The organism is Methylobacterium sp. D53M (genome assembly GCF_053345625.1).
The window spans coordinates 1-55,019 of the sequence record NZ_JBKFAL010000008.1; the positions used below are offsets into that span (position 1 = coordinate 1).

Here is a 55,019-nt window from a genome sequence, read left to right on the forward strand (position 1 = left end):
CGCGCGCCGCCCTCGACGACGCCTCACCGTCATCGCGAGCGCAGCGAAGCGACCCAGGGTCGCGCAACATTGGCAGGCGTCGCGCTGCTGGATTGCTTCGCTCCGCTCGCGAGGACGTCGGTGCCGAAGACTCATCGGCCGCTGGCACCGTCACATGGGCCGAGCCCTGCCGGCGTTCCGTCGCGCCGCCGGATCGGTGCACCACGCACGGCCGTCATCGACGTCACATCGGCCCGGAATGCCGAGCGCCAGCGGACGCAGATCCGCTCGCTAAGTTATTCTCGGAGCTTGAGGGACGAAGGAGCGTGACATATGAGCGATTCGAATCGGTATTGCCGGGTCTTTGTCGACGAAATGTCTATAGAGATCGGATTTATGGCCGTAAACGGTTCGATATATCGCGAATAACAGAGAAAATAAGTCGATTATTGCTGAATTGATCGATCGAATATGGGGGTGATGTGATCTATCTGTCGTCGATGACTTGTCTTCAGGTCACGCTCCGGGGCATCCGGCTCCGCGCAACGGACGGGTTCTCCGGAGGCCGCGCGCCGGCGCCTCTCCGAGCGGCCTGATGCGCCGGGTCTTCTCGACGGCCGGGACACATCCCCGGACGCGCTTCAAGCTCTGGCAGGAGGTCGTCGCCGAACGGATCGGGCCAATCGAGCAGCGGCGGCGCGCCGACGGGCCGTTCGCGGGCGAGATCGAGATCGGCGCCGTCGGCCCGCTGACCTTCAGCCGGATCACCCAGAGCGCCCTCACGACCACGATCACCGCCGATACGGTCCGGCGCCGGCCTGACGGGCTGATCCGCTTGAACTTCCGTCTCGCCGGCGCGTCCACCTTTCAGCAGCACGGCCGCGAGGCGGTGCAGGGGACGGGAGACCTCACCGTCATCGACCATCACCCGGGCGTGCTGGACGCGCGCACGGATGGCCAGACACTGGTCATGGCCCTGCCGCGGGAGCGCCTCGAGGGCCTGCTCGGACCGGCCCGGCTGTTCGCGGCCCTGACGATGCCCGCCGGATCGGCCACGACCCGCCTGGTGACGACCTTCTTCGGGGATCTGCTCCGGGTGAACCGGCAGCTCTCCCCCGAGGCGGCGGAGCGCATGGCGACCATCGGCGTGGATCTGATCGTGGCCGCGCTCGCGGATCGGATGGCCCGGGAGGTGCCGCATTCCCTGCACGGCAGCGTCGTGGTCCAGCGCGCCAAGGCCCATGTCGAGGCGAATCTCGGCGACCAGACCCTCGATCCGCCCCGGCTCGCCGCCGCGATGGGCGTGTCCCTGCGCCGGCTCCAGGAGATGTTCCACGAGCGCGGCCAGCACATCTCCGACTGGATCTGGGAGCGCCGCCTCGCGGCGGCGGCCAGGCGCCTCTCCGATCCGGTCAGCCTGCACCGCCCGATCGGCGTCGTGGCCTACGAGTGCGGCTTCGCGAGCCAGGCCCATTTCGCCCGGCGCTTCAAGGACCGCCACGGCCTGTCGCCCCGCGCCTACAGGGAAGCCGCGATCTTGCGCCTGTCCGGCAGCCGGCCGGATCCGTGAGACGCCGCGACTCCGGTGCCGGTCGCGCTCGGCCGGGACGCGGCGCCGGGACGAGGGGCGGAGCCGTGCCCCGGGGCACGGCACCGACGTCGCGGCCCCCGCTGCCCTCACCCGGCGCAAGCCGCCTCCGGCCGCACCGCTTCCCCGGCCGCGCGCCCCGCCGCGTCGAAGAGCGCGCGGCAATACGCGATCAGGCGGTCGGTCCGATCCGCGCCGCTCCGGAAGGCGATGTGCCCGTCCGGGCGCACCAGCACGAGCGCCGGCCGGCCCTCCAGCCCGTAGGCGCCGTGTGCCCGGCCGTCCAGATCCGAAAGGACGGGCACCTCCGCCGCCGCGATCAGGGGGCCGGCGAGGACGAGCCGCGGACGCAGCCAGGGCCAGGGCGCCACGGCCCGGACCGCCTCCAGAAGGGCGGGCGCCGCCTCCGGCGACCGTCCGTCGAAGCACAGGAGCGCCCAGCCCGTCGTCCATCCGTCCGGGTTGTAGAGGAACGGGAACAGGCGCGTGCGCACCCCGTCCCGCGTCACCGGCGCGTCCGGCGCGCGCTGGCCCGGCTTCGGCCCCGGCCGCAGCAGGTGCGTCAGGTTCGCGAGGCCCGACAGGTGATCCGCGTTCAGGAGGCTGCCGGGATAGGCGACGCCCATCTGCTGCATGTCGTCCGTCCCCTGCAGCAGGGAGCCCAGGTTCGGCAGCGCCTTCGCGGCCAGCCCCAGCACCGTGTCGGTGACGGGGCCGCGATAGACGGTCCACCGGAACCCGCGCACCTGCTGGGCGCTCAGCCGGGCGTGCTCGCCGCCGCGCTCGCCGTCGTAGGAGTCGAGGATGGCGGGCGCCGCCTCGCCCCGCAGGGTCATGGCCAGCCGCCACGCGATCTCGACCGCGTCGTGGAGGCCAGCATTCATTCCCTGGCCGCCGATCGGCAGGGACAGGTGCCCGGCATCGCCCGCCAGGAAGACGCGGCCCCGCGCGTAGCCGGGGGAGACCCCGTAGGCGAAGCGGCTGTGGGTGAGCCATTGCGGGTCGCTCAGGGTGAGGGTCTCGTCGCCGGTGACCTCCCGGGCGAGGGCCTGGATCTCCGCGAGCGTCGGGTCGCGGTCCGGCACGCCGGCGTCGTCGGCCAGGAAGAACAGCCGGTGGTAGCCGCCCCAGACCGGCATGATGCCGGCGAAGCCGCGCGGGTAGTAGAAGAACCAGAGCTGGTCCGGCTCGGACCCGCGGCGCCAGGACAGCCGGGCGTCGACCTGCCGGTTCATGCAGCCCGTGAGCCGCTCGGGCTCGAAATCCAGGCCGAGCCGGGCGCGGACCGTGCTCCGGGCCCCGTCGGCGGCCACGCAGTAGCGGGCGCGCAGCCGCGTCTCCGGCCCGTCCGCGCCCCGCCGGAGGGTCACGGTGACGCCCGCCGCGTCCTGGTTGATGCCGGTCACCGTGCAGCCCCGGTCCAGCCGGCCGCCGCGGGCCTCGAACGCGTCGATCAGGGTCCGCTCGATCACGTCCTGCCCGCTGTACAGGACATCGGGATAGGGGCTGGCGACGTCGGCGATGGGGATCGGCGCCGTCGGCGCGCCGTCGACGAAGAAGTTGATGGTGCGGACCGCGTAGGCGTTCTCCGCCAGGGCGTCGCGCAGGCCGATGCCGGCGAGCAGCTCCTGCGGGCGGGCCCAGAGATTGTTGGCCCGCGAGTACGCCCTGACCTCCGCGCGCTGCTCCAGGACCAGGCACGACACGCCGTGATGGCGCAGGGCGCAGCCCGCGGTCAGGCCGACGGGGCCCGCGCCGACGACGATCACGTCGGCGTCGTAGCCCGGGGCGGCGTGGGCGTCGGTCATCGGTCGGTCTCCTGTCGGCTTTCCTGTCGGGTCTCGTGCGGGGTCTCCTGCCGGGCCTCCGCGGCGATGGACGCGATGGCGGCGTGGGAGGCGCCGATCCGCCGCTGCAGGCCCTGCAGCAGCGCGGCGGCGGCCTCGACGGCCTCGGGCGCGAGGCCCTCGGTGAGCCCGTCCGACCAGAGGGCGTTGCGCGCCATCGCCTGCCGGTAGGCCTCCGCGCCCCGCGGGGTCATGGCGACGAGGGGTGCGCGGCGGTGGTGGGGGTTGGGCGCGAGCCGGATCAGCCCGTCGGCCCGCATCTCGCCGACGAGGCGCTGCACCGACTGGCGGGCGAGGCCCATGTTGCGGGCGATGTGGGCGACGGGCAGCGGCGCCGGCGCGAGGGCGATGGCCCCCAGCACCTGCCAGCGGGCGCTGGTGAGCCCGAGATCCTGCACCAGCGTGTCGCCGGCCGCGAGCAGGTCGCCGTTGAGGCGGAACACCGCGACCACGAGGTCCGACAGGGCGTGCCGGGTCCGGTCGCGGTCGCGGGCTGTCCGAGGCGGGTCGGGCTCCATGGGGCACGTCCTGGCGGCAGGATATTGTCAGAATGACAGTATGCTGTCATCGTGCGGACAACGGCGCCGGCGCCGGACGGTTCCACGCCGGCGGCGGGCCGGATCCGGATGTCGGATACGGGGACGGGTGCCCGCCGGGCCCTAAGCCACCGCCGCGAGATCCCCGAACAGCGACAGCACGACCGGGCGCCGGTCGAGGTTGTAGATCGCCGCCTCCCGGGCGGCGCGGCCGAACCGGTCGGCGACCTCCACCAGGGCCGCGAGGCGGGCGGGGGGCTCATCCCGGCGCCGGTCGATCTCGGCCGAGACGAAGCGCAGCACCGCGTCCTGGGCGGCCTCGAACCGCGCCTCGGCGTCGCGGCCCGCCAGGGTCTCGGCGAGCTTGAGCACCCGGCCCCAGTCGGGCGTGCGCGCCCGCGCCAGCAGGGTCTCGATCTCGGCCACGAGGCCGGCGGTGACCGGATCGAGCATCGCGAGCGCGCGGGCGACCGAGCCCTCGCACTGGGCCAGCGCCCGGGCCAGGGCGGTCTCGTCGGGCTGCGCGAAGGGCTCGGGCAGGCCGCGCACCACCCGGGCGACGTCCTCGGCCGGGAGGGGGCGCAGCATCAGCGTCCGGCAGCGGGAGCGGATGGTCGGCAGCAGCCGGCCGGGCTGGTGGGACAGGATCAGGAACAGCGCGCGGGGCGGCGGCTCCTCCAGCACCTTCAGCAGCGCGTTGGCGGCGTTGGCGTTCAGGTCCTCGGCGCTGTCGAGGATGCAGACGCGCCAGCCCGAATCCGCGGCCGTCGAGGCGAACAGGTCGAGGGCGCGGCGCACGGCGTCGACCGAGATCTTGGTCGGCAGCGTCTTGGCGCCGGCGCTCCGGTGGCGGCGCAGGACCACGAGGTTCGGGTGCGACAGGCCCGCCACCTTGCCGAGGACGGCGTCGCCCGCCGGCACGGCGAGGCCCGCCGGGCCCCCGCCCCCCGGGTAGGCGAGCAGGCGCCGGGCGACCCGGTAAGCCAGGGTCGCCTTGCCGATGCCGGGGGCGCCGCCGATCAGCCACGCGTGGTGCAGGCGCCCCGCCGCGATGGCGGCCGCGAAGGCGTCGGCCGCGGCCGCGTGGCCGACGAGCCCGAGGGTCTCGCGCGGGCGCGGGATCCCGGCGAGGTCCCCGGGCTCGACGTCGTCGGCGGCGCGGTCGGTGGGCTTCACGGGGCGGGTCTCACGGGGCGGGCTTCACGGGCGGGCTTCATGGAGTGAGTCTCACGGCGCGGGCCGGCGGGCTCCGATCTGGGCGGCGCGCCCGCGCGACTGCTTACACGGCCGCCGGCCAGGATGGGACCGGTCGGGCCGGGACCGGCCACGCCCGTACGGCCGCTCACGCGGCGTCGCCGCTCCGGCCCGCCCCCGCCGGCCGGTCGGGCAGGAGCGCCGGCAGCCGGGACGCGACGGCGGCGCGGATCGCCGCCTCGACCGTGTCGGGATCGCGGGACGCGTCGATCACCGCGCAGCGCCCCGGTTCCGCCCGGGCGATCGCCAGGAAGGCCTCCCGCAGCCGGATGTGGAAGTCGAGGGCCTCGGCCTCGAACCGGTCGGCCCCCTGCCCCGTCCGGGCGCCGCGCCCGGCCGCGCGGGCGAGGCCGGACTCGGGGGCGAGGTCGAGGATCAGGGTGAGATCGGGCCGGGTCGGGCCGACGACGACCCGCTCCAGGGCGTCCACGAGCCCGGGATCGAGCCCCCCGGCGGCGCCCTGGTAGGCCCGGGTCGAGTCGATGAACCGGTCGCACAGCACGGTCTCGCCCCGGCGGAGCGCCGGGCGGATCAGCCGGTCGAGATGGTCGATCCGGGCGGCGCTGAACAGCAGGGCCTCCGCGAAGGGGCCGTAGGGCTTGGCGACGCCGTCGAGCAGCGCCGTGCGGATCTCCTCCGCCCGCGGCGAGCCGCCGGGCTCGCGCGTCACGCAGACGGGCCGCCCCGAGCGCGCGCGCAGGGTCGCGGCGAGGCGGGCGATCTGGGTCGACTTGCCGGCCCCCTCCCCGCCCTCGACGGTGATGAAGGTGCCGCCCGCCCCGGCGGGAGCCCCGGACAGCGGCCCGGTCACGCGCGCGCCGTCACGACGGGTTGGCCGCCCCGGCAGCACCCTTGTCGGTCCCCTTGTCCCCGCCCTTGTCGGTTCCCTTGCCGGCCCGGTCGAAGGCCTTGCGGACGAGGCCGGTGCCGAATTCCAGCGCCGCGTCCATCGCCCGCTGCGACAGGGTGCCGGGCTCCACCGCGGCGCCGGCGAAGAGCGGCTGGTCGAGGGCGACGGTGTCGCCGCGCTGGACGCGCAGGATCCCGACCCGCTGGCCCTCCTCCACCGGGGCGATGAGCGGCCCGGTATAGATCGCCCTGGCGCTGACCCGGTCGCTGGAGCCCCGCGGCAGCAGCACCCGCACGGGCTTCTTCGCCACCAGCGGCACCGAGCCCGACTGGCCGCCGAACACCGAGGCCTCGGCCACGGTCTCGCCCGGCGCGAAGACCTGCCGGGGCTCGAAGGCGCGGAACCCCCACTCCATCAGCTTGCGCGACTCGGAGGCGCGGTCCCGGGCGGTCTTGAGCCCCGAGACCACCAGCACGAGCCGCTGGCCGTTCTGCACCGCCGAGCCGGTGAGCGCGTAGCCGGATTCCTCTAGGTAGCCGGTCTTGAGCCCGTCCGCGCCGATGTCGAGGGCGAGCAGCGGGTTGCGGTTCTGCTGGCGGATCTTGTTCCAGGTGAACTCCTTCTCGGCGAAGATCTTGTAGTAGTCCGGGTAGGTGTCGATGATGTGCAGCGCGAGCTTCGCCATGTCCCGGGCCGTGACCTTCTGGTCGGGCGCCGAGTAGCCGGTGGCGTTGCGGAAGGTCGAGTTCGTCAGCCCGATCTCCTTGGCGCGCTGGTTCATCAGCCCGGCGAAGGCCTCCTCGGAGCCGGCCATGTTCTCCGCGATGGTGATGGCCGCGTCGTTGCCCGACTGCACGATCAGGCCGCGCAGCAGGTCCGACATCTTGATGCGGCTGTTCACCTGCGCGAACATCGACGAGCCGCCGCCCCCGGCCCCGCCGCGCTTCCACGCGTCCTCGGTGACGGTGAACTCCGTGTCCATCGACAGGCGGCCGGATTTCAGCGCCTCGAACACGATGTCGGTGGTCATGAGCTTGGCCATGCTGGCCGGCGAGAACCGCTCGTCGGCGGCCTTCTCGAACAGGACCGAGCCGGAATCGGCGTCGATCAGGATCGCGTGCGGGGCCGCGGTCTGGAAAGTCTGCGCGGCGGCGGCGGCGAGGCCGGCGCCCAGCGCGCAGGCGGCCGCGAGAAGGGTGAGAAGGGGTCTGCGCATCACCGTTCCGTCCCGCGCCTGCCGTCGGGCCGGAAGCGTCCCGCCCGTATCCCAATAACAAGCGTGACCATATTACGGTTTCGGCGCCGGATCGAATGCGAAATGCCGCATTGGCCGCCGCATCGACCGCCACATGGGCCGCCACATGGGCCGCCGGACCCGTCGGGCGGCCGCGGGTCGGCCCGGGCGCCGCCGTCAGTAGATCCCGGCGAGGCGGGCGTGTCCCGCCTTACCGGCGGTCTTGGTGGCCGGCCCCTTGGCGGCGGGGGCCTTGGGGGCGGTCTTGGCAGAGGTGGTCACGGAGCCGTTCGCGGCCGGCGCACCGGCCTTCGTGGCCGACGCTCTGGCCGGCACCGCGGCGAGGCGCGCCATGGCGAGCTTGGCCGAGGCCGGCATCGCGGCGGGCATCGCGGCCGGGGACGCGCCGTGCGGCGCGGAGGACGGGCCCGACGACGCCTTGGCGAGCTTCACGGTCCCGGGCGCCGGGACCGCCCGGCGATGGACTTCGGCGAGGGCCGGGCCGGCCTTCGGGCCGGCCTTCCCGGCGGCATGACCGTGCGCCGGCGGCGCGGCCGGGGCGAGGCCGGGGGTGTGGGCCGGGTTGAGACCCGCGACCTTCAGGGTCCCGGCCCCGAGGCCGCCCCTGGCGGCGACGGCCGGCACCGGGGCGGGCCGGAACTCGCGCACCCGCGACGCGGTGGGCTGCACGGCCGCCGGGACCGTCACGGCGGCCGAGGCCAGCACGATCGGCGCGCGCACCGGCGCCGCCCGCTCGGGCCGGGCGGCCGGGGCCTCGGCGGGCGCCTTCTCGGCCGCCGTCCCGCTCTCTTCCGCCTCCTGGGCGGGTTTGAAGGCCAGCGCCGGGGCGGAGCGCGTGTAGCGCTCGGTGTCCTCCGTCGGGCCGAGATCGGCCACCATCACGGTCGAGCGGCCGGCGGGCCGCCCGTCGGTGCGCAGGCTCGCGAGGAGCTTGCGGTCGTCGCTGCCGGCCACCGAGGCCTTGCCGACATACTCGACGCGCACCCGCGCGGTGCCCCTGCGGTGGAAGCCCAGCGCTTCGGCCGCATCCTCCGACACGTCCATGACCCGGCCGGCATGGTAGGGGCCGCGGTCGTTGACGCGCACCAGCATCGAGTAGCCGTTCTCGAGGTTCGTCACCCGGGCGTAGCTCGGCAGCGGCAGGGTCGGGTGGGCGGCGGCGATCGAGTGGCGGTCGAAGACCTCGCCGTTGGCGGTCATGCGGCCGTGGAAGGCCGAGCCGTACCAGGAGGCGAGCCCCTCGCGGACGTAGCCGCTCGGATTCTCCTTCGGCACGTAGGTCTGCCCGGCCACCACGTAGGGCTTGCCGGTGTAGCGGCGCCCGCCGCCCTTCGGGATCACGTCGCCCTCGTTGTAGAGGCGCGGGCTCGCCTTGACCCCGTATTTCGGGTCGATCCCGTTCCCGGCGGCGAGCTTCTGCTGAGGCGAGGTCGCGCAGTTGGCCGTGGCCAGGGCCACGCCCGAGACGGCGATGAGCCGCAGGGCGAGGCGCGCCGGCCGGGGAAGCGTCGTGCGCACCATCGTGGACTTCACCAAACTCTACGCGTGAGCGGGGCCCGACCGGACCGGAGCCGGCCGCGTGCACGGGGCCGCGATCGGTCCACCCAGATTTGTAGCGGTCGCGTAAAGGAAGCCTGAACGATGGGCTGCGGCCGGGTTCAGGAAGCGGGCCGCGCGGCCGGTCGGTTCTCGAGCATTGCGCGCGGATCGACGGGCAACATCTTGTTCGGGAACGGATTTTTCAAATTCTTGCTGGCGCGCCCGTCCGACCGCCCCCGGGCGCGGCGCTCCACTTTTCCGTGTGGGAGCGGGGCCAGGATCGCGATGGCTCGGGGCCGAGCCGGTGCGGAGGCCGCGGGCCGCTTGATCCGCGCCGGCCCTCTGCGGTCCCGGAGGGCCGGAAGGCGCCGCGCGCAGCAGCGGCACGCTCCGGAGCGGCCGCGCCGCCCCGGGTGTAATAGGCCGAAGGCCGAGTTCGCCCTCAGCGGGACTGCGTGTCGGTGAGCTGCCCGATCGACTGGGTGCCCCGCTGCTTGAACAGCAGGTCGAGGCCTTCCAGCATCAGCGCGTGCATCTTGGTCCGCTCGGCGTAGGCGAGGTCGCGCAGCTGGTCGTAGACCGGCGGCTCCAGGTAGACCGACATCTGGCGGGCGCGCTGCTTGAGCGTGGCCGCCTGCTTCGGCGCCGGGGGCGCGAGGGTGAGCGACACGATCTCGGCGCCCTGCGGCCGGGCCGCATGGGGCCGGGCCGGCGGGCTCGCCGAGGCCACGATCGCCGCGAGGCTGAGCTTAGGCGGCTTGGACATGCTGGCCCGTCCTCAGGGACTGCGTGCGGCGCTCGATCCACGACCAGAGGCGGCGGACCTCGCCGGCGGCCTGGCCCTTGGGGTTGAACTCGGTGACGCCCTGGCCGAGGCCGATCGCGTCCTGGTGGTCGGTGCGGGCGACGATGTTCACGTCGGGCAGGATGCCGAGCACCGCGAGCCCGTCCGCGGCGTCGCGGACCCGGTAGGAGCGCGGCGGGGTCTGGTTCAGCACGAAGGCGAACTTCTTCTCCAGCCGGTAGACGGCGGCCAGGGTCGGCTTGAACGCCCGCAGGTCCGCGGGGGTCGGCCGGCACGGGATGATGCACAGATCCGCGGCGCGGATCGCCGAGAGGGTGCCGGTGGAATCGACGCCGGGCGTGTCGATGAACACGTAGTCGTAGGCTGAGTCGCGCAGGCGCTCCATCACGGCGTCGATCTGGGTGGCGTCGATCTGCGCCACCTCGGGACCGTCGGCCGTGCGGTGGTCCAGCCAGTCGGAGATCGTGGCCTGCCGGTCCATCTCCAGGATGCAGACCGTGTGGCCCGCCTCCCGGGCGGCCACCGCCAGTGAGATGCACAGCGTGCTCTTGCCGCTGCCGCCCTTCTGCGTGACGAAGGTGATCGCTTTCATCCCGGGCGTCCTCCAGAAGGCCCCATACATCCGTCCGGGCGCCCGCAACTGCCGGTCGCCGCGCCGTCTGTGCCAACCTCAGGTATGGGATTCGCGGCGTGCCGCGATCCTGTGACCCAAGGATGTCGGGGCACAGGTTGGGGCCGACATGGTTAACGAGCCGTTAAGACAACGGTCCCTCGCGGATATCCCCGCCCAGTGCGGCAGCAGGACAGCAGTCTAAACTTCAAGTTAAGATTCTTGGCATATAGAGGGTTAACAGCCTTTCCAGCGACGCCCGGATACCGTAGCGTGAGCGCGGGTGAGACGAGGAGCTTGGTGGGGGTGAAAACCTCAAGTTTAAAGACAAGGATCGCCCCATCGAGGAATGGCATGTCCGAAGCCCCGATCCCGCAATCCATTTTGGAGGCCTCCGGCGTCGTGGGCACCTGGGCCCACGATTACTGGGCGGGGCAGCTGGCGCTCTCGGCCCCGCTCGCGGATCTGCTCGGCCTGGACCCCGAGGCGGCCGCCGCCGGCGTGTCCCTGGAGGCCTTCCTCGACCGCACCCATCCCGAGGACCGCGTCCGGATCGAGAGCTATCTCCACGCGGTGGCCGAGACCGGCGGTCCCGTCGAGGCGGAGTTCCGCACGAAGGACACCCGCACCGGGATCCGCACGCTGCTGATGCGCGGCCGGATCGAGCGCGACCCCGCCGGCGGGGCGACCCGCGGGCGCGGCATCGCCATCGACCGCACCGAGGAGCAGGCCGCCAACCTCGTGCAGAGCGAGCGGGTGGTGAACCGGATGGCCGAGCACGTCATCGCCCTGCGCGACCTCGCCCGCGCCCTGCACCGGCCGTCGCTGACCGACCGGATCGAGCACCTGATGATCGAGATCGGCTTCGAGCTCGCCCGCTTCCTGCCCGAGCCCGAGGACGAGCCGCGCCACTGAGCGCGCCACTGAGAGCGCGACGGGACGCGGAAGCCCCGCCGGACCGATTGATCGCTCCCGTTCCGGCAAGCTACTGTCCCGGCAACACTTTGCCGGGAGGACGGGGATGGCCCGCGACACGATCTACGACCGCGACCTCGACCGCGTCCCGGCCAACCACCAGCCGCTGACGCCCCTGCTCTACCTGGACCGGGCCGCGCGGGTGTTTCCCGACCACGTCGCGGTGGTCCACGGCCCCCTGCGGCGGCCCTACCGGGAGGTCTACGCCCGGGCCCGCCGCCTCGCCTCGGCGCTGGCGGCGCGCGGGATCGGCCGCGGCGACACCGTGGCGGCGCTGCTCGCCAACACCCCCGAGATGATCGAGTGCCACTACGGCGTGCCGATGACCGGGGCGGTGCTCAACACCCTCAACACCCGCCTCGACGCCGACGCGATCCGCTTCTGCCTGCAGCACGGCGAGGCCAAGGTGCTGATCACCGACCGCGAGTTCTCCCGGACGGCCGCCGGGGCCCTGGAGGGGCTGGAGCCCAAGCCCTTCGTGATCGACGTCGACGATCCCGAGTACGACGGCCCGGGCGCCCGCCTGGGCGCGACCGACTACGAGGCCTTCCTGGCCGGCGGCGACCCGGAGCACGACTGGCGGCTGCCGGACGACGAGTGGGACGCGATCACCCTGAACTACACGTCGGGCACCACCGGCGACCCGAAGGGCGTGGTCTACCACCATCGCGGGGCGGCGCTGCTGGCCCTCGGCAACGTCATCACGGGCGGGCTCGGCCAGCACCCGGTCTATCTCTGGACCCTGCCGATGTTCCACTGCAACGGCTGGTGCTTCCCCTGGACCCTGTCGATCGTGGCCGGGACCCATGTCTGCCTGCGGCAGGTGCGGGCCGAGACGATGTACCGGCTGATGGCCGAGCACGGGGTCACGCATCTCTGCGGCGCGCCGATCGTCATGCAGATGCTGATCAACGCCCCCGATGCCGAGCGCCGCGACCTGCCCCGGCGCGTCGCCTTCTTCACCGCCGCGGCCCCGCCGCCGGAGGCGGTGCTGGCCGGCATGTCGGAGGCCGGGTTCGACGTGACCCACCTGTACGGCCTGACCGAGAGCTACGGCCCGGCGGTGGTCAACGCCTGGCACGCCGACTGGGACGCGCTGGCGGCCGACCAGCGGGCGGCCCGGAAGGCCCGCCAGGGCGTGCGCTACCCGGTGCTCGAGGCCCTCGACGTGCGCGACCCGGAGACGCTGGAGCCGGTGCCCGCCGACGGGGCGACGATCGGCGAGGTGATGATGCGCGGCAACGTGGTGATGCGCGGCTACCTCAAGAACCCGGCGGCCACGCAGGCCGCCTTCAAGGGCGGCTGGTTCCGCACCGGCGACCTCGGGGTGAAGCACCCGGACGGCTACGTGCAGCTCAAGGACCGCTCGAAGGACATCATCATCTCGGGCGGCGAGAACATCTCGTCGATCGAGGTCGAGGACGCCCTGTTCAAGCACCCGGCAGTGGCCGCGGCCGCGGTGGTGGCCAAGCCCGACGCGAAGTGGGGCGAGACGCCCTGCGCCTTCGTCGAGCTCAAAGCCGGCGCGACCCCCACGGCCGACGAGCTGATCCAGTGGTGCCGGGGGCGGCTGGCCTCCTACAAGCTCCCCCGCCACGTGGTCTTCGGCGAGTTGCCGAAGACCTCCACCGGCAAGGTGCAGAAGTTCATCCTGCGCGAGCGGGCCCGGCAGGACGGGGCCTGATCCGCGCCCGGCCCGGCACCCGTCGATCGGAGCGGCGGGCCGGTCAGGCCTGCGGCGGATCCCGGCGGTCGACGCGCACCGGCACCGGCACGGGCTTCGGGGCGGACCCGGCGTCGCGGAGGTCGGCCAGGATCTGGGCGACGAACGCCTGGAGCGACACGAGGCTGAACAGGGTGATCGACGCGACCAGGGCGGCGGAGACCAGGGTCTTGGCGGTTTCGGGATCCACGGCGGGAGTCCTTGGCTTCGCCCCGCCGCGGGCGATCCGGGCGGGGGGCGCCGCTGTGGCGCCGGTGCCTCCCCAAAGTGGGCGCGCCGCCCGCGCCGCGCCAGCGCCGCCGCGGTCGCGCCTGGCATGCGCGGAGGGCCGGGCTCGGCCGCGATCCCGGTCGCCGCGACGCTTCGTCCGGCCGGCGATGATCGCGCGGGACCGTGCAGCTTTCCTGGCTGGTGGAACGTTGCGTTTCCCGCAATAAGCGCCGGCGCGGAGCGGCGCGCATCCGGGAGAGACGGCATGGCCGGCAGCGGCATCGCGGGCGGCATCGCGAACGGCATCGCGAACGGCACCCGCGCGGTGCTGCGCGCCGCTCAGGGGCTGATCCTGGCCGCCGGACTGGGAACTGTGCTGGGAGCCGGGCCTGTCGCGGGCCCCGCCCGGGCGCAGGGGCCGGTCCCGGCCCAGCCCGCGCCCCTGCCCGCTCCCCAGCCCGCGACGCCTCCGAACGCCCCGCCCCGGAGCGCGGCGCCCGCCCCCGCCGCGCCGGGAGCGGCGGCGGCGGAGCCGGGCCCGGCCGAGCCGGTGACCCGCGCCGGCTACTTCTACATCGGCGGCCGCTACCAGAAGCTCGGCGATAAGACCGTGATGGTCGGCCAGATGTTCGTGCAGTCGCGCACCCCGGCCCGGGTCACGCAGCCCTACCCGGTGGTGATGGTCCACGGCCTCGCCCAGACCGGCGTGAACTACCTCGCCACCGCGGACGGCCGCCCGGGCTGGGTGCAGCGCTTCGTCGAGAAGGGCTACCAGGTCTACGTGGTCGATCAGGTCGGGCGCGGGCGCTCGGGCACCAACCCGGAGGTCTACGGCCCCTACGACCGGCTCGGCACCCGCAGCCTGGAGCGCACCCACACGGCGCCCGAGGTCTACGACCTCTACCCGCAGGCCAAGCTCCACACCCGCTGGCCGGGCGGGGCCGGCGTGCAGGGCAACGCCGCCTTCGACCAGTTCTTCGCCAGCCAGGTCCCTTTCCTCGCCAACAGCCAGCAGACCGAGGAATGGGTCGACCCGGCCCTGGTGGCGCTGCTGGACAGGATCGGGCCGGCGATCCTGCTCACCCACGGTCAGGCGGCCCTGTTCGGCTGGGCGGCCTCGGACGCGCGGCCGGACCTCGTGAAGGCCCATGTCGCCGTCGAGCCCAATGGCCCGCCCTTCTTCGACGTGCAGTTCCGCGGCGGCAAGGAGTTCTGGGAGAAGACCGGCGACGGGCGCGCCCGCGCCTACGGGCTGACCCGCATGCCGCTGACCTTCGACCCGCCGGTCCGGGCGCCCGAGGACCTGACGGTGGCGCAGGCGGCCAAGGGGTCCGAATCCAAGTCCGACAGGGCCGCGGACGGGCGGATCCGCTGCTGGCTGCAGGGCGAGCCCGTCCGGTCCCTGCCGAACCTCGCCAAGGTGCCGGCCGTGGTGGTGACCGCGGAGGCCTCGTTCCACGCGACCTACGACGACTGCACCGTCGCGTTCCTGACCCAGGCCGGCGCCAGGCCGGACGTGGTCCGGCTGGCCGACCGCGGCCTCCACGGCAACGGCCACATGATGATGCTGGAGACGAACAGCGACGCCGTCGCGGACGTCCTGGCCGGCTGGCTCGCGGACCGGGTGAAGTAGCCGCGCGGGACCGCCCCCCGCCCCACCACCGATACGTGTCGCTACGGCAACAGGCGTCGCCTTCCGCGTGAAGGCCGCTTGCGGCCGCGTCCGGCTGCCCGTAGTCCGGATGGAGAAAGATCAAGTTTTACAGTACTTTATCACAATTCTAAACAGCGCGGCCGAGACGCCGGGGTGGGTCCCGGCGCGCGCGGTCGGCTGCCCGCAGCGTCGCATCCGGCAAGAGACCATGAGAGCCGTCCACCCCCTCCCCGGCATCACCCTGCGCGCCCTGCTCGCCGGGGCCTCGCTCGCCGTGCTGGCGCAGGCCGCGCCGAGCCTCGCCCAGGACGCGTCGCGCCGCGGCGGCGCCGGCCCGACCGCCGGCGGCAGCGTGCAGCTCGAGGAGCTGAGCGTCACCGGCCAGGGCGGCGGCCCGGCCTCCGGGGCCCCGGCCGGCGCACCCGTGCGCGGCGCGGAGAGCCCGACCGGCCCAATCGACGGCTACGTGGCCCGGCGCTCGGCGACCGCGACCAAGACCAACACCCCGCTGATCGAGACGCCGCAATCGATCAGCGTCGTGGGCCGCAAGCAGCTCGACACCCAGAACGCCCAGACCCTTACCCAGGCGACCCAGTACGTCGCCGGCACCTACGCGGGCACCTTCGGCGCCGACACGCGCCTCGACTTCTTCCAGCTCCGCGGCTTCGTGGTCAGCGATTACGGCCTCTACCTCAACGGCCTGCAGCTCCTGAACTACGGCTTCGCCTACAGCCGCGTGAACACGTTCGGGCTGGAGCGCATCGAGGTGCTGCGCGGCCCCTCGGCGGTGCTGTTCGGCGCCGGCAATCCCGGCGGCCTGATCAACCAGATCAGCAAGCGCCCGACCGAGACCCCGTTCGGGCTCGTCGAGGTCGGCGGCGGCTCCTTCGACCAGCGCTACGCCGCCTTCGACGTCGGCGGCCCGGCCGACGCCGAGGGCCACTGGTTCGGCCGCCTGACCGGCTACGCCCGCAACGGCGGCACGCAGGTCCAGGGCGCGCCGGACGACAGCTACTACATCGCCCCGGCCTTCACCTATAAGCCGGACGGGTCGACCAAGTTCACGATCCTGTCGAGCTTCCAGCACGACAACACGGCCGTGACGGCGAACTTCCTGCCCTATTACGGCACGGCCCGGCCGACCGTGCTCGGCCTGCGCATCCCGCGCTCGCTCAACGTGGGCGATGCCGGCTTCAACACCTTCCGGCGCGACCAGGCCTTCATCGGCTACGAGTTCGAGCACGTCTTCGACGACACCTGGGCGGTGCGCCAGAACGCCCGCTACGGCTACACGCAGAGCTTCCAGAACTCCTATATCGGCCAGCTCGGCTACACCGACCCGCTCCAGACCCAGCTCGGCCGCTACCTGTTCCGGGATTCCGCCAAGATCGCGCAGCTCGACGTCGACACGCAGGCCGAGGCCAAGTTCTCCGACGGCTTCTTCCGCCACGACTTCCTGATGGGCGTGGAGTACCGGAACTTCCAGATCCACGACAACCAGGCCTCGGGCTTCCCCGGCCCCGACCTCAACATCCTCGCGCCCGCTTACGGCCCGCAGGCGGTCTCGGCCTCGCCCTACCTGATCAACGCCAACTCGTTCCAGCAGGTCGGCCTCTACTTCCAGGACCAGATCAAGCTCACGCCGGAGCTGACCCTGATCCTCGGCGGCCGCCAGGACTTCGTCCAGAACACCGTCTACGACCGCCTGACGCCCGCCAACACCAACGGCCGCAACGACAGCGCCTTCACCTACCGGGCGGCGGCGATCTACAACTTCGACTTCGGCCTCGCGCCCTACATCATGTACGCGACCTCGTTCCAGCCCCAGATCGGCGTGGACATCAACAACCGCACCTTCAGGCCCGATACCGGCGATCAGGTCGAGGGCGGCGTCAAGTTCGAGCCGCCCGGCCAGGGCTACTTCCTGACGCTGGCGGGCTTCGACATCCACCGCAGCAACGTGCTCACCCCCAACCCGGTGAACACGATCTTCCAGACGCAGGTCGGCGCGGTGCGCTCCACCGGCTTCGAGGCGCAGCTCGTCGCCAACGTCGCCGACGGCCTCAACCTCGTGGCGTCCTTCACCAAGTTCGACTTCACCACCGAGCGGGATGCCGATCCGGTGCGGGTGGGCAAGACGCCGGTCAACATCCCCCAGACCCTGGCCTCGCTGTTCGCCGACTACACCATCCCGCTCGGGCCGTGGCGCGGCTTCGGCTTCGGCGGCGGCGTGCGCTACGTCGGCAGCTCCTTCGCGGACGTGGCCAACACCCTGCGGGTGCCCGACTACGTGCTGTTCGACGCGCAGGTGCACTACGATGTCGAGAACTGGCGCTTCCAGGTGAACGCCTCGAACCTCGCCGATCGGCGCTACGTCGCCTCCTGCCAGTCGAACGTGTCCTGCTTCTACGGCGACGCCCGGCGGGTGCTGGCGAAGGTCAGCTACAAGTGGTGAGGCGGTTCGGGCGGTTCTTGTTTGCGGCCGCCCGCAGCATGGTGACCAGCCCCGTCATCGCGAGCGGAGCGAGGCGATCCAGGGCAGCGCGACATCGGCGGGCGTGGCGCTGCTGGATTGCTTCGCTCCGCTCGCAGCGACGACGGCGCCCCGATCAGCCGTCCGCAGCCTCCGCCCCGGTGATCGGCTGCGGCCCGGAGAGCCGGGTCGGCAGGGTGTCGATCCGCAGGGACCGGCGGAGCGCCCGCGAGAACGCGTCGACCGCCATCGTCACCAGCGCGGTGGCGGCGATCAGCACCAGGGCCACGTCGAGGCGCAATTCCGAGATCGCGGCGTCGACATAGAAGCCCAAGGTCGTGACCCCCAGGATGCCGAAGATCGCGCTCTCCCGCAGGATCAGCTCCCAGCGGTAGAGCAGGTAGGCCAGGAACTGCCCGTAGAGCCGCGGCACGGTCTCGTAGGCGTAGAGGTCGAGGCCCCGGGGGGCGTCCGGCCGGTAGGGGATCGCGTCGGCGTGCCGGCCCATCAGGTAGGCGACGATGCCGGCATTGTGCAGGGCCAGCGCCAGGATCGCCGGCAGCATCGAGGGGCCGAGCAGCTGCAGGGCGACGTAGGCCAGCATGTATTCCGGCGTGGAGCGCACCACCACGAGGAGCGCCCGCCCCAGCGGCCGCCCGATCGGCCCGGCGAAGCGCCGCGCGGTCAGCGGGAACAGGACGAGGGCCCCGAGGGCGGTGGCGGCCAGGGCGATCTGCGCCAGGATCAGGGTCTGGGCGGTCCCGGGCAGGACCTGCTCGGTCAGGATCGGGCGCAGCCACGACCAGAGCCGCGCCCAGGTCTCGGGCTCGGCGAGCGGCGCGCCCCGGAGCGGGGCCGGCACGACGTCGTGGCCGAGGAAGCGGGCGAGGCTCGGGCCGATCGCCGCGCTGCCGACGGTCGGCGGCAGCGCCAGCACGGCGCCGACGAGGAGGAACGGCAGGGTCCGGGCGCGCACCCAGAGCCGGCGCGTGCCGATCAGCGCGTAGAAGATCAGGAGCAGCGCCCCGGCCTCGGCGTAGCGGCCCTGGCGGAAAGCGGATTCGAAGGCGAAGCCCATGGTCGGCAGGCCGATGAAGCCCAGCACGAGGCTGGAGCGCAGGCCGCATTCGAGGCGATAGAGGGTGTAGTCGCGCATCCGTCCGGCCACTTCGGGCAGGCGCGCGTACAGGAAGGCCGAGACCGCCCCGGTTCCCGCGGGCAGGACGCGGAGCGCCGCGAGGTCGGCCTCCTCGATCAACTCGGCGTAGACCTTGGCGCAGATGCCCGCGTAGGGCAGCGCGATGGCGAGGACGCCGGTGGTCGCCGACAGGCCGAAGACCTGCATCAGCAGCAGCGCCCAGAACAGCTCGTGGACGGCGCGCAGGCCCGCGCAGGCGAGCCGGACGGGGCGCGAGCGGGCGAAGGGGACGGCGAGCAGCAGCCCCGCCCCGGCCCCGAGCCCGACGCCGAGCATCGCGAAGGCCACGGTGTAGAGGACGCTCCAGCCCTCGACGGCGAAAAAATCGGGCCGGATCAGGCCGCCCAGCAGCCGGGCGAGGTCGGCGAAGGGGTGGAGGGTCGTGACCTGCAGGTCGGCGACCAGCAGGCCGGCGAGCGCCGCCGCCAGGAACCAGCGGCTCACCGCCGCGTAGCCCGGCCGCGGCAGGAACCCGGCCTTGCCCGCGACGGCGCCCATCAGGCCGCCTCGTAGAACGGGTTGAGCCGCGCCGGATCGAGGTCCTTCGACGGGGCGTCGAGGACGATGCGGCCGGCCTCCAGCACCACGATCCGGTCGGTGTGGGCGAGGGCCAGGGCCACGTCGTGGAGCGCCAGGATCAGGGTCTCGTGCCCGCGGGCCAGCTCGGTGAGGATCCGGCCGCCCTGCTGGCGGTCCAGCGCCGAGACCGGCTCGTCCGCCACCAGGATCGGCCGTCCGTTGTAGAGGGCGCGGGCCACCGAGACGCGCTGCTGCTGGCCGCCGGAGAGCTCCCCGGCCCGGTCCCAGAGCCGGTCCGCGAGCCCGACCCGGTCGAGGACCGCCGCCACGGCGGCGACGTCGGCCCGCGCCGGCCGGACCAGGGTGCGCAGGTTGTGCAGGGTCGAGCGCCGGTCGAGGCGGCCCATGTAGACGTTGTGGAACACCGAGAGCGGCCGCACCAGGGCGGCCGCCTGCGGCACCAGGGCCACCCGCCCGGGGGCCTGCCCGTGGATCAGGCCGATCAGGGTCGACTTGCCGGCCCCCGAGCGCCCCATGAGCGCGACCCGCTCGCCCGCCCGCACGGTCAGGTCGAGGCCCGACAGAACCGGGCGCCCGTCATAGGCCGCGGAGGCGTTCGCCAGGACGATGGCCGCGCCGGACCCCGCGCCCGCCTCCTTGCCCGACTCCTCGCCGGCTGCCGCGCCGCGCGACACGCGCGTCAGTCCAGGAGGCCGGTGGAGCGTCCCACCTCGACGAGGGGCTCGTAGGCCGCGTTGGTCACGGGGATGAACTTCGAGCGCCCGAACGGCTCCAGGATCGCCGGGTCGGCGATGCCGGTCAGCGCGGCCCGCAGCCTGTCGGTGAAGCCGGCGCCGTAGGTCTGCTCCACATCGCCCCGCACGGTCCACTGGTAATCGGGGAAGGTCGGGCTCTCCCAGATCACCGAGACGGCCTTTGGGTCGACCTTGCCGGCCTTCGAGTCGAGGTCCCAGACCGAGTAGTCGACGGCGCCGACCGCGAAGGCGCCGGACTGGACCAGCTGGATCGTCCGGGTGTGGTCGCCCGAGAAGCCGACCCGGGCGAAGACCTGCTCCGGGGTCTTCCCCGGGAAGGCCTGCCGGACGAAGTACTCGGGCATCAGCCGCCCGGAGGTCGAGGCGCGGGCGCCGAACGTGAAGGTCCTGCCCGCGACGGCCTTCGGGAAATCCTTCTCCGGCTTCAGCCCGGTGGCGGCGTTGGCGATGACGTAGGTCTTGAACGCCGCGTCCTCGGCGCCCTGCGCGATCGCCTGGGAGCCCGGCACGGCCTTGCGCGCCTGGACGCCGGTGAAGCCGCCGAACCACGCGAGCTGCACCTGCCCGTTGGTGAAGGCGGTGACCGCCGCCGGGTAGCTCTTCACCGGGATGTAGCGCACCGGCACGCCGAGCTCGGCCTCCAGATAGGCGGCGACCTTGCCGAAGCGCTCGACCAGCCGGCTCTCGTCCTGGTCGGGGATGCCGGTGAAGACGAGGGGCGGGAGCGCCTTCGCGGCCGGCTTCTCCTGCGCCCGCGCCGGCCCGGCGGCGGCCAGGGCCGCCAGGACGCCCAGGGCGAGCCGCCCCAGCCAGCCCGGTCCCGGCTTCGATCCCGACCTTGATCCCGACTTGGAGCCCGGCTTCGATCCCAGCGTCGATCCCTGCATCGCGTCCTCGTGGCACCACGCCCACGCACGGTGGGCTCGCAACACGGCGGGCGTAGCAGAAGACGCCGCGCGCGCCAGCCTCGATCCTCGCGATCCCGGCGCCCTGCGGCGACGGGAGACCGCCGAGACGCCGCCGGGATCCCCCGGGAACCGTCTCAGGCGCCGGGCGCCACCGCGATCGCCGACAGGGTGAGGTGCTCCGGCAGGGCGGCGTCCGGCACCGGCACGGCCCGGATCCCGGCCGGGAGCACGCCGCCGAGCAGGTCCAGGAAGTCTCCCGACGCGGCGATCTCGATCTCGGCCGCCTTGGCCTGGGTCTCGATCCGCGCCAGGGCGTTCATCGCCGGACCCAGCACCGTGTACTCGGCCCGCACGCCGTCGTCGAAGACCCCGACCAGCAGGTCGCCCGCGTGCAGGGCGACCACGACCCGCAGGGGGAACAGATTCTCCCGGGCGCGGGCCGCGTTGAGCGCGGCGATCCGGTCGCGGATCGACAGGGCGCAGGCGAGCGCCGCGCGCGCCTGGACGTCGGGATGGCCGACGACGAACTGCACCAGCACCGCGTCGCCGATATACTTGTCGACGAGGCCGCCCTGCTCCGCCACCGCCGCCTGGGCCGCCGCCCGGACCCCCAGCAGGGCCGTCACCATAGCCTCGGGCGGGTGCTCGCGGGAGAGCCGCGAGAAGCCGCGGATGTCGAGGATCATCAGGCAGGCGTGGCGCCGGTGGATGCCGAGGCCGGAATCGCCGTCGTCGGCGGCGAGGTCGAGGGCGACCGTGTCGGGCACGAAGCGGGCGAGCTGGGTCCGCTCGTGCTCCATGCGCAGGGCCCGCACCACCGCGGCGCGCAGGCGGACCATGCCGTCGACCACCAGGAGGCCCGCCGCCATGAAGGTGGCGAGCCCGGTGAGCTGCGCGGTCGGGAAGGTGTCGGCGTTCGGGAACAGGTCCGGATGGACCAGGCCGACGAGGAAGGCCGCGCTCCAGCAGACGGTGACGAGCCCGCAGAACAGCAGGGTCTGCGCCACCCGCATGCTCAGGCCGGTCTGGAGCAGGAGCAGGAAGGCGGGCAGGCGGCTCACCGCGTCGGCGCCGAGCCCCGCCCCGCCGCCGGCCAGCATGTGCTCGATGATCACGTAGACGGCGAGCCCGGCATTGAGGCCGGTGCCGGCCCAGCTGTAGACGGTGGCCGCGGGGCCGCCGCCGCGCTCCCGCAGCCCGAACCAGATCGTGCCGAGGCCGTACAGGCCGAGGATGAACCAGTGGCTCAGGGCGTGCAGCGAGCCGTCATAGGCCTGGGCCGCCATCAGCAGCACCAGCACGATCACCACCCGCAGGCCGAGCAGGCGCAGGCCGCCGCCGGCCTGCATGGTCCGCAAAACCGCCTCGTCGTCCGATCCGGGATCCGCCCGGCCCTCGGCAGGAGCCCGCGCGGGCCGCAGCGCGGAGAGCGTCGGGTTGCCGGCGCTGCCCGAGGCCATCAACCGCCCCGGCCGAGGCGCCGGGCCGCCGCGAAGCGGTTGAGGAAGCGCGGCTCCTTCTCGGGGGCGATCCGGATCGCGAGGTGCAGGGTGCCGTCGGCCTCCGACCGGCGGTCGAGGATCTCGGCGTTCTCGTAGAGCCAGTTCAGCGCCGCCCCGTCCTCCGGCGGCAGCGCCACCGCGAAGCTTGCGCGGTTGCGCCCGATCCGCGCCTCGATCCGGGCCGCCAGGGCGGCGAGCCCCTCCCCGGTCACCGCCGAGACCAGGACCGGCGCGGTGCTGTCGCGGTCGTTGCGGGCCCTGGCCTGGCCGCTGAGGTTCAGGAGCCGCGCGCGCTCGTCGTCGTCGAGCAGGTCGGCCTTGTTCCAGACCTCGATGATCCGGTCGGTGCTGGTCTCGATGCCGAGCTCGCGCAGGACCTCGCCGACATCCTCGGCCTGGGCCTCGGAATCGACGTGGGCGACGTCCCGCACGTGGAGCAGCACGTCGGCCTCGATGGCGTCCTCGAGCGTCGCCCGGAAGGCCGCGATCAGGGGCGTCGGCAGGTCGGAGATGAAGCCCACCGTGTCCGACAGGATCACTGTCTCGCCGTGGGGCAGCTTGGTCGCCCGCGCGGTGGGGTCGAGGGTCGCGAACAGCATGTCCTTGGCGGTGACCTCGGCCCGGGTCAGGGCGTTGAACAGGCTCGACTTCCCGGCGTTCGTGTAGCCGACGAGCGCGACGATCGGGTACGGCACCCGGGCCCGGCTCTGCCGGTGCAGGCCGCGGGTGCGCACCACCGCGTCGAGGTCGCGCTCGATCCGGGTCATGCGCTCCTGGATCATGCGCCGGTCGGCCTCGATCTGGGTCTCGCCGGGGCCGCCCAGGAAGCCGAAGCCGCCGCGCTGGCGCTCCAAGTGGGTCCAGGAGCGGACGAGGCGGGACTTCTGGTAGGCGAGGTGGGCATGCTCGACCTGCAGCGTGCCCTCGCGCGTGGAGGCGCGGCGCCCGAAGATCTCCAGGATCAGGCCGGTGCGGTCGATGACCTTGGCGCCCCAGGCTTTCTCGAGGTTGCGCTGCTGCACCGGCGACAGGGCGCAGTCCATCACGACGAGGCCGATCTCGCGGGCGCGGATCAGGCCGGCGATCTCCTCGACCCGGCCCTTGCCGAGATAGGTGGAGGGCCGGATCCGCGGCAGGCTGACGGCGAGGCTCTCGACCACGTCGAGCTCGATCGCGGCGGCGAGCCCGGTCGCCTCGTCGAGGCGGGCCTCCACGGAGCGCGACGGCGCGGCCGGTCCGGGGCCGGCCCCCGCCGCGCCGCGGGCGAGGTAGGGGCCGATCACCAGGGTGTGGGTCGCCGCGGCGATCTCGCCCTCGGGGGCGGCCTGCGCCTGGAGGCGGGCTTCGCCGGACGTCAGCGTTTCGGTCATACGGCCTTCGGCGCCGCCGCCCCGGGCGACGGCTTCGTTGGAGAGGTCGGAGTGTCAGAATGGGGATGCGGGCGGGCCGGGCCAAGATGCCGGCCGCGAACGGGCACAGATATCCGTCGGCGGGCGGGGTCTCCGCCCTCCCCCCGCCGCGGCCGCGCCGGTCGCGCGGCGCCGCCCGCGCGGCGCATCGGGCCTCCGACCCGCCCGATCCCCGGCTTCCGGCCCGCTAGGCGCCGGGGCCGCCGGCCCTCACGCCTTCTCGGCGGTCTCGTCCGGCTCGAACAGCTGCACCGGGTGGCCCGGCATGATCGTGGAGATCGCGTGCTTGTAGACCAGCTGCGAGTGCCCGTCCCGGCGCAGCAGCACGCAGAAATTGTCGAACCACGTCACCACGCCCTGCAGCTTGACGCCGTTGACGAGGAAGATGGTCAGCGGAATCTTGTTCTTGCGGACATGGTTGAGAAAGGTGTCCTGAAGGTTCTGTGCGCGTTCGCCCGCCATCTTCTTGGCCTTCTTGTTGTCCCGGCTCGCTCGGTCCGGGAGGAGTATGCCGCGGGCCGGATCGTCCGATCATCCGGTCCAGGGCCGTGTATACCAACACCATGACGACGTGAAAGCGTGGGTGCAAGCAACCCCCGTTCCAGCCGATCCGTGACGGATCGGCCCCGCCCTCAACGCGCGCCCCGGCGCCGCGGCCTCACGGGCCGATGCCGAGGGACTTCAACTTGCGGTGCAGGGCCGAGCGCTCCATGCCGATGAACTCGGCGGTGCGCGAGATGTTGCCCGAGAACCGCGCGATCTGCGCCACGAGGTACTCGCGCTCGAAGATCTCGCGGGCCTCCCGGAGCGCGAGGCTCATCAGCTTCTCGCCGCCCGCGCCGCCCGGCGTCGTCGGCACCAGGGCGCCGATCTCGGAGGGCAGCATCTCCGAGGTGACCTCCTGCTCCGGGTCGGCCTGGGTCAGGATCATCAGCCGCTCGACGTTGTTCTTGAGCTGGCGCACGTTCCCCGGCCAGTTGTGCGACTGCAGCACCGCCATGGCGTCCTCGGCGATCCGGCGCTTGGGCAGGCCGGTCTGGGACGAGATGTTGTCCATGAAGAACTGGATCAGCTCGGGCACGTCCTCCCGGCGCTCCGACAGGGCCGGCACCCGGATCGGCACCACCGACAGGCGGTGGAACAGGTCCTCGCGGAAGCGGCCGGCGGCGATCTCCTCCTGAAGGTCCCGGGAGGACGAGGAGATGATGCGGACATCGACGTGGACCCGCGTCGTGCCGCCGACCCGCTGGAAGTTCTGGTCGACGAGGACGCGCAGGATCCGGTTCTGGGTCTCCCGCGGCATGTCGGCGACCTCGTCGAGGTAGAGGGTGCCGCCGTGGGCCTCCTCCAGGGCGCCGACCCGCCGGCCGCTCTCGCCCTCGACCCCGAACAGCTCGGCCTCCATGGTCTCGGGCAGGATCGCCGCCGCGTTGAGGAGCACGAACGGGCCGTTCGAGCGGGCCGAGGCCTTGTGCAGGCTGCGCGCCGCGAGCTCCTTGCCGGCGCCCAGCGCGCCGGTGATCATCACCCGGGCGTTCGTCGGCGCCACCCGGTCGAGGGTCTGGCGCAGCTGGTTGATGGCGAGCGACGTGCCGACGATGCGGTTGGTGGCGCCGGAGCGCGCCGTCAGGTCGCGGACCTCGCGCCGGAGCCGGGAGGCCTCCAGCGCCCGCTCGGCCACGAGGATCAGCCGGTCGGCCTTGAACGGCTTCTCGATGAAGTCGTAGGCGCCCGCCTTGATGGCCGAGACCGCGGTCTCGATGTTGCCGTGGCCCGAGATCATCACCACCGGCAGGTCGGGGTTCGCGGCCTTGATCAGGTCGAGCACCTGCAGGCCGTCGAGCCGGGAGCCCTGCAGCCAGATGTCGAGGAAGACGAGGTGCGGCCGGCGCGCCTCGATGGCGGCGAGCGCCTCGTCCGAGCCTCCGGCCGTGCGGCAGCGGTGGCCCTCGTCGTCCAGGATCCCGGCGACGAGGTCGCGGATGTCGGCCTCGTCGTCGACGATCAGGATATCGGCGCTCATGCGTGCATCTCCGCGATCCGGGGGGCCGTCGGCGCGGCGCCCTTCTCCTCTGTCGTGACGGGACTGGTCTCAGGGGCCGCCGCCGCCGGCTCGGGCCCGTGCTCGCGCGGGACCCGCATCCGGACCTGGCCGCCGCGGCCGGCGGGATTGTCGTTCAGCTCGATCCCGCCGCCGTGCTCCTCGAGCACCTTGCTGACGATAGCAAGCCCCAGCCCGGTTCCACCCTCGCGGGTGGTCATGTAGGGCTCGAGCAGGCGCTGGCGCCCCTCGGCCGGGAATCCCTTGCCGTTGTCGGTGACGGCGATCACCGCGAACCCGTCCTCGACGGCGAGGTTCAGGCTGATCTTGCCCTTGCCGAGCTCGGCCTCCGGCACCTCGGCCACCGCCTCGACGGCGTTCTTGAGGATGTTGGTGATCACCTGGCTGAGCAGCCTGATGTCGAAGGCCGCCACGATCTTCTCCGCACTGCCCGCGCCGCCCTGGGCCGAGAACGCGAAGTCGATGTCCGGGTGCGCGACCCGCATCATGAACAGGTTCTGCTTGGCGATCTCGGTGAGGTCGTTCGGCGCGATGGCGGGCTTCGGCATCCGCGCGAAGGCCGAGAACTCGTCGACCATGCGCTTGATCTCGTCCACCTGCCGGACGATCGTGGCGGTGCACTGGTCGAACACCTCCTTGTCGGCGGTGATGACCTTCCCGTACTTGCGCCGGATCCGCTCGGCGGAGAGCTGGATCGGGGTCAGCGGGTTCTTGATCTCGTGGGCGATGCGGCGCGCCACATCGCCCCAGGCGGAGCTGCGCTGCGCCTGGACGAGGTCGGTGATGTCGTCGAGCGTCACCACCGAGCCGCGGGACGCCCCCTGCGCCTGCTCGCTCGTGACCCGCACCGTGATGGTGCGCTCGCCCCGGGACCGGGTGAGCTGGACCTGCTGCTGCTGCAGGCTGCGCGGGCGCGCCTCGCTCTCGGCCAGCACCGGCGCGAGCTCCGGCACCGCGCGGGCCAGCGGCTCTCCGACCAGGGCGTCGCTCGCGAGGTCGAGCATCCGCTCGGCGGCGGGGTTGGCGATGGTGACGAAGCCCGCCGCGTCGAGGCCGATCACCCCGGGCGAGACCCCCGACAGCACGGCCTCGGTGAAGCGGCGGCGGGTGTCGATCAGGTCGCTCGCGGCGATCAGACCGGCGTGCTGGCGGCGCAGCTCCTGGGTCATCTTGTTGAAGCTCTCGCCCAGGTGGGCGAGGTCGCCGCTGGTCTTCTTGGTCGGCACCTGGGCGTAGAAATTGCCCGACGCCACCTGGTCGGCGGCGTTGATCAGCCGCCGGATCGGCGCCACGAACCGGTTGGCGAAGTTCATGCCGAACCAGACGGCCGAGAGCAGCGCGATCAGCGCGATCAGCAGGAACACCGACGCGAAGGTGATCTGGATCGAGCGGCGCAGCGAATCGTAGGTGAGGTACTCGGCCGCCGCCGCCCGGGACACGCCCGGGAACTCGATGGCGAGCTGGCTCACCTCCCGCTGCACCATCAGCACGGCGTCGTCGTAGGCCGGCATGCGTAGCAGCGCGGCGAAGACCCGGCCCTCGGTGGGCAGGAGGCAGATCGGATCGGCGGAGTTCGCCGCGTCCTCGAAGGCCGCCGCCGAGGGCAGGCGGTTCGTCTTCAGGACGTCGATCTTGGCCCGGGCCACCACCTCGGTGGGGCCGCGCATGATCTGCGCCACCGGCAGGCCGAGATTGGTCGCCCGGGTGGTCAGGAAGGTCTGGAACCAGTCCCGGTTCACGTCGAAGTTCGGCCGGGCCCGGGTGAGGTCGTCGGCGAGGATGCGGATCTCGCGGGCGAGGCTCTGGCACTGGTTCTCCTGGTAGGCGTCGGCCACCTCCACGGATTTCAGCACCACGTCCCGGACCCGGTCGGTGAAGCCGAGCGACAGGCCCCGGTCGATCGTCACCGAGGCGACCACGGCGAGCAGGATCGTCGGCAGGATCGCGATCAGCGAGAACAGGCCGACGATGCGGGTGTGCAGGCGCGCCACCGCGGCGTTGGCCTTGCGGGCGTGCAGGAAGACCCGCGCCTCCCAGGCGATGATGACCGCGAGGCCGAGCACCAGGGCGGCGTTGATGGCCAGCAGCGTCACGCCGTAGGCCGGCGTCGGCGTCACCCGGATCACCCCGGCCAGGATCAGGAAGGTCGCGAGCGCCGAGACCAGGGCGGTGATCACCATGGCGGCGCCGATCCAGCCGGGACCGCGCGGGCCCGGCCGCAGCGATTCCGCCAGGGGCGTGCCGGACGGCTGGGACGCCTCGGGGCCCGCGGGCGTGCCCGCGTCCCGCTGATCCGCGGCCGGCTGGACAGCGTCCTGCTGGACCGCGTCCTGGCCCGCCCCGTCGGCACCCCTCTCGGGAACCGACGCGGGGCCTTCCTCTGTCCGTGAGCGTCTCAGGAACGGCATGACTGGTGCAGGGCCACAACAGTGTGGCGGAATTAATACGAATCCGGGCGTCCGGGCGGCGGATCGGCGGCGCGATCCGCCGCACGCGGCCGGCCTTGACCCCGCCCCGCCCCGCCCGTACCCCCGGTCGTGGAGGCGAACGGGGTCTGGTGGCCCTCCTGGTCTTCAAAACCAGCGGTACGCCAACAGCGTACGGTGGGTTCGATTCCCATCCGCTTCCGCCACGCTTCAGACAATCGAAACCGATGAACCAGTGTTCGCCGATATTCAGGCGACACGTGCGATTAAATTCGCGATACTGCTTCATCGGAACTGTGGGGGTGCCGGCTCGTTTCCCGCGATCGATCCCGCACGGGTGCCCGCGTGAAGAACCGATCCGCCGCCACCGTCCCGTTCCCGCCTGCCGCGGCCGGCCGCGCGCGCTGAGGCCGGCCATGCTGGACAGACTCGTCACGCTCCTCCCGCCCGGCGCCCGCGAGGCGCTGCGAACCCTCGCGGCGCGCCGGCCCGTGCGACTTCCCGTGCGACTTCCCCCGCGTCGGCCGGGCGCCGAGGCCACGATCCTGCCGGGGCTCGACGCGCGGCCCGCCCCGATGGCGCCGCTGCACCCGCCCGCCGCCATCAACGACAATCCCCTCCAGGCTCTCCACGACGCCGTCGAGCGGGACCTGCGCGCCAGCGGCCACCTGCGCTGAGCGCGGGCCGCGCGGCCGACCGTCAGCGCTTGGCCGGTGCGGGGCCTTCGGGAATCGTCCCGGGCGCGATCCAGTGGCAGGCCGTGGTGCCGCGCACGGCGGCGCAGTCGTAGCTCGCGCCGCCCAGCGTCACCTTGTCGACGATGCCGGCGAGGTCCGTGCGCGCCAGCGCCGCGCAGCCGAGATGGTCCGCCTTGGGGTCGGCCAAGTGCGCCGCGGCCGCCGCCGCACCGTCGCGCATCAGCATGCGGTAATTGGCCAGCGACGGGCAGCCGATCACCGGCGGCCCGGCCCGCCGGTCCGGGACGCTCCTGTCGGGGCGGGGCGCGCGGGGCGCCTGCTGGGCCTGGACCTGCGCCGCGCCGAGGCCGAGGGCCAGCGCGACGAGGACGGCGTCGGGGAGGAGGCGGCGTGTCATGGGCCGCTCGTAGCACGGCGCGTCCGGTGTTGCGCATCCACCGCGCCGCTACGCTCAGCCCCCCGGCCGGGCCCCTCGCCCGGCCGCCGCAGACCTGCGGCGGATTGGGGGCTCGCCTGCGGATGTTCAGGCTTGACCGCGGGCCCGCCATTTGCGAGCGCCGCGCAGGAACGGAGGACGGGCCATGACGACGGAAATCGACAGCGACCAGAGACTGCACTTGGTCTTCGGCGGTGAATTGCAGGATCTCGACGGGGTCCGGTTCCGGGACATCAAGAACCTCGACATCGTCGGCATCTTCCCGGACTACGCCACCGCCCAGGCCGCGTGGCGGGCCAAGGCCCAGGCCACCGTCGACAGCGCGCAGACGCGCTACTTCGTGGTGCACCTGCACCGGCTGCTGGAGCCGCCGGCCCCCTAAGGGGACCGGGCGCGCGGGGATCCGAACCCGGGTCCGGGGCCGGGTCCGCCGCGCGCGTCCGCGGTGAGAGCGGGGTAAGAGCGCGGTGAGGGCGCGGCCGTGAAGGCATTGTGACACTTCCGGCCCGCTGCTAAGAGCCTCGCCCGTCATCGGATCGTTCCGGCTCCTCGGGAGACCGGTCTGAACAAGAGCGGCGGGAGGTCCGGCCGCGAGCGAGCGGCCGCCCATGAAATCCTCGATCAAGATCATCGCCGGGAATGCCAGCCGGCCCCTGGCCGAGGCGATCGCGGCCTATCTCGAATTGCCGCTCGCCAAGTGCATGGTCCGGCGCTTCGCCGACATGGAGATCTTCGTCGAGCTCCAGGAGAACGTGCGCGGCGAGGACGTGTTCATCGTCCAGTCGACCTCGTTCCCGGCGAACGACCACCTGATGGAGCTGCTGATCATGATCGACGCCGCGCGCCGGTCCTCGGCCCGGCGCATCACGGCGGTGATCCCGTATTTCGGCTACGCGCGGCAGGACCGGCGCACCTCCGGCCGCACCCCGATCTCGGCCAAGCTGGTGGCGAACCTGATCACGGAGGCCGGCGCCGACCGCGTCCTGACCCTCGACCTCCACGCCGGCCAGATCCAGGGCTTCTTCGACATCCCCACCGACAACTTGTTCGCCGCCCCCGTGATGGTGCGCGACATCAAGGAGCGGCTGCCGAGCGCCGACCGGATGGTGGTCTCGCCGGACGTCGGCGGCGTGGTCCGGGCGCGCGCCATCGCCAAGCGGATCGACTGCCCGCTCGCCATCGTCGACAAGCGCCGCGAGCGCCCCGGCGAGTCCGAGGTGATGAACATCATCGGCGAGGTCGAGGGCCGCTCCTGCATCCTCGTGGACGACATCGTCGATTCGGGCGGCACCCTGGTCAACGCCGCCGAGGCCCTGCTCAACGCCGGCGCCAAGGACGTCTCGGCCTACATCACGCACGGCGTGCTGTCGGGCGGCGCGGTCTCGCGCATCGCCGCCTCGCGGATGAAGGAGCTGGTGATCACCGACTCGATCCAGCCGACGCAGGCCGTCAAGCTCGCCCGCAACATCCGGGTAGCGACGATCGCGCCGCTGCTCGGCGAGGCGATCGGCCGGACCGCGACCGAATCCAGCGTCTCCAGCCTGTTCGACTGACGGCGCCGTCCGGCCGATTCTGGCCGGTCCTGAGGCGCCCCGCCCCTACCGGCCCGGCACCCAGCCGCCCCGGTTGCCGGTCTCGGTGCCCGGCGCGGTGAGCACCAGGACCGTGCGGCCCGGCAGCGGCACGGCGGTCCCGGCCGCGATCGCCGGCGCGCCGGGGGTGCGGGCGCCCGCGGGCTCGCCCGTGTCGAAGGCCGGCGTCCACGGGCCGCCGATCACCGGGGCGAGGCGGAAGCTGACGGCCTCCGCCCCGGCATTGAACAGCATCAGCAGGCGCTCGCCCGGGTCGCCGTCGTTGCCGATCTGCATGCCGAACACCTGAAGCCCGTCGTCGGACCAGTGCCGGACCTCCATCTCGATGCCCTCGGGGGAGAGCCAGTGCACGTCGCGCAGGGGCTCGTCGGGGTCGATCAGCGCGCCCGTGAAGAAGCGCCGCCGCCGCAGGGCCGGTTGGGCCCGGCGCAGGGCCAGCAGGTTGGCCACGAAGTCCGTGAGGGCCGGATCCGGATCGACGCTCCAGTCCATCCAGCTCGTCGGGTTGTCCTGGGCGTAGGCGTTGTTGTTGCCGCCCTGGCTGCGGGAGCGCTCGTCGCCCATGAGCAGCATCGGGACGCCCTGGGCCAGCATCACCGTCGCCAGCATGTTGCGCTTCTGGCGGGCGCGGAGCGCCAGGATCGCCGCGTCGTCGGTGTCGCCCTCGACGCCGTAGTTGCGGCTGACGTTGTGGTTATGGCCGTCGCGGTTGTCCTCGCCGTTGGCCGCGTTGTGCTTCTCCTCGTACGACACCGTGTCGGCGAGCGTGTAGCCGTCGTGGCTGGCGATGAAGTTGACGCTGGCCAGCGGCGAGCGCCCGGACGGGGCGAACACCTCGCGCGAGCCGGTCAGCCCCTGCGTGACCTTGGCGAGCGTGGCGGAATCGCCCTTCCAGAAGCCCCGGGCGGCGTCGCGGAACTTGTCGTTCCACTCGCTCCAGCCGCGCGGGTAGCCGCCGAGCTGGTAGCCGCCCTCCCCGACATCCCACGGCTCGGCCACCATCTTGACCCGCGCCAGCACCGGGTCCTGCGCCACGGCCTGGAAGAACGCCGCCTGCGGGGTGAAGGCGAAGGGCGCCCGCCCGAGGCTCGAGGCGAGGTCGAAGCGGAAGCCCGCGATGCCGTAGGCGGTGACCCAGTGGCGCAGCGAATCGAGCACGAGCTGCATCACCCGCGGGTGGCTCGCGTCGAAGGTGTTGCCGCAGCCGGTGCAGTCGCGGTTGCGGCGCGGGTCGGCGGGATCGAGCTTGTAGTAGCTGGCGTTGTCGATGCCGCGGAACGACAGGGTCGGGCCGGTATGGTCGCCCTCGGCGGTGTGGTTGTAGACCACGTCGAGCCAGGTCTCGATCCCGGCGGCGTTCAGCTCCCGGATCGCCGCCTTCAGGCCGCCGAGGCCGCCCTCCCCCAGGTAGCGCGGCTCCGGGGCGAAGTATCCCAGGGGCTGATAGCCCCAGAAATTGACGAGCCCCTTCTCCACCAGGAAGCGGTCGTCCGCGAAGGCCTGGATCGGCAGCAGCTCCAGGGCGGTGACGCCGAGCTTGACGAGGTGCTCGATGATCGCCGGGTGGGCGAGCGCCCCGTAGGTGCCGCGCTCCGCCTCGGGGATGTCGGGATGGGTGCGGGTCAGCGCCTTGACGTGCGCCTCGTACACCACCGTCTCGGCGAGCGGCCGGCGGACCGGGTTGAGGGCGAGGTCGGGCACCTCCGGCGCGGTGACCACGCAGCGCGGCATGTAGACCGCGCTGTCGCGCCGGTCGATCCGGTCCTCGCGCCCGCCGCCCCGGCGGTGGCCGTAGAGCGCGTCGTGCCAGCGGATCCGGCCGCGGATCTCCCGCGCGTAGGGGTCGAGGACGAGCTTCGAGGCGTTGAACCGGTGGCCCGCCGCCGGGTCCCAGGGGCCGTGCACCCGGTAGCCGTAGAGCTGGCCCGGCAACACGCCGCGCAGGTAGCCGTGCCAGACGTCGTCGGTCCGGCAGGGCAGCCGCACCGTGCGGGTCTCGTGCCGCTCTCCCGGCTCGAACAGGCAGATGTCGACCGCGGTGGCGTGTTCGGAGAACAGGGCGAAGTTGACGCCGCGCCCGTCGAAATGGGCGCCGAGCGGTGCCGGCACCCCGTCGTCGACGGCGATCATGCGGGGCGTCCGGTCACACGGATGGCGGCGGGCGGGAGCAGCGGGAGGCGCCGGCTATTCGGCGGCCGCGGCGGCGGTGGGCGGCTCGCGCTCGACCGTGCGGAAGTTCTCGAGCTCCGCCAGGAAGTTGCGCGCCCACCAGTCGACGTCCTCGCGGGTCATGCGCTCGACCATCGGCTTCCAGCGCGCCAGCCGCTCGGCCTTCGGCATGTAGAGGGCCGCGCGGATCGCCTCGGCGACCTCGAATCGGTCGTAGGGGTTGATCAGCAGCGCCTCGGGCAACTGCCGGGCGGCGCCGGCGAATTTCGACAGGACCAGCACCCCCGGATCGTCCTCGCTCTGGGCGACGACGTACTCCTTGGCGACGAGGTTCATGCCGTCGCGCATCGGCGTGACGAGCCCGACCCGGGCGGCCCGGTAGAGGCCGGCCAGCACGGGCCGCGGATAGGCCTTGGTGATGTACTGGATCGGCGTCCAGGCCGGGTCGCCCAGCGAGCCGTTGATCTCGCCGACCTTCTCGTTCACCTCGCGGGCGAGCTGCTCGTATTCCGGCACCTCGCTGCGGGATTTCGGCGTGATCTGGATGTAGGTGACGTTGCCGCGCTGGTCGGGATTCGAGGCGAAGAAGCTCTCCACCGCCTCCATCCGCTCGGGCACGCCCTTGGAATAGTCGAGCCGGTCGACGCCGATCAGCAGCTTGCGGGTGCGCAGGCCCGCGATGGTCTCGCGCACGACCTTGTTGGAATTGGCCTTCTCGGCGGCCTCCTTGAAGCCCGCGACGTCGATGCCGATCGGGAAGGCGCGGATCCGGGTCCGGCGGCCGTCGACCATCAGCGAGCCGCCGCCGAGCGGGATCGCCCGCTGGGTATCGACGAGGTTGCGCTGCAGGTTCTGGACGTCCGCCTCGGTCTGCAGGCCGATCAGGTCGTAGTCGACGATGGCGCGCAGGAGCTCGCCGCTCGCCGGCAGCGAGTTGAACACGTCGGCGGCGGGCCAGGGGATGTGGTGGAAGTAGCCGATCGGGTTGTCGAGCCCGAGTCCGCGCAGCTCGGCGGCGAGCGGCAGCAGGTGGTAATCGTGGACCCAGATGATGTCGTCGGGCTCGACCAGCTTGGCCAGCGCCCGCGCGAAGGTCCGGTTCACGCGGCTGTAGCCGGCATAGTCCGAGCGCGAGAAGGCGCCGAGCCCGAGCCGGTAATGCATGATCGGCCACAGGGCGCGATTCGCGAAGCCGGCGTAGTATTCCAGGTGATCCTGCGGCGAGAGGTCGACGACGGCGTACTGGACCCGGCCCCGGTCGATCAGCGTCGGCTCCTCGGACGGCTCGTCCGTGATGGTGCCGCTCCAGCCGAACCACAGACCTTCGTAGGCCGTGAAGGCCTCCTTGACCGCGACGGCGAGGCCGCCCGCCGCCACCGCCTTGCCGCCCTCCTCCGGGACGGCGACGCGGTTCGATACGATCACAAGGCGTGCCACGCGGGTCGGCTCCGGATCAGGGGCGCGGGTCGGGTCGAGGATCTCGCCGCGCCTGCATCGGGACGTCACTATTATGTCAGAACGCGCGGAGGCCCTGCGCGATCCTTTGTCGGTCGTCCCGCAACCCAAGCGTGAAGCCGGGCGCGGGTCAAGTCGAGGCCCTGCCGTTCCGGGACAGGGCGGCCGCTCCGTCCCGGTCGAGCGCCCCGGTCGGGCGCCCCGTGCGAGCGTTGTACAAGCGTGGCGGTTCTGGCAGATCTTGCCTGAACGGCGCGTGAGCGGTGCCGCCCGTCGCGCCGGACCCCGCGCACGCATCGGAAGGGCGCACAGGGACCGGAACCCGCGACAGCCGAGTCGGTTACTCAGCCATCGCGGGGCCCGCGGTCGCCGCGAGCGGCCCCGTCCCCGCGCCGCGAGGAGTGTTTTCGAGATGGCCGGCAACGAGTTACCGCAAGGCACCCCCGCGGATCCGATCGCGGATCCGCACCGCGAGGGGCCGCACGCCGCGCCGCACGACGCGCCCCACACCGCCGCGGAGGAGCGCGCCCAGTGGCGGGCCCTCCAGGGCGACGTCGAGGGGCTCGCCGACGTGGCGGCCGAGCGCGGGCGCGGCCTGCTCGACGCGGCCCGGCTGCAGGCGCAGAGCTACGTCGAGCAGCGCAAGAGCGACGCCGCGCAGTCGGTCCACGACCTGGCGCAGACGATCCGCAATTCCGGCCGCGATCTCGGCGACAAGCCGAACGTCCGCGCCTTCTTCGACAGCGCCGCGGACGGGCTGGAGCAGCTCGGCTCCTCGATCGAGCGCCGCAGCCTCGGCGAGTTCTACAGCGAGGCCGAGTCCTTCGCCCGGCGCGCGCCGGTGGCGGTCGCCGTGGGGACCTTCGTGGCCGGCCTGATCGCCGCCCGCTTCATCAAGTCGTCCAGTCTGCCGCCGGAGGCGCCGGACGGCGACGCCCGCGACAGCTTCCGGGCCTGACGCCATGACCTACGGCTCCGACCCGCGCCAGGCGGGCCCCTCCACGGGTTCCTCCACGGGCCCAGCCACGGGCCCCTCCAGCATCCAGAGCCTGATCGGCGACGCCCTGCGGGAGACCAACGAGCTCGCCCGCAAGGAGATCGCGCTGTTCCGGGCCGAGATGGCCGGCAACGTCCGCCAGCTCATCGTCGGCCTCGCCTGCATGGTCGGCTCGGCGGTGTTCGCCGTGGTCGCCCTGCTGGTCCTGATCGGCGCCTTCGTGAAGTGGCTCGCCACCATCGTGGGCTCCGAGTGGCTCTCGGCCCTGATCGTCGGCGGCGTTCTGCTGCTCCTCGCCCTCGGGATGGCCCTGTGGGCGCGCAGCGTCCTCTCCCTCTCGACCCTGGCCCCGAAGCGCACGACGCGCCAGGTCCGCCAGGATGCCCAGGCCCTCTCGGAGCGCGTGTCCGGATGAGTACGATGAACGACCTCGAGAAGGAGATCGAGGAGAGCCGCGCCCGGCTCGACGACACGATCGACCGCATCCAGGGCCGGCTCTCGGTGCCGAATCTCGTGGACGAGATGCTGGGCAATGCCCGGCGGGTGCCGGCGCTGAACACGACCTACGATTCGGCCCTGGAGGCGGTGCGCCGCAATCCCGTGCCGGTGCTGCTGATCGCGGCGGGCGTCGGCCTGCTGTTCAACCGGATGGCCCGCGACGCCCAGCGCCGCCGCACCGAGGTCTCGGCCGAGCGCGTGCCCACCCTGAACACCGGCGCGGCCCGCGGCTACGACCCCGACCGCCCGACGGTCCGCCCGGCCCGCGATCCGCTGGACACGACCGAGATCTGAGGACCGGACCCGTCCGGGTCCGGCCGGATCCGGGACGAGACACCGTGCCGCCCGGCCGGACGACCGGGCAGACCGGCGCCGAAGGCGGGCCGGCGAGACCGACATCTGAGGACAGCGCCATGACCGACAAGCCGGGTATTCCCTCCAGCACCCCCGAGCAGCTCGCCGCCGCGGCGGGGATGCCGCACGGCGCCGACGACAAGAGCCTGCGGCCGGATCCGGCCGGCCTCGGCGACCCGGGCGCGCCCGGCACCGCCGCGGGCGATTTCACCCTCCGGCCGGATCCGCGCGGCCTGCACGACCCGCTCCGGCCCGGCGCGGCGACGGGCTCGCACGACGCGGCCGCGCACGACGCCGCCCGCGACACTGCCCAGGACGCTGCCCAGGACGCCGCTTCGGCCGCGAAGGATGGCATCCGGGCGGCGGGCGACCGGGCCACCGAGTTCGCCGGGCAGGCGCGCCGCACCGTCTCGGGCCTCGCCGACGACATCAACGACCGTCTCGGCGGGGCGGCCGATCAGGCGCGCGACCGCGCCACCGCGGCCTACGACGAGGCCCGGGAGCGGGCCGGCGCCCTCCATCGCCGCAACATGCGGGCGCTGGACGACCTGACCAACCAGGGGATCGAGGGGATCAACCGCGGGCGCACCGCCGTCGAGCGCTTCGTGGACGACAACCCGCTCCTCGTCGGCGTCGTCGGCGTGGCCGCGGGCCTGCTCCTCGGCGCGCTGCTGCCGCGCACCCGCCAGGAGGACCGGAGCATCGGTCCCTGGGCCGACGAGGTCCGCGACCAGGGCCTGCGCTACGCCCGCGAGGTCACCAATATCGGCCGCGAGTTCGTCCAGACCGCCCTCGACCCGGACAACCTCAACGCCGCCGCCCGCAAGGTGGTCGATCCGGAGAGCCACACGCCGCCCGCGGGCGAGCGGACGCAGCACAATCTCTGATTCGGTGGCCGGGGCCCCTCCGTGGGGGCCTCGGCGCCGTCATCCCGGGCGAGGCGACGTGCCCCGGAGTTGCGCGACGTCGAGCAGCGTGGCGCCGCCCGGATTGCTTCGCTCCGCTCGCAACGACGCGGTGGCCGGATCCTCGCTCCGTCGACCCTTCTGACGGGACGGCGCGTCAGTCCCGGTACAGCCCCGCATGCGCCTCGCGGAGCAGATTCTTCTGGACCTTGCCCATCGTGTTGCGCGGCAGCTCGTCCACGAACAGGACGCGCTTGGGGCACTTGAACCGGGCGAGGCGCCCCTCCAGGGCGGCCTGCACGCCGGCCTCGTCCGGGCAGCCGGCGCCGCCCACCACCACGGCGGTGACGGCCTCGCCGAAATCCGGGTGCGCTAGGCCGATCACGGCGGATTCGACCACGCCCGGCAGGGCGTCGATCTCGGTCTCGACCTCCTTCGGGTAGACGTTGAAGCCCCCCGAGATGATCAGGTCCTTGCCGCGCCCGACGATGTGGACGTAGCCCCGGCCGTCGACCTTGCCGAGGTCGCCCGTGATGAAGAACCCGTCGGCCCGGAACTCGGCCGCGGTCTTCTCGGGCATGCGCCAGTAGCCCTGGAACACGTTCGGGCCCTTCACCTCGATCATGCCGACCGCGTCGGGCCCGAGGGCCGCGCCGGTCTCGGGCTCGACCACCCGCAGGGACACGCCCGGCAGGGGGAAGCCGACCGTTCCGGCGACCCGGTCCCCCGCGTAGGGGTTCGAGGTGCTCATGTTGGTCTCGGTCATGCCGTAGCGCTCGAGGATGGCGTGGCCGGTGCGGGCCTGCCACTCCCGGTGCGTCTCGGCGAGCAGCGGCGCCGAGCCCGACACGAACAGGCGCATGCCCCGGGCCGCCTCCGGCGTCAGGCCCGGCTCCTTGAGGAGCCGGGTGTAGAAAGTCGGGACGCCCATCAGGGCGGTCGCCCGCGGCATCAGGCTCAGGATCAGCTTCGGGTCGAGCCGGGGCAAGAACAGCATGGACCCGCCGCTCGCCAGCACCGTGTTGGTCGCCACGAACAGGCCGTGGGTGTGGAACACCGGCAGGGCGTGGATCAGCACGTCGTCGGCGGTGAAGCGCCAGTACGCGACCAGCGTCCGGGCATTCGACGCGAGGTTGTCGTGGGTCAGCATGGCGCCCTTGGAGCGCCCGGTCGTGCCCGAGGTGTAGAGGATCGCCGCGAGATCCTCCGGACCCCGGGGCACGTCCGCGAAGGCGGCGCCCGCATCGGCGGCCCGGTCAGCGGCCTCCGCGGCGCTGCCGCCGCCCGCGGCGTCGAGGGTCCAGACCTGCCGGACGCCGGCGGCGGCCTCGGCGAGCGCGTCGCGCCGGCCCGGGTCGCAGACGAACACGGTCGGCTCGGCGTCGCCCAGGAAGTAGCCGATCTCCGCCGGGGTGTAGGCGGTGTTGAGCGGCAGGAACACGGCGCCGGCCCGGACCGCGCCGAGATACAGGAAGATCACCTCGGGGCTCTTCTCGACCTGCACGGCCACCCGGTCGCCGGGCGCGACCCCCGCCGCCCGCAGGGCCGCCGCGTAGGCGCCGGAGCGGGCGATCAGGTCCGCGTACGCGTAGCGGCGCCCGTCCGGCGTCTCGATCACGGTCTTGGCGGGATCGGCGGCGCCGTCCCGCACCAGGGAGAAGAGGTGGTTCGTCATCGTGAGGCTGGGCTATCACGGGCTATGGGTCGCGCGCACCCATAGCCGCCCGGAGGCCCCCTCGGCGAGCCCTTTCCGGCGGCGCGTCGTCCGCGCGGTCCGGTGAGTCGCGACGCCTACGCCTCGGCGAGCACCACGGCCCGGGGCGGCGGCAGCTTGGCGCGCAGCTCCCGGGTCACCGCCGGGGCCGCCACCACGGTGCCGAGATTGGCGTAGGTCTCGTGGTTCCGCTCGATGGCGGCGAGGTCGTAGAGGTAGTTGACCATCAGCCCGTGGGACTGGGCCAGCCCCTTCTTGGAGGTGTCGCCCAGGAAGTTGATCCGGTCGAGGCGCGCGCCGTTGCCGAGATGGAACCGGGCCACCGGGTCGAGGGGGCGCCCGCGCTCGTTCTTGGCGCGCAGGAAATAGGCGGCCGCGGCCGGGATCAGCGCCCGGCGCACCGTCTCGGCCCGGGCCTTGTCGGCCGGCCAGGCCGGGTCGTCCAGCGCCCGCAGGGTCTCGACATCCTCGGGCAGCAGGCCCTGCGGGCTGTCGGCCCGGCGCTCCCGCGCCAGCCACGCCGCGAAGCCCGGCACCGGCGAGAGCGTCACGAAGGTCTTGAGCGTGGGGACCTCGCGGGTCAGGTCCTCGACCACCTGCTTGATCAGGAAGTTGCCGAAGGTGACGCCGGCGAGGCCCTTCTGGCAGTTCGAGATCGAGTAGAACACCGCCGTGGTGGCCGCCTGCGGCTGCAGCGGCTTGCGCTCCTGCGACAGGATCGGGGCGATCGCCGGGGCGATCTGGTCGGTGAGCGCCACCTCGACGAAGATCAGCGGCTCGTCGGCGAGCGCCGGGTGGAAGAACGCGAAGCAGCGCCGGTCCGGCGGCTCGATGCGGGCGCGCAGGTCGTCCCAGCCGGAGATGGCGTGGACCGCCTCGTAGCGGATGATCTTCTCCAGGATGTGCGCCGGCGTCGTCCAGTCGATGTGGCGCAGCACGAGGAAGCCGCGGTTGAACCACGACGCGAACAGGTGCTCGAAGTCGCAGTCGAGGCTGTCGACGGCGTCCATCAGGGCGGGGTCGGCCTCGTCGCCGGCGCGCAGGGCCCGGCGCAGGTCGAACAGGTCCTCGCGCATCCGCACGAGGCTCAGCGTGCCGCCGCGGGCGAGGTTGAGGCGGCGAATCAGCTCCTGGCTGCGCGGCTCGGCGGCCTCGTGCAGGCTGCCCAGGCGGGCGCGGGAGGGGGCGGCGCGGTAGGCGGCGATGGCCTCGTCGACGGCGGCGTGGTCCGCGTCGAAGTCGAGGGCGATGGCCCGCAGGAAGGCGTGGCGCTCCGCCTGGCCGAAGCTCGCGTAGCGGTCGAGGATCAGGCGGGCCAGCGCCACCCCGGAGGCCTCGCCGCGCCGGGAGATCAGGTCCTCGCAGAGCTTGACGAGGTCGCCGGCGCTCGCCCGGGGCCCCAGGTCGCCGCGCCCGATCCCGATCAGGTCGCGGCCGCGCTCGCTGATGGTCTGAAGCAGGTCGCCGAAGAAGGAGATCGCCGCCATGACCTTCGCACTGACCCCCGATGACCCGGATTCGAGACGTGTCCGGTCCCGCGACGCCGGCTCGTCGGTCGGGCGCGGACGGAACGGGATCCGGACGCCGGCGGGCGTCCCGATCCGCCCGCCATTCTACGGCGCCGCGGCCGCCGCGACCAGAGCTTGACCGGTCGCCGACGCGGGGATCCCCACGGGGCTCCCCGTGTGCGGGCGCGGCACGACCATCGTGTGACGGGGGTGGTGCGGTGGATCCGGCCGGCCGTCAGAGCCGCTCGGCCACGGTGGCGAGGTCCGCCCGCTCGCGCCAGTCGCCGACGCCGTGCTGGCGGGCGAAGCGCAGCTCCGCGGCGCGGCGGGCGCGCTCGGGATCGCGGGCCCGCGCGATCGCGACCGAGCCGATCGTGAACGGCACCCCGAGGATCTCCTTGGCGAAGTCGACGCGGTAGTTCGGCATCCCGTACTCCCTGCTGCGGCGGCCCCGGCGCCGTTCGCACGGAACGAAACCGCCCTCTCGTTCGTAGTCCGGTCCGTAAACCTCGCGAGGCCCGGCGCCCGGCGCATCGGTCGCGGCGCCCGCTGGCATGCGGGCGGCGCCGGCTGCGTCTGTTGCATATGGTGCGCCGCCGGCTCCGGTGAAGGGGCCCGGGGCGTCCCGGCAGGGATGCATCGCCGCAGCTTGCCCGGCGGCGCGCTCCGCCCGTATCGCTCGCCGCTCCGATCGCCCTCCCCACACGGACCCGACCATGGCTCTCCCGCGGCGGCCCACCCGCCTGCCCCCGACCCGGCCGTGACCGCACCCCTCGACGCGAAGGCCCGGCTCGGCCTGACGCTGATCGCCGGCGGGGCCGTGGCCAACATCTACTACAACCAGCCGCTGCTCGGCCTGATCGTGGCCGAGTTCGGCGACCGCGCCGCCCTGTGGGTGCCGACCACGGCCCTGGTCGGCTACGGGCTCGGCATCGTCGGGCTCGTGCCGCTCGGCGACGCCCTGCCGCGCCGCGCCCTGATCGTGGGGCAGTGCCTCGGCCTCGCCCTGGCCCTGCTCGCCGTGGGCCTCGCACCGAACCTCGCCTGCCTCGCGCTCGCCCATCTGGTGGTCGGCGTGCTGTCCTGCGCGGCCCAGCAGGCGGTCCCGTTCGCGGCCGAGCTCGCCCCGGACGCGAGCCGCGGGCGGATCGTCGGCCAGGTCATGACCGGGCTCCTCACCGGCATCCTGCTCGCTCGCACGGCGAGCGGCTTCCTGGGGGCGCATCTCGGCTGGCGGCCGGTCTTCCTCGTCGCGTCCGTGGTGGCGCTCGCCATGGCGGGCATCGCGCGGGCCACCCTCCCCCACACGGTGCAGACGCACCCGCTGCGCTACCGCGCCCTGATGCTGTCGATCCTCCACCTCGCCCGCACGCAGCCGGTGCTGCGCACGGCGAGCCTGTCGCAGGCGCTGCTGTTCGCCGGCTTCAACGCCTTCTGGGCGACCCTGGCCCTGCTGGTCGAGGCGCCGCCCTTCGGCCTCACCGCCGCCGGGGCCGGGCTGTTCGGCGTGATCGGCGTCTGCGGGGCCTTCGTGGCGCCGATCTCGGGCCGCTTCACCGACCGGCGGGGGGCGAAGCCCGTCGTCCTCGGCGGCAGCCTGCTGGTCGCCCTGTCCTTCGTCGTGCTCTGGGCGGGGGGCACGTGGTCGCTCGCCGCGGTGGCGCTCGGCGTGCTGCTCATCGACATCGGCATGAACGGCGCGCTCATCGCCAACCAGACCCGGGCCTACGCGCTGGTCCCGGGCGCGCGGGGCCGCATCAACACCGTGCTGTTCACGACCCTGTTCGTGTTCGGTGCGGTCGGCGCCTATGCCGGCTCGCAGGCCTTCCTGCTCGTCGGCTGGCCGGGCGTCTGCGCGGTCGGCCTCGCCTTCTCGGCGCTGGCCGTGCTCGTGGCGGCCCGCGACCCGCACCCGCCGGGGGCTCGGGCTACCTGAGCACCCGCGACAGCCGGCACCAGCCCGCCCTGTCGGGCGGAAGTCCGAAGCGCAGGCGCTCCGGGCGCCCGGCGAAGCGCCGCACCGCGATGCCGGCCGCCGCCAGCCGCCGGTAGAGGTCCGGCCCGTCGGGGAAATCGGCGGTCCGGAACAGGCAGGTGCCTCCGACGACCCGGCCGCCGGCCCGGGCGATCATCCGGTCGAGGCGGCCCGCATCCGCGGCCCGGGCCCGGGCGGCCTCGACGCGCCAGCCCGCGTCCGACAGGGCCGCGCGCCCGATCGCCAGGGCCGGGCCCGACACCGCCCAGGGTCCGAGCGCCGCGGCGATCCGGGCCGCCGTGCCGGGCTCGGCGACCGCGAAGCCGAGGCGCAGGCCGGCGAGCCCGTAGGTCTTGCCGAAGGAGCGCAGCACCACGAGGCCCGGCGCCGAGTCCGGTGCGGTGACGTGCGGGCACAGGCTCTCCACAGGCTCCAGGTCCGCGAAGGCCTCGTCGGCGACCAGCAGGCCGCCGCGCCGGCCGAGCGCCGCGGCGAGCGCCCGGCGCTCGGCCAGGGGATGGGTCCGCCCGTCCGGGTTGTTGGGATCGACGATCACCGCCACCTGGGCCGCGCCGAGGGCGTCGACGCTCGAGACCTCCGCCACCGCGTGCCCGGCCCGCGCCCAGGCGGCGGCGTGCTCGGCGTAGGTCGGCCCGAGAACCGCGACCCGGGTCGGGGCCAGGAGCCGGGGCAGGGTCTCGATCAGGACCTGCGTGCCGGGCGCGGGCACGACGTGGTCGGCGTCCGGCGCGCCGTAGGCCGCGGCGGCGGCCTTCCGGAGCGCGCGGACCTCGGCGGCCTCGGGCAGGCGCGCCCAGGCGCTGGCCTCCAGCGCGGGCACGGGATAGGGGACCGGGTTGATCCCCGTCGAGAGGTCGAGCCAGGGCTCCGGCGCGTCGGGAAAGGCTTGTCGGAGCCCGCCGAGATCGCCGCCATGCGCGATCGGGGCGGCCTCACGCGCGGGAACGCTCCACACCGAATGGTCCATCTGCCCGGTACGTTCGCCGACACGCTCGCCGTCCTCGCCGTCGCCCTCGGGATCGAGGCGGCGGCCGGCTATCCCGACGCGCTCTACAGGGCGGCCGGTCACCCTGTCACCTGGATCGGCCGGCTGATTGCCGCCCTGGAGCGCGGCCTCAACCGCGGCTCGGCGCGCCGGCGGCGGGTCGCCGGCTGCCTCGCGCTGGCGCTGCTCCTCGCCGCGGTCGGCTCGGCCGCCCTCGCCGTCACGGCGCTGGCGGGGCTCGCCGGCCCCCTCCCCGCTCTGCTCCTCCTCGGCCTGCTCGGCGCGAGCCTGCCGGCGCAGCGCAGCCTGCACCAGCACGTCGCCGCCGTGGAGACGGCCCTGCGCGCGGGCGGCCTAGAGGCCGGGCGCCGGGCCGTGGCGATGATCGTGGGGCGCGACCCCGACCGCCTCGACGAGGCGGCGGTCTGCCGGGCCGCGATCGAGAGCCTGGCGGAGAACTTCTCCGACGGGATCGTGGCGCCGGCCTTCTGGATCGGCTGCCTCGGCCTGCCGGGGGGCGCCCTCTACAAGGCGGTCAACACCGCCGACAGCATGATCGGCCACCGCAGCCCGCGCTACGCCGCCTTCGGCTGGGCGGCGGCCCGGCTCGACGACGGCGTGAACCTGCCGGCCTCCCGGCTCGCGGGCCTGCTGATCGCCGGGGCGGCGGCCCTGCGCGGCGCCGACGCGCGCGGGGCGCTCCGGGCCATGGCCCGGGACGCGCGCCGGCACCGCTCGCCCAATGCCGGCTGGCCCGAATCCGCCATGGCGGGGGCGCTCGGCCTACGGCTCGCGGGGCCGCGGGTCTACGACGGCACCCTCGTCCCGGACGCGCATATGGGCGACGGCCGGGACGCCGCCACGGCCGACGACATCGCCCGGGCGCTGGCCCTCTACCGCACCGCCTGCTGGCTGCAGGGCGGGCTCGTGCTGGCGCTCCTCGCGCTCTGCCTGTCGCTCACCGGCTGAGCCGTCCTCGCGAAGGGAGCGAAGGGCGCCAGGGCCGCGCGATCTCTGAGATCGTGGCGCCGACGGGATCGCTTCGCTCCGGTCGCAGAGACGGCGGCAATTCCCGATCGGGCCTTGGCACGGCCCGCGCACCGGACGCATCGTGGCCGGACGGAGCTGGATGAGGGAGACGCCGATGCGTGCCGTGTTCGTGGATGCCAGCGAGACCCTGGCGGCGGTGGCCCGGCGGCTGCTGCGGCCGGACGATCCGCCCTTCGCGATCCACGCGGATCCCGGAATCGCGCCGCAGGACCTGCCCGCGATCCTCGACGGCGCCGAGACCGCGGTGATCGACCACACCGCCCTCCCCCTCGACGTGGCCCGGGCCTGCGCGGGCCTGAAGCACGTCGTGTTCCTCGGCACCGGCGCCCGCAGCTACATGGACCCGGAGGCGCTCCGGGACGCCCTCGGCGTCACCGTCCACACCATCAAGGGCTACGGCGACACGGCGGTCGCCGAGTGCGCCTTCGCGCTGATGTGGGCCGCCGCCCGCGGCCTGCCCGAGATGGACCGGGCGATGCGCGCCGGATCCTGGCTGCGCACCGAGGGGATCCAGCTCACCGGCAAGACCGTCGGCCTCGTCGGGTTCGGCGGGATCGCGGCCGAGATGGCGCGCCTCTGCCGGGGCGTGGGCATGCGAGTGCTCGCCTGGAACCGGACCCCGAAGACCCATCCCGGCGTCGACTTCGTCCCGCTCGACCGCCTGCTCGCCGAGAGCGACGTGGTCTCGCTCCACCTGCTCCTGACCGACGCGACGCGCGGCTTCCTGTCGGCCGCGCGGATCGCCGCGATGAAGCCCGGCGCGATGCTGATCAACACCGCCCGCGGGGCGGTGCTCGACGAGGACGCCCTGGTCGCGGCCCTGCGCACCGGCCACGTGGCGCGGGCCGGGCTCGACGTGTTCACCGTCGAGCCCCTGCCGCCGGATCACCCGCTGGCGCACCTGCCCAGCGTCACCCTGTCGGCGCACTCGGCGTTCCGCACGCCCGAGGCGAGCGACAACCTGATCGGCGCCGCCCTCGACCATTGCCGGCGGATCGCCGCCGGCTGACAGCTGCGCCGCGGGAGCGGCCGCCCCGATGCTCGGCTCTCCTAGTGCTCGGTGCCCTGCATGTTCGGGCGCGGCTCGCCGCCGTGGTGGTGGATCACGCTGGAGCGCTCCGGGCTCCCCTTCGCGTCGGCGACCTGCTTCCTAGCCGCGGCGGCCAGGAACCAGATGCCGCCGAGCGTCCCGAAGGCGAGGATCATGAGCGGAAATCCCTGACTCATCGCGGTGCCCTCCTCGACGATGGCCCGCGGGCTTGCGGGTCTGCATCATCCTGCCGGTCTTGCCGGCCTGAGGAAGGATAACGCACGAATCCGGACCGTGTTCAGGCCGGTCTCGCGGCCGTCGGCACCGCCCGCCGCGCCGCGTCGCGGCGCAGGGCGGAGAGCACCACGAACATGAGGCCCGCCCCCACGGCGAGGCAGGCGGCCAGGAACAGCATCGGCACGAGGTCGCTCTGGGTCTGGTCGCGGATGAACGGCACGGCGTTCTGGGCGACGAAGCCGCCGAGATTGCCGACCGAATTGATCGCCGCGATCCCGGCGGCCGCCGAGGCACCGCGCAGGAACGTCCCGGGCATCGACCAGAAGACCGGCTGGGCGGCGAAGGTCCCGGCCGCGGCCACGCACAGGCAGGCGAACTTCACGGCGTTGCCCGGCAGGACGACGGAGAGCGCGAGGCCCGCCGCCCCGACCAGCGCCGGCCCGACCACGTGCCAGGTCAGAGCGTTGCCCTGCGCCCCCGTGCGGGCGGCGTGGCGCGGCACCCACCACAGGGCGAAGGCCGTGGCGAGCCACGGGATGATGTTGAGGAAGCCGTTGGTGAGGTTCGAGACGCCGAAGCCCTTGACCACGGTGGGGAGCCAGTAGCCCAGGCCGTAGGCGGCGAGCGGCAGGGAGACGTAGACCCCGGCAAGCATCAGCACCCGCCGGTCGAGGAGCGCCGCGAACGGGTTGCCGTGGTCGACGTGGCCGCCGTCCTCGCGCTCGGCCCGGAGCGTGCGGGCGAGCCAGTCGCGCTGGGCCTGCGACAGCCAGGGGGCGGTCTCGGGACCGTCCGGCAGGACGAACAGCACCACCGCGGCCATGAGGATCGCCGGCGCGCCGGTGGCCAGGAACACCCACTGCCAGCCCTGGAGGCCGAGGAGCCCGTCGAGGCCCAGCAGCGCGCCGCCGATCGCCGCACCGACCGCGTTGGCGATGGCGCTGGCGATCATGAACCAGCCGATCATCCGCGCCCGGTGCGCTTGCGGGAACCACAGGGTCAGGGCGAACAGCACGCCGGGGAAGAAGCCGGCCTCCGCGGCGCCGAGCAGGAAGCGCAGCACGTAGAACATCGCCGTGCCCTGGGTGAAGCCCAGCAGGACGGTGACGATCCCCCAGGTGATCATGATCCGGGCGAACCAGATCCGCGCGCCGACCCGCTCCAGGAAGACGTTGGCCGGCACCTCGAACAGGAAGTAGCCGAGAAAGAACAGCGAGGCCCCGAGCCCGTAGGCGGTCTCGGAGAGGCCGAGGCTGCCGACCATCTCCAGCTTGGCGTAGGAGACGTTCTGCCGGTCGATATAGGCGATCAGGTAGAGCAGGCCGAGGAGCGGCATCAGCCGCAGGGTCACGGTCCGGACGGTGCTCGCGGCGAGATCCTCCCCGGCGGGGGACGGCGTGGGCGGCATGGGGCGTTCCTCCGGGGGCGTGCGGCCCTTCGTGGCGGGGCCGGCATAACACAGAGTAATCCCTGGCCCGCGCCCCGCCTACCGGGCAAGCGCCAGGAGGCGGTCGCAGTCGACATGGGCCGCGATGTGTCGCGCGAGGCCGTCCAGCGCCGCCTCGACCCCGGCCTCGTAGCCGGCGCCCGCCGAGGCGGTGCCCAGGCGCGCGAGCCACGCCGCCCGCTGGGCGTCGTCGGCGAACAGGCCGTGGACGTAGGTCCCGGCCACGCGCCCGTCCGCCGAGACCGCCCCGTCCGGGCGCCCGTCGGCGAGGCGCAGCAGCGGCCGGTCCGCGTCGGCCCCCGCGGTCGTGCCGATATGCATCTCGTAGCCGGAGAACGGCACGCCGTCGGGCAGGCTCGTGCCGGTGACGGCGGCCAGGCGCTTCTCGGGCGACATCACGGTGTCGACGGCGAGGAGCCCGAGGCCCTCCACGGTGCGCGGCGCCCCCTCGATCCCGTGCGGATCGGCGAGGCTCTTTCCGAGCATCTGGTAGCCGCCGCACAGGCCGAGCACCCGGCCGCCCCGGCGGACATGGGCGCGCAGGTCGACGTCCCAGCCCTCGGCGCGGAAGAAGTCCAGATCGTCGATCGTGGTCTTCGACCCCGGCAGCAGCACGAGGGCGGCCCCGGCGGGGATCGGCGTTCCGGGCCGGACCAGCACCACCGACACGTTCGGCTCTGCCCGCAGAGGGTCGAGATCGTCGAAATTGGCGATGCGCGGCAGCACCGGCACCGCCACCGTGACGGAGCCGGGCCCGCGCGGGTCCGAGCCGGCGAGGCCCAGCACATCCTCGGCCGGCAGGCGCGCGGCGTCGGGGAAGTGCGGAACGAGGCCGAGCGCCGGCCAGCCGGTCCGCTCGGCGATCAGCCGCATCCCGTCGGCGAACAGGCTCGGATCGCCGCGGAACCGGTTGACGAGGAAGCCGGCGACCATCGCGGCGTCCTCCGGGTCGATCACCGCCTTCGTGCCGACGAGGCTCGCGATCACGCCGCCCCGGTCGATGTCGCCGACCAGCACCACCGGCGTGTCGGTGGCCCGGGCGAAGCCCATATTGGCGATGTCGCCCGCGCGCAGGTTTATTTCCGACGCCGAGCCCGCGCCTTCGACCAGAACCAAGTCGGCCTCGTCCGCGAGCTGGGAGAAGCTGTCGAGGACGGCGGACATCAGCCGGGGCTTCCAGGCCTGGTAGTCGCGCGCCTTCACGGTGGCGACCATCCGGCCCTGCACCACCACCTGGGAGCCGACCTCGCTCTGCGGCTTCAGCAGGACCGGGTTCATGTGCACGGAGGGTGCCACCCGGGCGGCCCGGGCCTGGAGCGCCTGCGCCCGGCCGATCTCGCCGCCGTCGGCGGTGACGGCGGCGTTGTTCGACATGTTCTGCGGCTTGAACGGCCGGACCTTCAGGCCCCGCTCCGTGAAGGCGCGCGCCAGCCCCGCCACGATCAGGGACTTGCCGACATCGGAGCCGGTGCCCTGGATCATCAGGGCCTTCCTGGGCGCCGTCGCGCGCGGCGGGCTCAGAACTCGATCCCTTCCTGCGCCTTCACGCCGGCGGCGAAGTGGTGCTTGACGCTGCCCATCTCGGTGACGAGGTCGGCGGCCTCGATCAGGGCGGGCTTGGCGTTGCGGCCGGTGACGACGACGTGCAGGTCCGGCCGGCGCGCGCGCAGGGCGGCCAGCACCGCGTCGAGGTCGAGATAGTCGTAGCGCAGCGCGATGTTGAGCTCGTCGAGGACGAGCAGGCGGATCGTGGGATCGGCCATCAGGCCCTCGGCGACCGCCCAGGCGTGGCGGCAGGCGGCGATGTCGCGCGCCTTGTCCTGGGTCTCCCAGGTGAAGCCCTCCCCGAGGGTGTGCCACACGACCCTCTCGCCGAAGGCCGCCACGGCGTGGCGCTCGCCGGTGTCCCAGCCGCCCTTGATGAACTGCACCATGCCGACTCGCCAGCCGCGGCCGAGCGCCCGCAGCATCAGTCCCAGAGCCGCCGTGCTCTTGCCCTTGCCGGGGCCGGTATGGACGAGGAGCAGGCCCTTCTCGAGGGTTTTGCCCGCGACCTCGGCGTCCTGGACGGCCTTGCGCTTCTCCATCTTCTCGCGATGGCGCGCGGCGTCGTCGCTCATGCGGAAGCTCCTGTCTCGGGGGCTCGTGTCTGAGGGGCCTGCGGCTTCACCACCAGCGGCAGGCCGGCCACGGTCAGGACGACCCGATCGGCCCGCGCGGCGAGCTGCTGGTGGAGGCGGCCGGCGGCGTCGCGGAATCGCCGGGCGAGGGCGTTGTCGGGGACGATCCCGAGCCCGACCTCGTTGCCGACCAGCACGAGCGGGCCCGGGACGTCGGCGCAGGCGGCGAGGAGCCGCGCCGTCGCCTCCGCCACATCGGCCTCCGCCAGGATCAGGTTGGTGAGCCAGAGCGTGAGGCAGTCGACCAGGACCGGTCCCTCGGCCTCGGCGACCGCCTCCGGCAGCGCGAGCGGCACGTCGCGGGTGCGCCAGGCGCCGCCGCGCCGCGCGCGGTGCTGGGCGATGCGGTCGACCATCTCGTCGTCGAAGGCCTGGGCGGTGGCGAGATAGAGCCACGGGCCGGGGCAGGCTTCGATCAGCCCCTCCGCGTAGGCGCTCTTGCCGGACCGCGCCCCGCCGAGGACGAGGGTCATGCGAGGGGTGGGCTGGGGCATGGCTCTCCATCGCCCCAACCCGGCGCGCGGTCAAACCCAGGACCGACAGACTCGGGGTCTGTGACCTCAGGACCTGCAAACTCGGGACCTGTGGCACCTGTGCCGCGCCTGGACGGTTGCCGGGCGTCTCCGGTCCGACTATAGAACCCCGGCCCAGCCAGAGCGCCCTTCGTCTAGCGGTCCAGGACGTCGCCCTTTCACGGCGAAAACACGGGTTCGATTCCCGTAGGGCGCGCCAACAAAATCAAGCGCTTGGCTGCATCTGGCGGCCTGCCTAGCTTCTCTTGGGAAGAATTCGGGGCGAAATGGCTCCTGCTGTGTACCCGCGGCTTAGGTTGTTCCTCATCGCCCGTTGATGCGCAGGCCGATTTCGCTGTTGCGGCCTTGCGCCCACTCTCGCAGCCTGATTTTCACCAACGGGCGGTTGCAGAGGGCCGGTGCAGGGGACAGGTCGAACGGCCTTGTCCCTGACTCTCGGCAATGCGGACGCACTTCTGCTTCCCCGCCCCCCGCTTCAGTCCCTCACGCGGGCGATGACCGCTACCGGGCCGCCGCCATCCGGCCCCTGATGCTCAGCGCCGCCGGAGACGAAGAGGTCCGTCCGGCCGATCGCCGCGGCGGCCACGCCGCCGACCAGGGCGCGGGCGTGCCGGGTGGCGTTGATGTCGCTGTCGTCGTTCATGATGTGGCGCCGTCCCCGGATCAGGCCGTCATGGGAGGGCTCGGCTTTGGCGAGCAGGGCGATCACGCGCTCCGCCTCAGGAGGCGGCAACTGCCCCGCCTCCAGGAAGCCGAGGTCGGTGAGCACCCGCCGAATCGCGGACAGGTCGATGCCGTCGTCCATGACCCGGTGGGCGATGGCGAGCGGGCCGGTCCAGCCCTGGGCGTTGCCGAGCACGATGATCTCGTTGCGCATCAGCTCGATCCCCGCCGAGCAACTGGCGCGGCCGGAGAAGAGATCGCGTCGGGTGCCGATGGCGGAATCCGCGAGATGTTCGCGGTCGACCTCTCCGAGGGCGAGCGCGATGCCGAGCGCCGAGGCGCCGCGGGATAAGCCCATCGAGGCGTAGGTGTCGTGTGTGGCGACGCCGTGGCCCCGGGCGGCCGCCTCGGCGATCCGAGCGCTCGTCAGGAGCGGGCACTTCACCTGCACGAAATGCACGTCCGCGGGATCGGTGAGCCCCGCCTCTGCCATGGCCCGGCCGACCGCCGCCGCAGTCGCCTCGACCTGCGCCATCCGGCCGATCTCCTCCGCCCGGAACTCCTGGGTGAAGGCCGTGCCGATGGCGAGCGCCTTGCCCTCCGGCACCGCGGGGCCTTCACGCCGGGCGAGGACGAGGAAGTGCGGCGACAGCCCGCCTTCGGTGCCGCCGGACATGACGAGGGCGACCCGCGCTCCGACCTCCGCCGCCGTACAGCCGAGGGCGGTGGCGAGCGCCGTCTCCAGGGCCATCACCGCGAGCTGCCGGGTGAAGTCATTCACGCAGCCGTTGCCCTCGGTCTTGCCGAAGATCGCGACGATCTCGGTCGCGTCCACCGCCCCGGAGGCGACGAGGCCCATCACCTCGGAGACGTCGGCGGGATGCTGCGCGGGCACGCGGAAGACGAGGCATTCGGGCATGGGGGAACCGGGGTGGAACAAGAAGGGCGCCGCCCTTCCACTGGGGCGATCCCGTCGTCTGTCCGCGTCCAGCGACGACAGGGACCGGCACGATCGGGTGGCCAGCACGGGCAAGCACAGACCGGACCATCTTCGGAGAATCCCCGAGCCTTCTACCGCGCGGGAGAAGCAACGCGTTGATCGGTTCCTGACGCCGAACCAGCAGGATGGCCCAATCTGTGGTAGAAGCAGATCGTCTCTAGACCACTCCATGCCGCCGTTCCGGTAGCGACCCTGGCTGTGTCGAAACCTCGATGGTGGTAGCTTTGTCCGGCACGCCCGGGGGGCGGCATGGAACGGTTCGTTGTCGGCGCCGAGCGCGATCAGACGACGCTGTTCCCGCCTTATCTCGAAGATCGGATCGCCGAGGACAACCCGGTCCGGGTCGTCGATGCCTTTGCTGCCTCCAGGGGCACCCAAACGGAAAGGTGGCTCAGGGACCGAGGGGCGTGAGGCTACGAGTTATACCGCGTCTTCGTGGGCGCTACCGGCCTCCCGTCCCAGGCGAACCATGACCTCCCGCAGCCAGCGATGGGCGGGATCGCGGTCATAGGAGGCGTGCCACAGCATGGAGATGACGATCTCCTCGGTCGGCACCGGCACGGGGCTCGTCGCCAGGCCGAGTTGGGTCGCGAAGGTCGTGGCCAGCTCGTCGGCCATCGTGGCGATCAAGGGCGCGGCCTGCACGTGAAACGGCACGGTGGCGAAGCGCGGCGTCGTCGCCGCCAGCCTCCGCGTCCGGCCCACCTTCGCGAGCGCCTTGTCCACCACCCCCGGGCCGACGCCGGTCAGGTACGTCAGGATGTGCGGGAAGCGGACGAAGTCGTCGAGCGAGAGCGGACCGCTCACGCCGAGCAGCCGGGGATTGAATAGGCTCAGGAAGCCGAAGCGATAGAGCGGCCGGACCTTGTGGTGGATCTGGCCCTCGGAGATCATGCCGACGGCCATGTCGATCCTGTCGGCGTCGAGGTCCCCCAGCACGCTCCCGTAATCGAGGCCGACCAGGTGCAGGCGGATGCCGGGCGCCTCGCAGGCGAGGAACGCGAGCAGGCGCGGGATGAGACGTACCTCGACGCTGCCGGGGATGGCGAGCGTGAAGGACCGCTCGACCTGCGAGGGGACAAAGTCGTCCTCCCGGAGGACGATGCCCTGGAATTGGCGCAGGGCGGCGCGGACCGGCTCGACGAGGGCGAGCGACCGCGGTGTCGGGCGCATGCCGTCCGGCGTGCGCGTCAGGAGCTCGTCGCCGAGGAGCCTGCGCAGGCGGGCAAGGCTGCTGCTCATGGCGGATTGCGTGATGCCGACCTTCGCGGCAGCGCGCGTGACGCTGCTCTCGGTGAGGAGTGCGTCCAGCGCCACGACCAAGTTCAGGTCGATGCCCGCGAGGTCACGGTGCTTGATCGTCATGGTCAGGTCCGCCGGTGGCTCGCGACCAGGGTCTCGGCGCCCGGACAATCCGGCATCCGTCCGAGCGAGACCATCGGGCTTCCGAGCCGCATCGGCCGCGCCGTCGCGGCCGTCGAAAACTGAACCATCATTTACGGCGTAGATACTGGGTATCAACCGCATCTGTTTGATGAATGCGCCTCCCGGCAGCATCTCCTCCTCATCGAGAGACGGGCCACCCCGTCACACCGAGAGGATCGAGAGATGACCCATCGTACCATCACCCTCACCGCCGCCCTGACGATGACCGTGGCGTCCCTCCTGCCGGCCGCCGCGTCGGAGGTGACCCTCGACACCGCCGCGCACGGCGCCTTCTCCGTCCCCGCCGTCATCGGCGCGGCCCACCATACGCCGGGTCTCGCGCTGAGCGCCGCCGACGTCCGTGCGCAGGGTGGTCTCCTCGTACCGGCCCTCACGCGCTGGCAGGAGGCTCGGCCGGCCATCGCCTCCGTCGAGCCCTTCAAGGCGCCCGCCACCATCACCGTCGCCTATCGGAGCCGAGACGTCGCGACGCATGCCGCGCAGGTCCTCAAGCAGGGGGGCTTCGCGACCGCGGGCGTCGTCCGGTGGCTGCCCGACGCGCCTGCTGCGGTCGAGGCCAACACGAACACGGTCAAGCTCGGGTCGCTTGAGGCCATGAACTGAGCGAGCACTCGGACAGGCCGAGGACGGGCAGTCGAGGCCCGCCCGGCGAGCCGCCCGCTGCATGAAGTCAGGAGATCAGATCATGTCCGACCACTTCGCGTCGACCGAAATCGCGGTCGAGCACGTCACCCTTTCCTCGGCCAAGTCTTTCGAGGCGGTCCGATCCGCCTTGGAGGCTTCGGTGCCCGTCATCGACCTCGATTACGCCACGCTCCTGAAGGCTGGACGAGTGGACGAGGCGCGCGACCTCCTCGAACGGCAGGCGCCGCTCTCGATCTTCGGCTCCCGAGACCATGGCGACGTGCTGCGCACCGCCGGGTTGAGCCGCAAGGCCGTCCAGTACGACATCGGCAACCCGCTGACGGCCGCGTCGATGACCCGGCACGCCGTTTCTGCCGCCTTGTACGCGCCGATCCGGGTGCTTCTGCGTGAGGATTCCGAGGGTGGCGTCGCCTTCGAGTACGACCGCCCGGTCAGCACCTTCGGCCAGTTCGAGAATCCGCAGGTCGACCGCGTCGCTGGCGAACTCGATGAACTGCTTCGGAGCACGCTCGCCGCGGCCGCCGCGTGAGGTGAGGCGCTCGAGAACGCCGCGGATCGGGGCCGAGTGTCTCCGTTCCGCGGGGCGCGCCGTGACGCGGCAGCTCTGTTCCACGCGCGGTTCCGACGCTTGTTCGGCTTCACGGCAGCTTCGGCCGCGACCAGACCTTCCCAAAGCCACCCCTCCGAGACGTTCGAGCGGTCGTTCGGTGGTGACAGAGGCTGGCTGATCGAAGGCAACCCGCTCGCGGCCGAGCAGAGCAGGAACGGACGCGCGTTTGGTAGGTCTCAGAACCGGAGGAATCGCCGGAAGCGGGCGATGTTCACGAGCGACACGAGGGACGAGGCCACGTAGGTGAGGGCTGCGGCGCGCAGTACGGTGCGGGCGCCACGGATGTCGTCAGCGTCGAGGAAGCGGCCCGTTTCCAGGATGGGCAGAGCCCGCCGGTAGCTCGCATCGAGCTCGACGGGCAGCGTCAAGAGGTGAAACACGAGGCGAACGCTGAGGAGCGCGATGCCGAACCCGACCTGCAGGGTGAGCAGGGCGGGGGATTTGATGACGGCGATCATGATGGGCGCGGTCATCATCACCAAGCCTGCGGCAAGCTCGAAGCCCTGCACGACCGGCGCGAAGGTCACCCGCGCCGCGAGCAGCCGGTCCCCCGCCGCGTGCTGGAGCGCGTGGGAGACCTCATGTGCCGCCACCGCGACCGCCGTGATGGAGCGGCCCTCATGGTTCTCCGGCGACAGGCGCACGACGTTCGCGACCGGATCGTAGTGGTCGGCCTGCGCGATCTCGACGGGAACGTGCTCGAGCCGTGCCAGGTCGAGCAGATGGCGGGCAAGCTCGCCGCCGGTCCCGGGCAGGTCCGGCCTCTCGGTGGC

General features: G+C 72.9%; 50 protein-coding genes and 2 tRNA genes (1 of these 52 running past the window's edge). 20 read left to right on the top strand and 32 right to left on the bottom strand.

Annotation, left to right across the window (positions count from 1 at the left end):
- Window positions 1-574 precede the first annotated feature (574 nt).
- Window positions 575-1,549: a helix-turn-helix domain-containing protein gene (locus tag ACLBYG_RS13780; protein ID WP_447681813.1), complete on the top strand. Its 975-nt coding sequence runs from the start codon at window positions 575-577 to the stop codon at window positions 1,547-1,549.
- 107 nt (window positions 1,550-1,656) lie between these two features.
- Here the strand turns inward: ACLBYG_RS13780 and ACLBYG_RS13785 are convergent, their stop codons facing one another.
- The 8 genes from ACLBYG_RS13785 to ACLBYG_RS13820 form a co-directional block, all read right to left on the bottom strand.
- Window positions 1,657-3,375, bottom strand: coding sequence for an FAD-dependent monooxygenase (locus ACLBYG_RS13785; protein ID WP_447681814.1), 1,719 nt, complete (start codon window positions 3,373-3,375; stop codon window positions 1,657-1,659).
- Entirely contained in the window at window positions 3,372-3,932 is a 561-nt protein-coding gene (locus ACLBYG_RS13790; RefSeq protein WP_447681815.1) for a MarR family winged helix-turn-helix transcriptional regulator, read from the bottom strand. The genes ACLBYG_RS13785 and ACLBYG_RS13790 overlap by 4 nt, the downstream gene beginning before the upstream one ends.
- Window positions 3,933-4,073: 141 nt before the next feature.
- A complete protein-coding gene (locus ACLBYG_RS13795; RefSeq protein WP_447681816.1) occupies window positions 4,074-5,126 on the bottom strand; it encodes a DNA polymerase III subunit delta' in 1,053 nt (350 codons plus the stop codon).
- A gap of 166 nt (window positions 5,127-5,292) precedes the next feature.
- Window positions 5,293-6,015 (bottom strand): dTMP kinase, encoded by a 723-nt coding sequence (gene tmk / locus ACLBYG_RS13800; protein WP_447681817.1) that lies wholly within the window; start codon window positions 6,013-6,015, stop codon window positions 5,293-5,295.
- 10 nt (window positions 6,016-6,025) lie between these two features.
- Window positions 6,026-7,270 (bottom strand): D-alanyl-D-alanine carboxypeptidase family protein, encoded by a 1,245-nt coding sequence (locus ACLBYG_RS13805; protein WP_447681818.1) that lies wholly within the window; start codon window positions 7,268-7,270, stop codon window positions 6,026-6,028.
- A 195-nt stretch (window positions 7,271-7,465) separates the two neighbouring features.
- The gene (locus tag ACLBYG_RS13810; RefSeq protein WP_447681929.1) at window positions 7,466-8,830 is read right to left on the bottom strand and encodes a septal ring lytic transglycosylase RlpA family protein; all 1,365 of its coding nucleotides are present in this window, start codon (window positions 8,828-8,830) and stop codon (window positions 7,466-7,468) included.
- A 460-nt stretch (window positions 8,831-9,290) separates the two neighbouring features.
- Window positions 9,291-9,614: a ribbon-helix-helix domain-containing protein gene (locus ACLBYG_RS13815; RefSeq protein ID WP_447681819.1), complete on the bottom strand. Its 324-nt coding sequence runs from the start codon at window positions 9,612-9,614 to the stop codon at window positions 9,291-9,293.
- Complete coding sequence (locus tag ACLBYG_RS13820) at window positions 9,598-10,245, bottom strand: ParA family protein (RefSeq protein ID WP_012318487.1); 648 nt, start codon at window positions 10,243-10,245, stop codon at window positions 9,598-9,600. Before ACLBYG_RS13820 ends, ACLBYG_RS13815 begins: the two co-directional genes overlap by 17 nt.
- Window positions 10,246-10,617: 372 nt before the next feature.
- On the opposite strand from ACLBYG_RS13820, the gene ACLBYG_RS13825 reads away from it, so the two are divergent.
- Entirely contained in the window at window positions 10,618-11,178 is a 561-nt protein-coding gene (locus tag ACLBYG_RS13825) for a PAS domain-containing protein (RefSeq protein ID WP_020095561.1), read from the top strand.
- A 106-nt stretch (window positions 11,179-11,284) separates the two neighbouring features.
- Window positions 11,285-12,922 (top strand): acyl-CoA synthetase, encoded by a 1,638-nt coding sequence (locus tag ACLBYG_RS13830; protein ID WP_056524616.1) that lies wholly within the window; start codon window positions 11,285-11,287, stop codon window positions 12,920-12,922.
- Between the two features lie 43 nt (window positions 12,923-12,965).
- Here ACLBYG_RS13830 and ACLBYG_RS13835 read toward each other — a convergent pair whose 3' ends face one another.
- Complete coding sequence (locus tag ACLBYG_RS13835) at window positions 12,966-13,151, bottom strand: hypothetical protein (protein WP_056524620.1); 186 nt, start codon at window positions 13,149-13,151, stop codon at window positions 12,966-12,968.
- A 285-nt stretch (window positions 13,152-13,436) separates the two neighbouring features.
- Here ACLBYG_RS13835 and ACLBYG_RS13840 point away from each other — a divergent pair, with 285 nt between their 5' ends.
- The gene (locus ACLBYG_RS13840) at window positions 13,437-14,804 is read left to right on the top strand and encodes an alpha/beta hydrolase (RefSeq protein ID WP_447681820.1); all 1,368 of its coding nucleotides are present in this window, start codon (window positions 13,437-13,439) and stop codon (window positions 14,802-14,804) included.
- 229 nt (window positions 14,805-15,033) lie between these two features.
- Entirely contained in the window at window positions 15,034-17,280 is a 2,247-nt protein-coding gene (locus tag ACLBYG_RS13845; protein ID WP_447681821.1) for a TonB-dependent siderophore receptor, read from the top strand.
- A gap of 154 nt (window positions 17,281-17,434) precedes the next feature.
- Here the strand turns inward: ACLBYG_RS13845 and ACLBYG_RS13850 are convergent, their stop codons facing one another.
- The 8 genes from ACLBYG_RS13850 to ACLBYG_RS13885 form a co-directional block, all read right to left on the bottom strand.
- Window positions 17,435-18,994, bottom strand: coding sequence for a PhnE/PtxC family ABC transporter permease (locus ACLBYG_RS13850; RefSeq protein WP_447681822.1), 1,560 nt, complete (start codon window positions 18,992-18,994; stop codon window positions 17,435-17,437).
- Window positions 18,994-19,710 carry an ATP-binding cassette domain-containing protein gene (locus ACLBYG_RS13855; protein WP_447681823.1) on the bottom strand — a complete coding sequence of 239 codons (717 nt, stop codon included), beginning with the start codon at window positions 19,708-19,710 and terminating at the stop codon, window positions 18,994-18,996. The genes ACLBYG_RS13850 and ACLBYG_RS13855 overlap by 1 nt, the downstream gene beginning before the upstream one ends.
- Before the next feature lie 5 nt (window positions 19,711-19,715).
- Window positions 19,716-20,678, bottom strand: a complete 963-nt coding sequence (locus ACLBYG_RS13860) for a putative selenate ABC transporter substrate-binding protein (RefSeq protein WP_447681824.1) — start codon at window positions 20,676-20,678, stop codon at window positions 19,716-19,718.
- Between the two features lie 155 nt (window positions 20,679-20,833).
- Window positions 20,834-22,159: an adenylate/guanylate cyclase domain-containing protein gene (locus ACLBYG_RS13865; protein WP_447681825.1), complete on the bottom strand. Its 1,326-nt coding sequence runs from the start codon at window positions 22,157-22,159 to the stop codon at window positions 20,834-20,836.
- The gene (gene hflX / locus ACLBYG_RS13870) at window positions 22,159-23,571 is read right to left on the bottom strand and encodes a GTPase HflX (RefSeq protein WP_447681826.1); all 1,413 of its coding nucleotides are present in this window, start codon (window positions 23,569-23,571) and stop codon (window positions 22,159-22,161) included. The genes ACLBYG_RS13865 and hflX overlap by 1 nt, the downstream gene beginning before the upstream one ends.
- A gap of 249 nt (window positions 23,572-23,820) precedes the next feature.
- Complete coding sequence (gene hfq, locus ACLBYG_RS13875; protein WP_007563033.1) at window positions 23,821-24,072, bottom strand: RNA chaperone Hfq; 252 nt, start codon at window positions 24,070-24,072, stop codon at window positions 23,821-23,823.
- A gap of 196 nt (window positions 24,073-24,268) precedes the next feature.
- Window positions 24,269-25,633, bottom strand: a complete 1,365-nt coding sequence (gene ntrX, locus ACLBYG_RS13880; protein WP_020095571.1) for a nitrogen assimilation response regulator NtrX — start codon at window positions 25,631-25,633, stop codon at window positions 24,269-24,271.
- Window positions 25,630-27,852, bottom strand: coding sequence for an ATP-binding protein (locus ACLBYG_RS13885; RefSeq protein WP_447681827.1), 2,223 nt, complete (start codon window positions 27,850-27,852; stop codon window positions 25,630-25,632). Before ACLBYG_RS13885 ends, ntrX begins: the two co-directional genes overlap by 4 nt.
- 359 nt (window positions 27,853-28,211) lie before the next feature.
- Here ACLBYG_RS13885 and ACLBYG_RS13890 point away from each other — a divergent pair.
- Window positions 28,212-28,304: transfer RNA gene (locus tag ACLBYG_RS13890), tRNA-Sec, on the top strand.
- Window positions 28,305-28,514: 210 nt separating this feature from the next.
- Complete coding sequence (locus ACLBYG_RS13895) at window positions 28,515-28,775, top strand: hypothetical protein (RefSeq protein WP_056524639.1); 261 nt, start codon at window positions 28,515-28,517, stop codon at window positions 28,773-28,775.
- A 22-nt stretch (window positions 28,776-28,797) separates the two neighbouring features.
- Here the strand turns inward: ACLBYG_RS13895 and ACLBYG_RS13900 are convergent, their stop codons facing one another.
- Window positions 28,798-29,193, bottom strand: coding sequence for a hypothetical protein (locus tag ACLBYG_RS13900; protein WP_020095574.1), 396 nt, complete (start codon window positions 29,191-29,193; stop codon window positions 28,798-28,800).
- Between the two features lie 184 nt (window positions 29,194-29,377).
- Between ACLBYG_RS13900 and ACLBYG_RS13905 the strand changes: the two genes are divergently transcribed.
- On the top strand, window positions 29,378-29,614 hold the full coding sequence (locus ACLBYG_RS13905; protein ID WP_020095575.1) for a DUF4170 domain-containing protein: 237 nt from the start codon (window positions 29,378-29,380) through the stop codon (window positions 29,612-29,614).
- Between the two features lie 226 nt (window positions 29,615-29,840).
- Window positions 29,841-30,785, top strand: coding sequence for a ribose-phosphate pyrophosphokinase (locus ACLBYG_RS13910; protein ID WP_012318471.1), 945 nt, complete (start codon window positions 29,841-29,843; stop codon window positions 30,783-30,785).
- 45 nt (window positions 30,786-30,830) lie between these two features.
- Here ACLBYG_RS13910 and glgX read toward each other — a convergent pair whose 3' ends face one another.
- Together glgX and ACLBYG_RS13920 are read right to left on the bottom strand one after the other, a co-directional pair.
- Complete coding sequence (gene glgX / locus ACLBYG_RS13915) at window positions 30,831-32,954, bottom strand: glycogen debranching protein GlgX (RefSeq protein WP_447681828.1); 2,124 nt, start codon at window positions 32,952-32,954, stop codon at window positions 30,831-30,833.
- A 54-nt stretch (window positions 32,955-33,008) separates the two neighbouring features.
- A complete protein-coding gene (locus ACLBYG_RS13920) occupies window positions 33,009-34,430 on the bottom strand; it encodes an alpha,alpha-trehalose-phosphate synthase (UDP-forming) (RefSeq protein WP_042672419.1) in 1,422 nt (473 codons plus the stop codon).
- Between the two features lie 430 nt (window positions 34,431-34,860).
- On the opposite strand from ACLBYG_RS13920, the gene ACLBYG_RS13925 reads away from it, so the two are divergent.
- The 4 genes from ACLBYG_RS13925 (at window position 34,861) to ACLBYG_RS13940 (ending at window position 37,184) form a co-directional block, all read left to right on the top strand.
- Window positions 34,861-35,406 (top strand): hypothetical protein, encoded by a 546-nt coding sequence (locus tag ACLBYG_RS13925; protein ID WP_082557795.1) that lies wholly within the window; start codon window positions 34,861-34,863, stop codon window positions 35,404-35,406.
- A 4-nt stretch (window positions 35,407-35,410) separates the two neighbouring features.
- Window positions 35,411-35,860 carry a phage holin family protein gene (locus tag ACLBYG_RS13930; protein ID WP_170855257.1) on the top strand — a complete coding sequence of 150 codons (450 nt, stop codon included), beginning with the start codon at window positions 35,411-35,413 and terminating at the stop codon, window positions 35,858-35,860.
- Window positions 35,861-35,865: 5 nt separating this feature from the next.
- Window positions 35,866-36,237, top strand: a complete 372-nt coding sequence (locus ACLBYG_RS13935; protein ID WP_020095580.1) for a DUF3618 domain-containing protein — start codon at window positions 35,866-35,868, stop codon at window positions 36,235-36,237.
- Between the two features lie 119 nt (window positions 36,238-36,356).
- A complete protein-coding gene (locus tag ACLBYG_RS13940) occupies window positions 36,357-37,184 on the top strand; it encodes a hypothetical protein (protein WP_447681829.1) in 828 nt (275 codons plus the stop codon).
- 175 nt (window positions 37,185-37,359) lie between these two features.
- Here ACLBYG_RS13940 and ACLBYG_RS13945 read toward each other — a convergent pair whose 3' ends face one another.
- From ACLBYG_RS13945 to ACLBYG_RS13955, 3 genes are all read right to left on the bottom strand, one after another.
- Window positions 37,360-38,877, bottom strand: a complete 1,518-nt coding sequence (locus ACLBYG_RS13945) for a malonate--CoA ligase (protein ID WP_447681830.1) — start codon at window positions 38,875-38,877, stop codon at window positions 37,360-37,362.
- Window positions 38,878-38,993: 116 nt separating this feature from the next.
- Window positions 38,994-40,403 carry a malonyl-CoA decarboxylase gene (locus tag ACLBYG_RS13950; RefSeq protein WP_447681831.1) on the bottom strand — a complete coding sequence of 470 codons (1,410 nt, stop codon included), beginning with the start codon at window positions 40,401-40,403 and terminating at the stop codon, window positions 38,994-38,996.
- 256 nt (window positions 40,404-40,659) lie between these two features.
- Window positions 40,660-40,851: a hypothetical protein gene (locus ACLBYG_RS13955; protein ID WP_012318462.1), complete on the bottom strand. Its 192-nt coding sequence runs from the start codon at window positions 40,849-40,851 to the stop codon at window positions 40,660-40,662.
- 333 nt (window positions 40,852-41,184) lie between these two features.
- Here ACLBYG_RS13955 and ACLBYG_RS13960 point away from each other — a divergent pair, with 333 nt between their 5' ends.
- Window positions 41,185-42,360, top strand: a complete 1,176-nt coding sequence (locus ACLBYG_RS13960) for an MFS transporter (protein WP_447681832.1) — start codon at window positions 41,185-41,187, stop codon at window positions 42,358-42,360.
- Here ACLBYG_RS13960 and cobD read toward each other — a convergent pair.
- Window positions 42,353-43,387 (bottom strand): threonine-phosphate decarboxylase CobD, encoded by a 1,035-nt coding sequence (cobD, locus tag ACLBYG_RS13965; protein ID WP_447681833.1) that lies wholly within the window; start codon window positions 43,385-43,387, stop codon window positions 42,353-42,355. The genes ACLBYG_RS13960 and cobD overlap by 8 nt on opposite strands.
- Between cobD and cbiB the strand changes: the two genes are divergently transcribed.
- Together cbiB and ACLBYG_RS13975 are read left to right on the top strand one after the other, a co-directional pair.
- Window positions 43,379-44,374, top strand: a complete 996-nt coding sequence (gene cbiB / locus ACLBYG_RS13970) for an adenosylcobinamide-phosphate synthase CbiB (RefSeq protein ID WP_447681834.1) — start codon at window positions 43,379-43,381, stop codon at window positions 44,372-44,374. The genes cobD and cbiB overlap by 9 nt on opposite strands.
- A gap of 175 nt (window positions 44,375-44,549) precedes the next feature.
- Complete coding sequence (locus ACLBYG_RS13975) at window positions 44,550-45,464, top strand: NAD(P)-dependent oxidoreductase (RefSeq protein WP_447681835.1); 915 nt, start codon at window positions 44,550-44,552, stop codon at window positions 45,462-45,464.
- A 41-nt stretch (window positions 45,465-45,505) separates the two neighbouring features.
- Here ACLBYG_RS13975 and ACLBYG_RS13980 read toward each other — a convergent pair whose 3' ends face one another.
- From ACLBYG_RS13980 to cobU, 5 genes are all read right to left on the bottom strand, one after another.
- Entirely contained in the window at window positions 45,506-45,682 is a 177-nt protein-coding gene (locus tag ACLBYG_RS13980) for a hypothetical protein (protein WP_010687019.1), read from the bottom strand.
- Between the two features lie 101 nt (window positions 45,683-45,783).
- Entirely contained in the window at window positions 45,784-47,130 is a 1,347-nt protein-coding gene (locus ACLBYG_RS13985) for an MFS transporter (RefSeq protein WP_020095589.1), read from the bottom strand.
- A gap of 78 nt (window positions 47,131-47,208) precedes the next feature.
- Window positions 47,209-48,651, bottom strand: coding sequence for a cobyric acid synthase (locus ACLBYG_RS13990; protein ID WP_447681836.1), 1,443 nt, complete (start codon window positions 48,649-48,651; stop codon window positions 47,209-47,211).
- Window positions 48,652-48,686: 35 nt separating this feature from the next.
- On the bottom strand, window positions 48,687-49,289 hold the full coding sequence (gene cobO, locus ACLBYG_RS13995) for a cob(I)yrinic acid a,c-diamide adenosyltransferase (protein ID WP_091977583.1): 603 nt from the start codon (window positions 49,287-49,289) through the stop codon (window positions 48,687-48,689).
- On the bottom strand, window positions 49,286-49,843 hold the full coding sequence (gene cobU, locus ACLBYG_RS14000; protein ID WP_447681837.1) for a bifunctional adenosylcobinamide kinase/adenosylcobinamide-phosphate guanylyltransferase: 558 nt from the start codon (window positions 49,841-49,843) through the stop codon (window positions 49,286-49,288). Before cobU ends, cobO begins: the two co-directional genes overlap by 4 nt.
- Window positions 49,844-50,005: 162 nt before the next feature.
- Here cobU and ACLBYG_RS14005 point away from each other — a divergent pair.
- A tRNA-Glu gene (locus tag ACLBYG_RS14005) sits at window positions 50,006-50,081 on the top strand.
- A 276-nt stretch (window positions 50,082-50,357) separates the two neighbouring features.
- Here the strand turns inward: ACLBYG_RS14005 and atzD are convergent.
- Window positions 50,358-51,464 carry a cyanuric acid amidohydrolase gene (gene atzD / locus ACLBYG_RS14010; protein WP_447681838.1) on the bottom strand — a complete coding sequence of 369 codons (1,107 nt, stop codon included), beginning with the start codon at window positions 51,462-51,464 and terminating at the stop codon, window positions 50,358-50,360.
- A gap of 330 nt (window positions 51,465-51,794) precedes the next feature.
- On the opposite strand from atzD, the gene ACLBYG_RS14015 reads away from it, so the two are divergent.
- On the top strand, window positions 51,795-51,956 hold the full coding sequence (locus tag ACLBYG_RS14015; protein WP_170862999.1) for a hypothetical protein: 162 nt from the start codon (window positions 51,795-51,797) through the stop codon (window positions 51,954-51,956).
- 9 nt (window positions 51,957-51,965) lie between these two features.
- Here ACLBYG_RS14015 and ACLBYG_RS14020 read toward each other — a convergent pair whose 3' ends face one another.
- Window positions 51,966-52,910, bottom strand: a complete 945-nt coding sequence (locus tag ACLBYG_RS14020; protein WP_056524790.1) for a LysR family transcriptional regulator — start codon at window positions 52,908-52,910, stop codon at window positions 51,966-51,968.
- Window positions 52,911-53,153: 243 nt separating this feature from the next.
- Here ACLBYG_RS14020 and ACLBYG_RS14025 point away from each other — a divergent pair, with 243 nt between their 5' ends.
- Together ACLBYG_RS14025 and ACLBYG_RS14030 are read left to right on the top strand one after the other, a co-directional pair.
- On the top strand, window positions 53,154-53,594 hold the full coding sequence (locus ACLBYG_RS14025; RefSeq protein ID WP_100252585.1) for a hypothetical protein: 441 nt from the start codon (window positions 53,154-53,156) through the stop codon (window positions 53,592-53,594).
- An 82-nt stretch (window positions 53,595-53,676) separates the two neighbouring features.
- Complete coding sequence (locus ACLBYG_RS14030) at window positions 53,677-54,165, top strand: DUF302 domain-containing protein (protein WP_331298155.1); 489 nt, start codon at window positions 53,677-53,679, stop codon at window positions 54,163-54,165.
- Window positions 54,166-54,422: 257 nt separating this feature from the next.
- Here the strand turns inward: ACLBYG_RS14030 and ACLBYG_RS14035 are convergent, their stop codons facing one another.
- Window positions 54,423-55,019, bottom strand: the 3' portion of a protein-coding gene (locus ACLBYG_RS14035; protein ID WP_447681839.1) for a zinc metallopeptidase. The gene runs 90 nt beyond the window's last position; only the last 597 of its 687 coding nucleotides appear in the window; the start codon falls outside the window, past its right edge — the gene reads right to left on this strand; the stop codon is at window positions 54,423-54,425.

Coding starts and splice junctions, on each gene's coding strand:
- ACLBYG_RS13790 (WP_447681815.1), bottom strand. CDS start 3,932: ATGGAGCCCGACCCGCCTCGGACAGCCCGCGACCGCGACCGGACCCGG.
- cobO (WP_091977583.1), bottom strand. CDS start 49,289: ATGAGCGACGACGCCGCGCGCCATCGCGAGAAGATGGAGAAGCGCAAG.
- ACLBYG_RS13810 (WP_447681929.1), bottom strand. CDS start 8,830: ATGGTGCGCACGACGCTTCCCCGGCCGGCGCGCCTCGCCCTGCGGCTC.
- ACLBYG_RS13825 (WP_020095561.1), top strand. CDS start 10,618: ATGTCCGAAGCCCCGATCCCGCAATCCATTTTGGAGGCCTCCGGCGTC.
- ACLBYG_RS13980 (WP_010687019.1), bottom strand. CDS start 45,682: ATGAGTCAGGGATTTCCGCTCATGATCCTCGCCTTCGGGACGCTCGGC.
- ACLBYG_RS13850 (WP_447681822.1), bottom strand. CDS start 18,994: ATGGGCGCCGTCGCGGGCAAGGCCGGGTTCCTGCCGCGGCCGGGCTAC.
- glgX (WP_447681828.1), bottom strand. CDS start 32,954: ATGATCGCCGTCGACGACGGGGTGCCGGCACCGCTCGGCGCCCATTTC.
- hfq (WP_007563033.1), bottom strand. CDS start 24,072: ATGGCGGGCGAACGCGCACAGAACCTTCAGGACACCTTTCTCAACCAT.
- ACLBYG_RS13895 (WP_056524639.1), top strand. CDS start 28,515: ATGCTGGACAGACTCGTCACGCTCCTCCCGCCCGGCGCCCGCGAGGCG.
- atzD (WP_447681838.1), bottom strand. CDS start 51,464: ATGCCCGAATGCCTCGTCTTCCGCGTGCCCGCGCAGCATCCCGCCGAC.
- ACLBYG_RS13805 (WP_447681818.1), bottom strand. CDS start 7,270: ATGCGCAGACCCCTTCTCACCCTTCTCGCGGCCGCCTGCGCGCTGGGC.
- cbiB (WP_447681834.1), top strand. CDS start 43,379: ATGGTCCATCTGCCCGGTACGTTCGCCGACACGCTCGCCGTCCTCGCC.
- ACLBYG_RS13860 (WP_447681824.1), bottom strand. CDS start 20,678: ATGCAGGGATCGACGCTGGGATCGAAGCCGGGCTCCAAGTCGGGATCA.
- ACLBYG_RS13900 (WP_020095574.1), bottom strand. CDS start 29,193: ATGACACGCCGCCTCCTCCCCGACGCCGTCCTCGTCGCGCTGGCCCTC.
- cobU (WP_447681837.1), bottom strand. CDS start 49,843: ATGCCCCAGCCCACCCCTCGCATGACCCTCGTCCTCGGCGGGGCGCGG.
- hflX (WP_447681826.1), bottom strand. CDS start 23,571: ATGACCGAAACGCTGACGTCCGGCGAAGCCCGCCTCCAGGCGCAGGCC.
- ntrX (WP_020095571.1), bottom strand. CDS start 25,633: ATGAGCGCCGATATCCTGATCGTCGACGACGAGGCCGACATCCGCGAC.
- ACLBYG_RS13950 (WP_447681831.1), bottom strand. CDS start 40,403: ATGGCGGCGATCTCCTTCTTCGGCGACCTGCTTCAGACCATCAGCGAG.
- ACLBYG_RS13885 (WP_447681827.1), bottom strand. CDS start 27,852: ATGGTGATCACCGCCCTGGTCTCGGCGCTCGCGACCTTCCTGATCCTG.
- ACLBYG_RS13945 (WP_447681830.1), bottom strand. CDS start 38,877: ATGACGAACCACCTCTTCTCCCTGGTGCGGGACGGCGCCGCCGATCCC.
- ACLBYG_RS13930 (WP_170855257.1), top strand. CDS start 35,411: ATGACCTACGGCTCCGACCCGCGCCAGGCGGGCCCCTCCACGGGTTCC.
- ACLBYG_RS13975 (WP_447681835.1), top strand. CDS start 44,550: ATGCGTGCCGTGTTCGTGGATGCCAGCGAGACCCTGGCGGCGGTGGCC.
- ACLBYG_RS13985 (WP_020095589.1), bottom strand. CDS start 47,130: ATGCCGCCCACGCCGTCCCCCGCCGGGGAGGATCTCGCCGCGAGCACC.
- ACLBYG_RS13905 (WP_020095575.1), top strand. CDS start 29,378: ATGACGACGGAAATCGACAGCGACCAGAGACTGCACTTGGTCTTCGGC.
- ACLBYG_RS13935 (WP_020095580.1), top strand. CDS start 35,866: ATGAACGACCTCGAGAAGGAGATCGAGGAGAGCCGCGCCCGGCTCGAC.
- ACLBYG_RS13780 (WP_447681813.1), top strand. CDS start 575: ATGCGCCGGGTCTTCTCGACGGCCGGGACACATCCCCGGACGCGCTTC.
- ACLBYG_RS13815 (WP_447681819.1), bottom strand. CDS start 9,614: ATGTCCAAGCCGCCTAAGCTCAGCCTCGCGGCGATCGTGGCCTCGGCG.
- ACLBYG_RS13955 (WP_012318462.1), bottom strand. CDS start 40,851: ATGCCGAACTACCGCGTCGACTTCGCCAAGGAGATCCTCGGGGTGCCG.
- ACLBYG_RS14020 (WP_056524790.1), bottom strand. CDS start 52,910: ATGACGATCAAGCACCGTGACCTCGCGGGCATCGACCTGAACTTGGTC.
- ACLBYG_RS13830 (WP_056524616.1), top strand. CDS start 11,285: ATGGCCCGCGACACGATCTACGACCGCGACCTCGACCGCGTCCCGGCC.
- ACLBYG_RS13990 (WP_447681836.1), bottom strand. CDS start 48,651: ATGATCCAGGGCACCGGCTCCGATGTCGGCAAGTCCCTGATCGTGGCG.
- ACLBYG_RS14030 (WP_331298155.1), top strand. CDS start 53,677: ATGTCCGACCACTTCGCGTCGACCGAAATCGCGGTCGAGCACGTCACC.
- ACLBYG_RS13940 (WP_447681829.1), top strand. CDS start 36,357: ATGACCGACAAGCCGGGTATTCCCTCCAGCACCCCCGAGCAGCTCGCC.
- ACLBYG_RS13820 (WP_012318487.1), bottom strand. CDS start 10,245: ATGAAAGCGATCACCTTCGTCACGCAGAAGGGCGGCAGCGGCAAGAGC.
- ACLBYG_RS13845 (WP_447681821.1), top strand. CDS start 15,034: ATGAGAGCCGTCCACCCCCTCCCCGGCATCACCCTGCGCGCCCTGCTC.
- ACLBYG_RS13910 (WP_012318471.1), top strand. CDS start 29,841: ATGAAATCCTCGATCAAGATCATCGCCGGGAATGCCAGCCGGCCCCTG.
- ACLBYG_RS13925 (WP_082557795.1), top strand. CDS start 34,861: ATGGCCGGCAACGAGTTACCGCAAGGCACCCCCGCGGATCCGATCGCG.
- ACLBYG_RS14015 (WP_170862999.1), top strand. CDS start 51,795: ATGGAACGGTTCGTTGTCGGCGCCGAGCGCGATCAGACGACGCTGTTC.
- cobD (WP_447681833.1), bottom strand. CDS start 43,387: ATGGACCATTCGGTGTGGAGCGTTCCCGCGCGTGAGGCCGCCCCGATC.
- ACLBYG_RS13840 (WP_447681820.1), top strand. CDS start 13,437: ATGGCCGGCAGCGGCATCGCGGGCGGCATCGCGAACGGCATCGCGAAC.
- ACLBYG_RS13785 (WP_447681814.1), bottom strand. CDS start 3,375: ATGACCGACGCCCACGCCGCCCCGGGCTACGACGCCGACGTGATCGTC.
- ACLBYG_RS14025 (WP_100252585.1), top strand. CDS start 53,154: ATGACCCATCGTACCATCACCCTCACCGCCGCCCTGACGATGACCGTG.
- ACLBYG_RS13865 (WP_447681825.1), bottom strand. CDS start 22,159: ATGGCCTCGGGCAGCGCCGGCAACCCGACGCTCTCCGCGCTGCGGCCC.